The 57,671-nt window shown below is 64.7% G+C and carries 47 protein-coding genes and 2 pseudogenes (1 of these 49 running past the window's edge); 11 read left to right on the top strand and 38 right to left on the bottom strand.

All coding sequences use genetic code 11. The annotated features are described in order from the left end of the window. Nucleotides 1–344, top strand: partial view of a RadC family protein gene (locus L6Q67_RS14890; protein WP_166300509.1) — the end only. It extends 373 nt beyond the left edge of the window; only the last 344 of its 717 coding nucleotides appear in the window; its start codon lies off the left edge, out of view; the stop codon is at nucleotides 342–344. A gap of 190 nt (nucleotides 345–534) precedes the next feature. Further along, nucleotides 535–879, top strand: a complete 345-nt coding sequence (locus L6Q67_RS14885) for a hypothetical protein (RefSeq protein ID WP_166300504.1) — start codon at nucleotides 535–537, stop codon at nucleotides 877–879. 239 nt (nucleotides 880–1,118) lie between these two features. Here L6Q67_RS14885 and L6Q67_RS14880 read toward each other — a convergent pair whose 3' ends face one another. From L6Q67_RS14880 to L6Q67_RS14870, 3 genes are all read right to left on the bottom strand, one after another. Further along, the gene (locus L6Q67_RS14880) at nucleotides 1,119–1,853 is read right to left on the bottom strand and encodes a Fic family protein (RefSeq protein ID WP_166300502.1); all 735 of its coding nucleotides are present in this window, start codon (nucleotides 1,851–1,853) and stop codon (nucleotides 1,119–1,121) included. Further along, nucleotides 1,837–2,511: a hypothetical protein gene (locus L6Q67_RS14875; RefSeq protein WP_166300500.1), complete on the bottom strand. Its 675-nt coding sequence runs from the start codon at nucleotides 2,509–2,511 to the stop codon at nucleotides 1,837–1,839. The genes L6Q67_RS14880 and L6Q67_RS14875 overlap by 17 nt, the downstream gene beginning before the upstream one ends. Before the next feature lie 142 nt (nucleotides 2,512–2,653). After that, a complete protein-coding gene (locus L6Q67_RS14870; protein WP_166300498.1) occupies nucleotides 2,654–5,131 on the bottom strand; it encodes a DNA repair protein in 2,478 nt (825 codons plus the stop codon). Nucleotides 5,132–5,392: 261 nt separating this feature from the next. On the opposite strand from L6Q67_RS14870, the gene L6Q67_RS14865 reads away from it, so the two are divergent. Both L6Q67_RS14865 and L6Q67_RS14860 read left to right on the top strand, forming a co-directional pair. Then, the gene (locus L6Q67_RS14865) at nucleotides 5,393–6,958 is read left to right on the top strand and encodes a Fic family protein (protein ID WP_296570866.1); all 1,566 of its coding nucleotides are present in this window, start codon (nucleotides 5,393–5,395) and stop codon (nucleotides 6,956–6,958) included. A gap of 184 nt (nucleotides 6,959–7,142) precedes the next feature. Beyond that, nucleotides 7,143–7,577: a hypothetical protein gene (locus L6Q67_RS14860; RefSeq protein ID WP_296570864.1), complete on the top strand. Its 435-nt coding sequence runs from the start codon at nucleotides 7,143–7,145 to the stop codon at nucleotides 7,575–7,577. A 97-nt stretch (nucleotides 7,578–7,674) separates the two neighbouring features. Here the strand turns inward: L6Q67_RS14860 and L6Q67_RS14855 are convergent, their stop codons facing one another. The 12 genes from L6Q67_RS14855 to L6Q67_RS14800 all read right to left on the bottom strand — a co-directional run bounded on the left by L6Q67_RS14855 (nucleotide 7,675) and on the right by L6Q67_RS14800 (nucleotide 22,701). Beyond that, a complete protein-coding gene (locus L6Q67_RS14855; protein ID WP_296570861.1) occupies nucleotides 7,675–8,211 on the bottom strand; it encodes a histidine phosphatase family protein in 537 nt (178 codons plus the stop codon). Nucleotides 8,212–8,333: 122 nt separating this feature from the next. After that, nucleotides 8,334–8,546, bottom strand: coding sequence for a hypothetical protein (locus tag L6Q67_RS14850; protein WP_296571097.1), 213 nt, complete (start codon nucleotides 8,544–8,546; stop codon nucleotides 8,334–8,336). A 62-nt stretch (nucleotides 8,547–8,608) separates the two neighbouring features. Beyond that, nucleotides 8,609–9,892: a metallophosphoesterase gene (locus L6Q67_RS14845; protein WP_296570859.1), complete on the bottom strand. Its 1,284-nt coding sequence runs from the start codon at nucleotides 9,890–9,892 to the stop codon at nucleotides 8,609–8,611. Nucleotides 9,893–9,894: 2 nt separating this feature from the next. After that, nucleotides 9,895–11,187 (bottom strand): hypothetical protein, encoded by a 1,293-nt coding sequence (locus L6Q67_RS14840; RefSeq protein ID WP_296570856.1) that lies wholly within the window; start codon nucleotides 11,185–11,187, stop codon nucleotides 9,895–9,897. A gap of 161 nt (nucleotides 11,188–11,348) precedes the next feature. Next, nucleotides 11,349–11,999, bottom strand: a complete 651-nt coding sequence (locus L6Q67_RS14835) for a hypothetical protein (RefSeq protein ID WP_166300483.1) — start codon at nucleotides 11,997–11,999, stop codon at nucleotides 11,349–11,351. A 132-nt stretch (nucleotides 12,000–12,131) separates the two neighbouring features. Further along, entirely contained in the window at nucleotides 12,132–13,976 is a 1,845-nt protein-coding gene (locus L6Q67_RS14830; protein ID WP_166300481.1) for an ABC transporter ATP-binding protein, read from the bottom strand. Then, nucleotides 13,973–15,295, bottom strand: a complete 1,323-nt coding sequence (locus L6Q67_RS14825) for a hypothetical protein (protein ID WP_166300479.1) — start codon at nucleotides 15,293–15,295, stop codon at nucleotides 13,973–13,975. The genes L6Q67_RS14830 and L6Q67_RS14825 overlap by 4 nt, the downstream gene beginning before the upstream one ends. Continuing rightward, nucleotides 15,292–17,172, bottom strand: coding sequence for an ABC transporter ATP-binding protein (locus L6Q67_RS14820; RefSeq protein WP_296570845.1), 1,881 nt, complete (start codon nucleotides 17,170–17,172; stop codon nucleotides 15,292–15,294). Before L6Q67_RS14820 ends, L6Q67_RS14825 begins: the two co-directional genes overlap by 4 nt. Then, on the bottom strand, nucleotides 17,169–18,440 hold the full coding sequence (locus L6Q67_RS14815; RefSeq protein ID WP_166300476.1) for an MFS transporter: 1,272 nt from the start codon (nucleotides 18,438–18,440) through the stop codon (nucleotides 17,169–17,171). Before L6Q67_RS14815 ends, L6Q67_RS14820 begins: the two co-directional genes overlap by 4 nt. After that, a complete protein-coding gene (gene dmeF / locus L6Q67_RS14810) occupies nucleotides 18,437–19,429 on the bottom strand; it encodes a CDF family Co(II)/Ni(II) efflux transporter DmeF (protein WP_166311833.1) in 993 nt (330 codons plus the stop codon). The genes L6Q67_RS14815 and dmeF overlap by 4 nt, the downstream gene beginning before the upstream one ends. A gap of 14 nt (nucleotides 19,430–19,443) precedes the next feature. After that, nucleotides 19,444–21,795, bottom strand: a complete 2,352-nt coding sequence (locus L6Q67_RS14805; RefSeq protein WP_205904706.1) for a TonB-dependent receptor — start codon at nucleotides 21,793–21,795, stop codon at nucleotides 19,444–19,446. 60 nt (nucleotides 21,796–21,855) lie between these two features. After that, nucleotides 21,856–22,701: a class I SAM-dependent methyltransferase gene (locus L6Q67_RS14800; protein ID WP_205904705.1), complete on the bottom strand. Its 846-nt coding sequence runs from the start codon at nucleotides 22,699–22,701 to the stop codon at nucleotides 21,856–21,858. 235 nt (nucleotides 22,702–22,936) lie between these two features. Here L6Q67_RS14800 and L6Q67_RS14795 point away from each other — a divergent pair, with 235 nt between their 5' ends. Beyond that, the gene (locus tag L6Q67_RS14795; protein ID WP_166300473.1) at nucleotides 22,937–23,866 is read left to right on the top strand and encodes an AraC family transcriptional regulator; all 930 of its coding nucleotides are present in this window, start codon (nucleotides 22,937–22,939) and stop codon (nucleotides 23,864–23,866) included. 19 nt (nucleotides 23,867–23,885) lie between these two features. Here L6Q67_RS14795 and L6Q67_RS14790 read toward each other — a convergent pair whose 3' ends face one another. From L6Q67_RS14790 to L6Q67_RS14775, 4 genes are all read right to left on the bottom strand, one after another. Continuing rightward, nucleotides 23,886–24,593: a hypothetical protein gene (locus L6Q67_RS14790; protein ID WP_055399685.1), complete on the bottom strand. Its 708-nt coding sequence runs from the start codon at nucleotides 24,591–24,593 to the stop codon at nucleotides 23,886–23,888. Then, nucleotides 24,590–27,694, bottom strand: coding sequence for an N-6 DNA methylase (locus L6Q67_RS14785; RefSeq protein ID WP_166300470.1), 3,105 nt, complete (start codon nucleotides 27,692–27,694; stop codon nucleotides 24,590–24,592). The genes L6Q67_RS14790 and L6Q67_RS14785 overlap by 4 nt, the downstream gene beginning before the upstream one ends. A gap of 63 nt (nucleotides 27,695–27,757) precedes the next feature. Then, complete coding sequence (locus tag L6Q67_RS14780; protein WP_166300468.1) at nucleotides 27,758–28,264, bottom strand: hypothetical protein; 507 nt, start codon at nucleotides 28,262–28,264, stop codon at nucleotides 27,758–27,760. A gap of 104 nt (nucleotides 28,265–28,368) precedes the next feature. Next, nucleotides 28,369–29,574 (bottom strand): DUF1173 family protein, encoded by a 1,206-nt coding sequence (locus L6Q67_RS14775; protein ID WP_205904704.1) that lies wholly within the window; start codon nucleotides 29,572–29,574, stop codon nucleotides 28,369–28,371. A gap of 158 nt (nucleotides 29,575–29,732) precedes the next feature. Here L6Q67_RS14775 and L6Q67_RS14770 point away from each other — a divergent pair, with 158 nt between their 5' ends. Beyond that, nucleotides 29,733–30,233, top strand: coding sequence for a DUF3016 domain-containing protein (locus L6Q67_RS14770; protein WP_240939348.1), 501 nt, complete (start codon nucleotides 29,733–29,735; stop codon nucleotides 30,231–30,233). A gap of 73 nt (nucleotides 30,234–30,306) precedes the next feature. On the opposite strand, the gene L6Q67_RS14765 is transcribed toward L6Q67_RS14770, so the two are convergent. Genes L6Q67_RS14765 through L6Q67_RS14750 form a run of 4 tightly spaced genes read right to left on the bottom strand, consistent with a single transcriptional unit; the run spans nucleotide 30,307 to nucleotide 35,828 of the window. After that, the gene (locus tag L6Q67_RS14765; protein WP_166300464.1) at nucleotides 30,307–31,407 is read right to left on the bottom strand and encodes a saccharopine dehydrogenase NADP-binding domain-containing protein; all 1,101 of its coding nucleotides are present in this window, start codon (nucleotides 31,405–31,407) and stop codon (nucleotides 30,307–30,309) included. Continuing rightward, nucleotides 31,404–32,684 carry an MFS transporter gene (locus tag L6Q67_RS14760; RefSeq protein WP_166300462.1) on the bottom strand — a complete coding sequence of 427 codons (1,281 nt, stop codon included), beginning with the start codon at nucleotides 32,682–32,684 and terminating at the stop codon, nucleotides 31,404–31,406. Before L6Q67_RS14760 ends, L6Q67_RS14765 begins: the two co-directional genes overlap by 4 nt. Then, entirely contained in the window at nucleotides 32,681–33,775 is a 1,095-nt protein-coding gene (locus L6Q67_RS14755; protein ID WP_166300459.1) for a methyltransferase, read from the bottom strand. The genes L6Q67_RS14760 and L6Q67_RS14755 overlap by 4 nt, the downstream gene beginning before the upstream one ends. A 19-nt stretch (nucleotides 33,776–33,794) precedes the next feature. Then, complete coding sequence (locus L6Q67_RS14750; RefSeq protein ID WP_166300457.1) at nucleotides 33,795–35,828, bottom strand: TonB-dependent receptor; 2,034 nt, start codon at nucleotides 35,826–35,828, stop codon at nucleotides 33,795–33,797. 111 nt (nucleotides 35,829–35,939) lie between these two features. Here L6Q67_RS14750 and L6Q67_RS14745 point away from each other — a divergent pair, with 111 nt between their 5' ends. Further along, entirely contained in the window at nucleotides 35,940–36,848 is a 909-nt protein-coding gene (locus tag L6Q67_RS14745) for an AraC family transcriptional regulator (RefSeq protein ID WP_296570820.1), read from the top strand. A gap of 113 nt (nucleotides 36,849–36,961) precedes the next feature. Here L6Q67_RS14745 and L6Q67_RS14740 read toward each other — a convergent pair whose 3' ends face one another. The 10 genes from L6Q67_RS14740 to L6Q67_RS14695 form a co-directional block, all read right to left on the bottom strand. Continuing rightward, the gene (locus tag L6Q67_RS14740; RefSeq protein WP_166300455.1) at nucleotides 36,962–37,477 is read right to left on the bottom strand and encodes a hypothetical protein; all 516 of its coding nucleotides are present in this window, start codon (nucleotides 37,475–37,477) and stop codon (nucleotides 36,962–36,964) included. Nucleotides 37,478–37,506: 29 nt separating this feature from the next. Next, the gene (locus tag L6Q67_RS14735; RefSeq protein WP_166300453.1) at nucleotides 37,507–37,986 is read right to left on the bottom strand and encodes a pseudoazurin; all 480 of its coding nucleotides are present in this window, start codon (nucleotides 37,984–37,986) and stop codon (nucleotides 37,507–37,509) included. Nucleotides 37,987–38,024: 38 nt separating this feature from the next. After that, nucleotides 38,025–38,471, bottom strand: coding sequence for a ferric iron uptake transcriptional regulator (gene fur, locus L6Q67_RS14730; RefSeq protein WP_166300451.1), 447 nt, complete (start codon nucleotides 38,469–38,471; stop codon nucleotides 38,025–38,027). A gap of 249 nt (nucleotides 38,472–38,720) precedes the next feature. Beyond that, entirely contained in the window at nucleotides 38,721–39,134 is a 414-nt protein-coding gene (locus L6Q67_RS14725) for a biopolymer transporter ExbD (RefSeq protein ID WP_166300449.1), read from the bottom strand. A gap of 11 nt (nucleotides 39,135–39,145) precedes the next feature. Further along, nucleotides 39,146–39,883: a MotA/TolQ/ExbB proton channel family protein gene (locus L6Q67_RS14720; RefSeq protein WP_166300447.1), complete on the bottom strand. Its 738-nt coding sequence runs from the start codon at nucleotides 39,881–39,883 to the stop codon at nucleotides 39,146–39,148. Nucleotides 39,884–39,932: 49 nt separating this feature from the next. Continuing rightward, nucleotides 39,933–40,757: an energy transducer TonB gene (locus tag L6Q67_RS14715; protein ID WP_296570803.1), complete on the bottom strand. Its 825-nt coding sequence runs from the start codon at nucleotides 40,755–40,757 to the stop codon at nucleotides 39,933–39,935. A gap of 4 nt (nucleotides 40,758–40,761) precedes the next feature. Next, complete coding sequence (locus L6Q67_RS14710) at nucleotides 40,762–42,735, bottom strand: DUF5916 domain-containing protein (protein ID WP_166311827.1); 1,974 nt, start codon at nucleotides 42,733–42,735, stop codon at nucleotides 40,762–40,764. Nucleotides 42,736–43,045: 310 nt separating this feature from the next. Continuing rightward, nucleotides 43,046–44,407 carry a PepSY domain-containing protein gene (locus L6Q67_RS14705; RefSeq protein ID WP_166300445.1) on the bottom strand — a complete coding sequence of 454 codons (1,362 nt, stop codon included), beginning with the start codon at nucleotides 44,405–44,407 and terminating at the stop codon, nucleotides 43,046–43,048. Next, nucleotides 44,404–46,065, bottom strand: a complete 1,662-nt coding sequence (locus L6Q67_RS14700; protein WP_166300442.1) for a cyclic peptide export ABC transporter — start codon at nucleotides 46,063–46,065, stop codon at nucleotides 44,404–44,406. Before L6Q67_RS14700 ends, L6Q67_RS14705 begins: the two co-directional genes overlap by 4 nt. Then, the gene (locus tag L6Q67_RS14695) at nucleotides 46,058–46,282 is read right to left on the bottom strand and encodes a hypothetical protein (RefSeq protein ID WP_296570784.1); all 225 of its coding nucleotides are present in this window, start codon (nucleotides 46,280–46,282) and stop codon (nucleotides 46,058–46,060) included. Before L6Q67_RS14695 ends, L6Q67_RS14700 begins: the two co-directional genes overlap by 8 nt. Here L6Q67_RS14695 and fhuF point away from each other — a divergent pair. Continuing rightward, a complete protein-coding gene (gene fhuF / locus L6Q67_RS14690; protein ID WP_166300440.1) occupies nucleotides 46,282–47,064 on the top strand; it encodes a siderophore-iron reductase FhuF in 783 nt (260 codons plus the stop codon). The two genes, L6Q67_RS14695 and fhuF, sit on opposite strands and share 1 nt — an antisense overlap. 291 nt (nucleotides 47,065–47,355) lie before the next feature. On the opposite strand, the gene L6Q67_RS14685 is transcribed toward fhuF, so the two are convergent. From L6Q67_RS14685 to L6Q67_RS14675, 3 genes are read right to left on the bottom strand one after another with little or no spacing between them, the layout of a single operon-like run. Continuing rightward, nucleotides 47,356–49,857, bottom strand: a complete 2,502-nt coding sequence (locus L6Q67_RS14685) for a penicillin acylase family protein (RefSeq protein ID WP_240939347.1) — start codon at nucleotides 49,855–49,857, stop codon at nucleotides 47,356–47,358. After that, on the bottom strand, nucleotides 49,845–50,891 hold the full coding sequence (locus L6Q67_RS14680) for a histone deacetylase family protein (protein ID WP_166300438.1): 1,047 nt from the start codon (nucleotides 50,889–50,891) through the stop codon (nucleotides 49,845–49,847). Before L6Q67_RS14680 ends, L6Q67_RS14685 begins: the two co-directional genes overlap by 13 nt. Continuing rightward, complete coding sequence (locus L6Q67_RS14675; RefSeq protein ID WP_296570775.1) at nucleotides 50,888–51,784, bottom strand: N(5)-hydroxyornithine transformylase PvdF; 897 nt, start codon at nucleotides 51,782–51,784, stop codon at nucleotides 50,888–50,890. Before L6Q67_RS14675 ends, L6Q67_RS14680 begins: the two co-directional genes overlap by 4 nt. A gap of 281 nt (nucleotides 51,785–52,065) precedes the next feature. Here L6Q67_RS14675 and L6Q67_RS14670 point away from each other — a divergent pair, with 281 nt between their 5' ends. From L6Q67_RS14670 to L6Q67_RS14660, 3 genes and pseudogenes are all read left to right on the top strand, one after another. After that, nucleotides 52,066–53,355 (top strand): lysine N(6)-hydroxylase/L-ornithine N(5)-oxygenase family protein, encoded by a 1,290-nt coding sequence (locus L6Q67_RS14670; protein WP_166300436.1) that lies wholly within the window; start codon nucleotides 52,066–52,068, stop codon nucleotides 53,353–53,355. A 57-nt stretch (nucleotides 53,356–53,412) separates the two neighbouring features. Next, on the top strand, nucleotides 53,413–55,605 hold the full coding sequence (locus L6Q67_RS14665) for a TonB-dependent siderophore receptor (protein WP_166300434.1): 2,193 nt from the start codon (nucleotides 53,413–53,415) through the stop codon (nucleotides 55,603–55,605). Nucleotides 55,606–55,930: 325 nt separating this feature from the next. Beyond that, a pseudogene (locus tag L6Q67_RS14660) lies at nucleotides 55,931–56,134 on the top strand (transposase); the annotation flags it as partial. Here L6Q67_RS14660 and L6Q67_RS14655 read toward each other — a convergent pair. Both L6Q67_RS14655 and L6Q67_RS14650 read right to left on the bottom strand, forming a co-directional pair. Next, nucleotides 56,087–56,203 (bottom strand): annotated as a pseudogene (locus tag L6Q67_RS14655) (IS3 family transposase); the annotation flags it as partial. The pseudogenes L6Q67_RS14660 and L6Q67_RS14655 sit on opposite strands and share 48 nt — an antisense overlap. A 145-nt stretch (nucleotides 56,204–56,348) precedes the next feature. Beyond that, the coding region (locus L6Q67_RS14650) for an alpha/beta fold hydrolase (RefSeq protein WP_296570770.1) at nucleotides 56,349–57,671 on the bottom strand (1,323 nt) is incomplete at its 5' end.

Genomic DNA, 57,671 nt, shown 5'->3' with positions numbered 1-57,671 from the left:
AATGGCTGCGCCTGCACTGCGCTGCCCTCGACTACGAGGTCTTCCTCGTCATCTACCTGGATGCGCAGCACCGGCTGATCACCATCGAACAGCTCTTTCGGGGGACGCTGACCCAGACCTCGGTCTACCCCCGCGAAGTGGTCAAGGCTGCGCTCGCCCATCACACTGCTGCGGTCGCTTTCGCGCACAACCACCCCAGTGGCAGTACAGAGCCCAGCACGGCGGATCAGCGGCTCACCCAGCAGCTCAAGACCAGCCTGGCACTCGTCGACGTCCAGGTCATCGACCACTTCATCGTGGCCGGCGACCAGCACTACTCGTTCGCCGAACACGGGTTGATCTGAGCATGGGCACGAGAAGACCCCCGACCTGCCCGCTGTGCCAGGGGCCAGGCATTGCCCTCGGCAGCCTTGGCCGCCTGCACTGGTACCGCTGTCGCCACTGCGGCATGGATTTCAGCCGGGCTGCACGCCCGAAGAAGCCGCACACGCCCGCCGTTCAACCGGCACGCCCAACCATCCAGGAGCATCAAGCATGAGCCGACACCTCACCCGATCCCGCCACGGCGGCCTGCCCGTCCTGGTGGTCGCCGGCTACGACCGACCGCTGCGCGAACTCTTCCTCCACGTCATCCGGGAAGGCTCGGATGCTGCCCCGAGGGATGCGGCCGAGGCGTTCATCTACGACAGCCTGGATGAGCCCCAGAAGGACTGGACCGACATCAACACCTTGACCGAGACGCTGGCGCACCTGGACATCAAAGTGCCGCCAAGCGTGATCGAGCAGATCTACCTCGACCAGACCTTCAACGTCGGCAACCGTTACGTCGAGCACCCCGCCGACGAGACGGGCGACGTGGAAACCTGCGGCCCGGACTGAGCCAGCGCACAAGAATTTGCTACGCATAATTTGACAGGCTGCCTCGACGGGCCATTTCCTCCCTGTGGCCTTGCAGCCCTTTTCCCGCCTCGGTTCGCGCCGAGGCGGTTTTTTTACCGGCAAGAGTTACCACCACCCTCATTCAAGGGGTTGGAACCATACGCGAGCCCGCCAAACCGTGCCCCATTCCCACTCGCGTCCAGACAGCATCAGATCCGTGACGCCACTCAACCGGAAGATCAAGACGATCCAGCCTTGGAGCGAGATCGATTCAACTCGAACGCCTGGTACTTCTGCCGCACATGCGCATCCGAATACTCGTCATCGACCGCATCGTCGACGCTGCCGCCATTGAGTCCCTGGATGCCGTCAATGACGCCGCCCCACAACTGGCGGTCGCGTGACATCCCAATGAAGCCCAGCAGGTAGCGATCCAGATGGCCTTTGCCAGGAGATGCGATTTCCGCGCTGAGTGCAGCAAGGTAGTCGGTCTTACGTGTGCGCTGCCATTCGATGCAGAAACCCGCGCGATGGCACAGTTCGCTGTGCAGGACGAGCATCGTGCGGCCATTGCCGTCAAGGAACGGGTGGCCATAGGCAAACAGCCCCATCACTTCGCCCGGTCGCTGCCGTAGCGCCGCCTTGTCCTGCCCAATCCGCAATCCCTCCTCCACCGCCCGTCGGGCATCGAACGGGTGACAAAACAAGGTATCACCCTTGCGTATGGCAATGTCGGGGGTTGTGGCCGCTCGATCCTGTCCGGCCCAGGGGTAGAACGCTGAAAACAGGATGCGATGCACCGCGAGAAAGTCCTCGTAGCCGAGTGTCCTGCGCTTGGCCACATGACCCAGCGCCTCGTCGAGACCGGCACGAAACATGGTGTGTTCGAGCTCGCGCACGATCTGCGGATCCTTCTCACCGTATCGATTGCGCAGGTAACCCGCTTGGTCAAAATCCTTAAAGGGATCGAACACGCTGCTTGCGCTCCCTCAGGTGGTTGATCGTCAGCGCAGCGACGTCCGTCGTGGATATCTTGCCGGCACGCTTCAACGCGATCAGCAGGTCTTCAGTACTGTCCGCGCGAACATCATCCCCAGCCAGTCGGGTGACGGTTTCGGCCCACTGATCCATGGCATTGGGGGTGTAGACCACCTTGTATCGGCGAGCCAGTTCCTGCACGAAACGAGCGACATCCACCGTGGGAATTGCCAACGGTGTTGCCTTGTAGCTTCGAGGCTTGCGGCGACGGCTGCGGAACTCGACGCGCTTCCCGTCCACGATCAGTTTGCGCGAAATCCGCGGCGTGTCTGTCTCGACCACAAGTGCAGGCTCGTTAAGGCCTGCGGCGTCCCTGGGGAGCCCCTCCTCATGAAGGATGACCCCCCATTTCTGGGCGGCCTCACGAATGATCGCCTCAAGACTGCCCAGCAGGCGCACTCGCCCGGCCGGGGATTCGCGCTGGGCCTTGGCATAGATACCTGCCCCAAGACGTACCAGTTCCCCGCCGCGCAATAGAGCATCCAGGGCATGGGAGACCTGTGTCCGCCCCCCCAGCGCGGCCACGTCGGAACGCAGAACCACCGTGCCAGAACGACGCCTGATCGACTGCCGCATCCGATCTTCAAGCTTCATGTTTGGCTCCTCTTGTGTTCGCCAGAGCATTTTAACATTCAGACCAAAGAAAAGCAGCTTTCACCATACCGGACAACATCTTACAGTCGCATTCCATGCCGGACATCCGGCATCATTTGTCAGATAGAAACCCCATCCCACCCTACGAAGCAGCCGAGCTCGCCAGCACTCGATCACCCTGCGCCTGGCACAGCCCATCCAGATTGATGACCGCATCGGCCATTGACGTCAGCTCGGGCGTCTGAGAGATGTAGATCTCCCGGGCATACCCACCCAGGCGCAGCACTTCCCGCTTCATCGCCATGAACATCCGCTTGCGCGCCGGATCCAGCGCGCCGTCCGCTTCGTCGCTGAACAAAGTTCCGTAGCAGCGCCCGCTGTTCTGGCCGAGGTACAAGGCCACGGCACGCACCAGACACTCGTTCACCCAGACCCTCTCGCCGCCGCTCATCTGCTCCACCCGTTTGCTCTGTCCCGATTCACCGTCGTGGACTTCGATGGCAAAGCCCTCACGCTGCTCGCCCTTGCGCGTTTCGAGCTGCGTCAGCAACGACACCGTGAAACGCGGCCCGTAGCAGGCCAGAAGCAGGTCGTTGGCCAGCCCCGCCAGCGTAGGGCCAGCGTCGTCGATCGCCAGCGCAATCACGCCGTCGTTGCTCAGGCACTTGGCCAGCAGGTTCCAGCTTCCCAATTGCGACTCCACCAGAGCGACGCGCGCCGCCAGCTGGTGACGTTCGCTCCGGCGCTCACGCAGCTGACGATCCAGCGCTACCTTGACCTCGACATCGCGGATCGCCTGCAAATGCGCGCGCTCGGCTTCGACGGCCGCTGTTTGCGCTCCCGCTACCGCACGCTCCGCTGCTGTCAGCCGCTGCTCGTCGAACGCCGGGGGCAAAGCGGCCAGTGCCGCATCCAGCCTGTCGAGCGACTGCCGGTAGTACTTGGCCTGCTGTTCCTGCTGGGCCGCGAGCGCCTCCAGAACCTTGGCAATGTCACCGCGCTCGGTGACTTCTTCCGGGGTTTCATCCTTCCCGTCGTCGCTACCCCCCACCTGCAAGCCGGCCAGCTCGCCATCGATCTCTTCGCAGCGCAGGCGGGCCTGGCGAAGCTCTCCGGCCCGTTCCGCCAAACGGCCGCACTGCTCCGCCCGGCCGCGGGCCACCGATTCCCGCCACTCGGCCCAGGCCAGGGCCTGCGGCCCGCTCTCGAGGTCACGCCGCTGGGCCGCCAGCGCCGCCTCCTGCCGCCGCGTGGCCGCCCGATCATCGGCAAGACGCCGGATCGCGCCCTGGGCACTCGGCATCAGCGCCTGCGCCTCCCTGGCGTCACCCAGCAGCTTGCATTGCCCTTGCAGATCGGTCCCGGCGCAGGGCACCTCCCGCGTCAGGCCGATTCGGCGCGCCAGGTCTTCGGCCCGCAGGGCGGCCTGCCCGGCTTCACGCTCGATCGCCTTGGCGCGAACGCCTGCCGCCTCCAACGCGCTGTCGCAGCGGGCCAAGGCCTGGACCTGCTCACGGGCTGCCCGCACCCGTTCGCCATGCGCCGCCGCCACAGCTTCGGCAAGCTCCAGACGCCGGACGGCCCGCTGCACGCCCGCCTCGTGCGCCAGAACCGCATCGCACTGCTGCCGCTGGCGCGCCAGGGCCTGCACCCGCGATGCACGCTGTGTCCGGCGGGTCGCGGCACGTTGTTCGAGCCGCTCCAGCCGCTGTTGCTGGCATTTCTTCTGGGAGGCGATGGCTTCGATGGCCTCTTTGCCGGTGCGGATCAGCGCTGTGCGCTCGCTGCTCATCCGACTGCGCACCGTCTCCGTGCCGCGCGCCTGCTCCCGCACTGCGCGCTGCTGCGCCAGGCGTTCGCGTGCGGCCTCCAGGGTCGTTTGCGCCGCCTTCAGGGTGCCGGCGAGTTCGACCACCCGCTTCGGCGCTTCTTCCAGGCGCTGCCGCTCGCCATCCTGGCGGCCGATCTGCTCGTCGAGCGTGGCCTGTTGCTGGCGCATGGACACCAGACCGGCTTTCAGCAGATCGGCCACCTGCGCGGCCTTCTTGCCTTCGTTGCGGATCTCTTCCTGTCCCAGCAGGTCGGCCAGCAAAGTCTTGATCTCGCCGTTCTGGTAGCTGCTGAGCTGCCGCTTGCCCTGGGCGCTGAATGCGGACGTGAAGAAGGTCTCCGCGCTGCCCAGCAAGTATTCGACGCACCGCACATAGGTGCCGGTCTTGCCGTCCGAGACCGTTCCATCTGGCAACTGCACGGGCCGCCAGCGCCCCTCGTCGTCGGCCTCGAACAGGAAGGCATCGGTGGCCCGCCGCCCATTGCTGCGGATCACGACCTGCGAGCGGTAACGCCGCCCCTCGTGCAGCCACAGCAGATCCTTCTCGGCCTCAGGCAGGCACACATGGTCGTAGTAGGAAAAGCCCCCGACGCCAGCCGCCCGCGACGGCATGACGAGGAAGGGGTGCAGGTTGTCGAGAATGGTGCTCTTGCCCCGGCCATTGGCGCCGGCCAGTGCCACGAGTTCGGCATCGCCGGCAAGACGTTCCAGGTCGAGGGTCAGCACATCCATGCCGAGGCCATCGCGGATACCGCGAAAGCCTTTGAGGGTCAGCGAGAGGGGATACATGGCATCGGGCTCCAAGGATCAGAGCCTTCAGCTTGCCCCCTGTTCAACGCGGTTCAAGGGTCTGGCTTCGCCACGGTCTTCGAATCAGCCATGGCTCTGGAGCCCCAGAGCCAGACGGCGCCCGGAAACATCGCGACATGCTTGCGCCTGGCGCTGCTTGGAAGGCGAGCCAGCCCCCTTTGCGCCCGGGATGTATATTGATTTTGTCGCAAAAGCGGTTTTTATAGCAAAATAGAACAACCCATAGCGAAATGGTTGACCATGTCCGACACCTTATTGGGCTTCCACCGACTCGCTGAGATGCATGGCATCCAGCTGGTGCAGCCGCTGTTCACCCGCAGCCGGCTGGGGCCGGTGCGCCAGCGCGAGACGGCCAATGGCCAGGAAACCCGCATCTGGACGGCCCAGTACCAGCCCGTGGACAACTTTCGGGGGCACTTCGAGTTCGGCCTGAAGTATGAGCGGCTCAGCTTCGAGTTCTTCTCGCGCCTGTTCGATCGCCTTGACCCGGAAGAGGTGGCGTCATGGGTGAGAGACGAGCCTACCGGCAGCTACGCCCGGCGAGCGGCGTTCTTCTACGAATGGTTCACCGGCCGGCAACTCGCCGTGCCGGACACAGCGCCCAACGTGGGCTATGTCGATGCGATCGACGCCAGCCTGTATCTGGCGGCTCGGCGGCCAGATCGCATGCGGCGCTGGCGCGTCAACAACAACCTGCCGGGCTCACGCGAGTTCTGCCCGATGGTTTTTCTCGGTGCCCCCGAGCAACGCGAATGGCTCTACGACCTGGCAGCCGGCGTGCAGTCCCTGGATGACACCTACGGACCGGAATTGCTGCTGCGCAGCGCGGCGTGGCTCACGTTCAAGGAGTCCCGGGCCAGTTTCGCCATCGAGCACGAGGCGGACAAGCAGGACCGGGTGAAACGTTTCGCGGCAGCCATCAGTACGTACAGCGGGCGGATGAACGATCCGATGGCACCGGAGCAGCTTCTCAAGTTGCAGCAAACCGTGCTCGGCGAAGCTGCGTTGCGGGTTGGCATCCGACAATCGCCAGTGTTCGTCGGGGAACGCAGCTTCATCAACGAGATCGTCCACTACGTCGCACCGTCCGAGGAATGGGTCGATGGCATGCTCGACGCCTTGCGCGGGTTCGAAACGCGCACGCAAGGCACCAACGCCGTGGCACGCGCCGCAGCCGTGTCGTTCGCCTTCGTCTACCTGCACCCGCTTGCGGATGGCAATGGCCGGATCCACCGCTTCCTGATCAACCACCTGCTCGCGGCCGACAAGGTGGTACCGGCCAACATCATCGTGCCGGTGTCGGCGACGATCGCAGGCTCAGCCAAGGGGCGCGCCGATTACGACCAGGCCCTGGAAGGGTTTTCACGTCCTTTCATGCAGGCCTACACCGATGGCTATCGTTTCGGGCCAAGGCGGGTATGCCCTGACGGGGTCGAAACCAATTTCGAGTTCCTTCGCTCAGAGGATGCACAACACGCCTGGCGTTACCTCGATCTGACGGAGCAGGTGCGCTACCTGAGCGGGGTACTTCGCCAGACGGTCGAACAGGAAATGGCGCAGGAAGCCCTGACACTGCGCCAGTACGACGATGCGCGGGAGGCGATCAAGAACTTCGTGGAAATGCCGGACCCGGATGCGGACCGCATCATCCGATCGCTCAAGGAAAGTGGCTGGCAGGTCAGCAACAAGCTGCGCAAGACCTTGCCTCAGGTCTTCGCCGAAGAGGGGGCCTTCTACGGCAGGCACGCGCAGATCGTCGCGGCGGTGCGGGCGGTGTTCGAAGGCGAGGAGCAGGAACAAGAGTAGGTGCCAGTGGGTAGGCGCGCAGTAGAGGGTTTGCGCCTCAGCCCCGGTATCCCGGACGCCTCTCCCCGCGACCATCGGCGCGACCGACAAACACCTGCCTTCCACACGCGCCATGCGCGCCCGCAACTCCGGGAACACGCTTCCCAGTGCGGACAAGGTGTTCCCATTTCTCGGAGACACCTTGATGCCCAGCCAGATCATGAACATCGGCCCCATGCCGTGCGAAGAGAACGCGGCCCAGGTGGGCCGCCCCGACTACGACGAACTGTCCCCGCTCGAACGCCTGCACCCCGTACCGCCCGAGGCTCTGGTCAGCCTGATCGTGAAGACCTTTCCCCACGATTTCGGTAGCTACCGCGAAGTCTGCGTGCGTTACGAAGACACCGACCCGGTGGCCACCGGCTACGCCTTCGACCTGGAGCGTGACACGCCCGAGCAATGGGATGCCATCGCGCGCTACGAGCTGATCTGGTTCGAGCGCCTGAACGTGCTCAACCGCGCCGTGCGCAAGGGTGAGATGGCGCCGGACGAAGTCCCGGCACCTTACCGCTCTCAGCAACTGCCGGCACTGCCCGCCGAACACACGTTCAGCCAACTGCTCGCGGCCTTCCCGCTCTGACTTTTCCGCCTGGGCGCGGCAAACGGGTCAGTAACCCTTACTGTGGTGTTTCGGACCCGCCGCCAAGCCATACGAATCAAGGGGAGCGACGGGATCGTTACATGGCCTGGTGGTGGCAATACACGGCGAAATCCCAGTGCTTGCGAGGCGACTTCCGTGGGCCCTTCCACCCCATGCTCTTGAAATATCTCGCGATGAACCAGTTCAGGGAACCATGCCCGACAAGGAGAACCGTACCATGCAAGGATGCCAGTTCAGCCAACCGCTCGGCACATGCACGGGCTCGCTCCCTCGCTTCCCTGAATGGCTCGGCATTTGCCGAATACCCGACCGCCCACATCAGTCTGAACAGAACCGACCATACGGCCAAGCCCAGGCGCGGGAAGCGCCAGTTCGCATAGGGCATGCCCATTTCCCGGAACAGTGGCTCGCAGGCGCCGATATTCTCCATGCCCAGAGCTCTGGCCGACTCCAGCGAGCGAGGAAGGCTGCTGCACACGACGAACGCGCAACCTCTTGCCTGCTCGATTGCCGCCTGAGGCGGTCGATGCCGGGCATCGATGCCGACGGCATCGTACTCGGAAACCCAGACTCCGAAATCCCTGGCGTTTACCCGTCGATCCCTGTCGATCATCGGCAGCCCATGCCTCAGCAACACAATCTGTACCGGACGACTTGCCTGCACACTACCCCCTTGAACGATCTTGGCTCGACCACAACGAGCGGTCCCCTTCCTCTTCCCAGCGGTTGCGCGGCTTACGAATCGATCGCATAGCTGCGCGCACGGTATGCAGCAAACATACCCAGAAGATCAGCCGGAATCAACAGCCCAGCCAAGACAGCCGACCACTCCCCGACCGATTGCTCGGCATATTGAAACCGCGGGAAGCGATCCACCTGCACATGGTAGCGCCGGTACCGCGCCTCGCCGGTGTCGGCGATGTCGTTCAACGCCTCCTGCATCAGGATCGCGGGAGACAGTCAATGCCTTGCACACAGAAATTTGGACAGGCTCCTCACACGCACTCGACTTACCTTCCCCGCACTTCGTCCTGTTGCCCGGGGCCTCCAGGCTCAAGCTCATGTGTTTCGGCAGACCCTGACAGCAGTTGCTCCGCGATCTCCGCCGGCGCACGCTCCACCAGCGCCTCCAGGCAGTCGAGAACACAAGTCGGCTCGACCCCGGTCAGATCGGCCCAGCGCTGCACCTTGTCGGCCAGCGAGGTCAACTGGCTGATGCCCGGGGCTCGAGCGCGAACGATCGGCACAATCCGCCCTTCCAGCTTCGTATGCGCCGCGCCGGCCAGCAGCCTGGCAATCGCTGCGCGGTCAACCGCGTGGCGGTCTTCGTCCGCCACAGTCCAGCGCACGCGTACATGTGCTCCGTCGATGCCATGGCTGGCCGCAGCTTCGCGCAGCGCCTCCAGGTCGGGCCGCCCCTCAAACACGATGTCGATGGTGCGGCGTGCCGGCGTCGGCACCAGTTCGCACGCGGCACCGTCAGGCGTCACTTCCCACAGCAGGAAGCCCTTGTCGCCATGCTCGCCGAAATGGAAGCGCCCGATGGAGCCCGCATACGCAATGCACTGGCGGCCCTCCGGTACCTCTTGTTCCCAGCGCTGATGCCGGTGAATATGGCCCAGCATCACGGCTTGGGTCTCGGCGCTGAACAGCACCCCGGTGCTGAACTCGTGGTCGAATCCCGCCATCGGCACACCATGCTCGCTGACGCTGCCGAACACCGTCCCGTGTGACACGGCGATCGTCGGCACGCCACGCGCCCTTGCCCGTCGGTTGGTGAGCGCGAAGCCTCGCAGCAACAGGGCCAGGTGTTCGCCCACGGCCTGCGGCGCTTCGACGGCGCCGACGGTCGCCGCCACCACGGCTTTGTTGATGGTCGGCACGCAGGTGAGCAGCGCGCGAGCGCCGGCCGGCACCAGATCGAAACGCCAGCCCGTCGAGGACAGCCACCGGCCATCCTCCATCAAGACCACCTGCTCGATCCGCTCGGCCACGTAAACCGGATGACGCGCCCCCAGCAAGCCGAACACGGCCAGCGTGCCCGGTGGTTCGTGGGAGAAGGTCCCTTGCAGCATCAGCACCGGGCAATGGTCGGCCAGGCGGCGCACCTGGGCGCACAGCCGCCGCGTGGCGGGCTCGTGCAAGTCCAGGCCGTGGTCGGTGGCGTCCCCCGAGATGACGGCCGCCTCGACCCCTTCGGCAATGGCGCGGTCGATGGCCGCGCCAAAGCACCGATCGGCTTCTTCAAGCGTCGCCGCGCCGTAGTGCAGATCGGAAAAGTGCGCGATCCGCATGTTCAGTCCCTCCCCGCCAGCGCCCCCACGGCGCAGTCGATCTTGTCGGCGTAGCCCTCTGCGTCATTCGCATAACGCTCGACCTCATCCCAGGCTCGGCCGCGGCCATGCGGATTGATCTTCCAGCCCCGGCCCCAACGCCCATCCGCGTAGCGCTCGAAACGCTCGCGATCTACGCCCATGGCCTCCACACGATGCAGCAATTGTTCCAGCGTGGGATGGCCCGGACGCATGGGCAGCTCTTCCTCGGCGTGGCTCGGCTGAACGTCGGACACCGCCGCGCTCGCACTTTGCGCGTGGGCTCGGGATGCCGCACCTTCCAGCACCTGCTCGGCCATCGAGGCCTGCATGATGGCCGCCTCGTCATCCTCACCGTCGCGCAGCAATGCAGTGACGTCGATCGGCGCCTCCAGCTCGATGATCCACTGAGGGACACGCACAGACCGCCCCGTCTCGTCGATGTGTGGCACATCGCGCAGCACCTTGGTCAGATAGAAGGTCTCGCGTGCGCGGCCAAGGAAGCCCGAGATTCTTCCGCCGCGCATGTGGCCGATGGCCTGGAAGCGCTGGATCGCATTGGACATGGCGTAGAAGCTGGTGGTGGGCAACTCCAATGCGTTGATCGTGCGGATGCCCGGGATGAAGAACAGGAAGCGGCCGGTCAGGTTGCACTGGCGCGCCTGGTACTCCGGGCAGGACTCGGGATCGCAGACCCCGCCGTTCTCCTCGCGCAGCATGGTCTTGCGACCGCCGAAGATGCGGATCGTGCGCCGGCCCGTGTTGTCCGTCGGGATCGGCGCGTGGCTCATGCAATGGCGCGTCAGGCCATCGGCCGAATACTGCGACCAGAAGCGCTTCTCATGCGTGCCCCAAGCCGCCATTTCATGCGGCATCACGCTCTGCCAGTGGTCGGCCGGGAACACGACGGGGAAGCGGTACAGGCGCCGCCCCTGGCCGCGGTCTTCGCCGTAGGCGTCGACGATCTGTCGCGCGACCTCGGGATTCGGGAAATCGGCCGCACGCACGGTGAACCAAGGCAGGTTGCGCGGCACCAGCGGCGACTTCAGCTGCGGCAGCGCCTCTTTCAGGAGGCGTTCGATCTGCTCGAACGAGTGGCCATCGGCCACGCCCTGCTTGTAGATTTCCTTGGCCTGAGGCACCTCGGCCGCACGCTTGGTGAGCACCATGATCCCCGGCCGGATCTTGCCGCCGGTGGGGATGCGGGCCGGCCCCTGGCCCAGCAGTGTAGGTAGTGCGGGCACGCCGCCTTGGACAGTGACGATCGCGTTCGCCATGGTTCGCTCCTTCATGAATGCCGGCTCATGCCGACGATTCATGTTCTCAGCGGACCCTCGCTGTTCAAGTGGCCGCGCGGCGGCGCTTGCGCCGCTGGAAGTCAGGCGGGACTACAGTGCCGTGACAGCGGTGCAAAGCGCGAAGGATGTCACCCGTGGTGTCAGCGTTCGCGTCGCCAGATCCCGATGAAGTCTCGGCTTCCGTTCACAGCACGCGAGTAGAGCCACGGCGGTGTCAGCTTCTCGTGGGGCAGCGACCAGATCGGCTTGGGGGCGTGGACATGCTCGTTGCCGACGAAGATGTACTCGTCGCACGAGGCGATGATCGCCTCCTCGTCAACCCCGCTCGAGCCGCCCCCCGCATGAGGCCGACCAGGATCGAAGCGATGGGTCACCCAGCACGCAATGACGACATCGGGGCGGTACTGTTCAACCGCTGCGGCGGCATCCAGCTTCTCCACGTGCTCGCCATAGGGCACCGTGGGTTGGCGAAGGGCCGCATAGTGCGACTTCACCCGCTCATCCTCCTGCTGCCGGTTGTCCGTGGCGGGGATCGCCAGCGCTTTCGCGAGCGCGCCGTGCCCTGCACCGATCTCGATAGCCCGCCTGCCACGGATGCGCTCGCGCAGGAACGAACACAGTTCCTCGGTCGGGAAGCTGTACAGGCCGTGACGCACGCCGAAGAGCAGCCGTTCCTGCGGCGTGGTGTCCTCCAGAACGCTGGACGGGATCACACGAAGGCAGCGTTGCTCGTCCAGCAGCAATCCGGAAATGTCCCGCACCTCGGCCGGATCAAGGATATGAGCGTCCATGGGGGGGATTTTCGCAGCTGACTAGCGCAATGCCCGTTGCCCTCACGCTCTGATGGCGGCCGCAAGGCAGGCGGCAGGCAAGTGAGCCTCGTCCAAAACGCAACTGCGCTTTGGTGAGCGTGCTGGCGAGTCTCACTGCAGACCTGGATATTGCCTTTCCGCCGGACCTGCGTGCCGAACATGCCATGCCTTTGCCCGCTGCTGTGCAGACCACATTGCCCGGTAGCGTCCCTGCTGCGCGATGAGTTCATCGTGCCGACCTTTCTGCACGAGCCGGCCGTCGTCGATGACCAGGACCCGGTCGGCTGCCGCGATTGTGGAAAGCCGGTGGGCGATGACGATGACCGTACGGCTCTCCACCAGCGCGTCGATGGCCTGCTGCACGGCCAATTCGCTCTCGGTATCGAGCGCCGCGGTGGGCTCATCAAGGATGACGATGGGCGCGTCCTTGAGCAGGGCGCGGGCGATGGATATGCGCTGGCGTTCGCCGCCGGACAGGCGCGCGCCGATGTCGCCCAGGCGCGTATCCCAGCCCTGTGGCAGGCGTTCGATGAAGTCCAGGCATTGCGCAGCGCGAGCGGCCTCGCGCACCGCCTCGTCGCTTGCATCGGGGCGAGCCATGTGGATGTTGGCGATGACGGTGTCGTCGAACAGGTAGACGTCCTGGAACACGGTGGAGATGAGGCCGTTGAGTACGTCGGGCGTCATCTCGCGCAGGTCGACGCCGCCGATGAGAACGCGACCCGCTTGGGGGTCGGCGTGGCGCATCAGCAGACGGGTAATGGTGGTCTTGCCCGAACCCGAGGGGCCCACCAGCGCGGTCATGCCGCGCTCGGGCAGATCGGCGCTGAAGTCGCAGAGAACAGGCGCGTCGCAGGCCGGATCCTGGCCGGCGTAATGGAAGCGTACGCCTTCGAACTGCACACCGAAGCTCGTGGGCGTGCGCACCGGCACGCGCTGCGGCAGCGGGGACACGGCCAGCAGCGCCTCGATGCGGTCGAGCGCCACCTCGACCAGCTCGACGATGTTGGTGTAGCTGAGGAAATTGGCCAGCGGCTCAGAGAAGCGTACCAGCACGACCAGCCATGCGGCCAGCAGGGCCGGCTCCAGCGTACCTGTGGCGACCCAGCTCGCGCCCGGTGCAGCCGTAGCGAGCAGGCCGAGTTCGACCACGCTGGCAAAAATCATCTTCGGCCCAGCGGCCTTGCGCTGGCCGATGGTCTGCACGCGCTCGACCTGCGCAAACGAGGCCTGCAGCGCGACGGCCTTTTCACCCTCGCAACGCGCGGCGCGCAGTACCGGCAGGCCCTGTGTGTATTCGACGATGTCGGCGTTGGCGCGGCGGTGGGCGTCTTCCAGCGCGCGCATGCCGCGCGCTTGGTAGGGGCGGCGCCAGCGGTACAGCACGACGACCGGCGGGTAGACCAGCAGCAGCGCGAGCCCCAGACGCCACTCCACGAACATTAGTGCCAACGCCAGCACCGGCGGCATCACCAACACCTGCGCGATCAAGTTGGCAACGGTCAGGGTGTAGTTGAAGTTCTCGTCCACGTTGCCCAACAGGGCTGCGTTGAGTTCACCCGCGCGCTTGTCCTGGATGGCCTCAAGCGGCATGCGGCGCAACTGCTCGCCCAGCCGCGTGCGCAGGGCGTGAGTCGCGCGTGCCATGTGGCCTTGGAAGTCGAAGCCCTGGGCGCGCCAGCGCAGCGCGGAGGCGATCAGCGCCAGCGCCATGAAGGCGAGCAGCCAGCGTGATGCGGCTGCGACGTCGGACGCGCGTTGCGCGGTTACCGACAGAGCGGCGAGCATCGGAAACACGCAGGCCAAAGCCAAGCCCTGTACGGCGGAGGCAGCCACCAGACCGGCGAGGCTGGCGCGCAACGCCTGCGCCTCGCCGCCGGTGCTGCGCAGCAGGCGATGCAGCAGTTGGCGCCAGGTGGCGAGGGGGGCGATGTTGGCAATGGTTGCAGTACTCATGGCAGAGCTCGGGCCGGTGTGGCGTTGAAGGGTTGGCTGGCGCGCTCGTCCACCGCAGCGTGGATATCCACGCGCGGCAGCGCCCGCCAGGCCCAGGCGATGTAGGTGGCGTAGGCAGCACCTGCAAGTCCGAAATGCGCCGCGTAGCCCAGGCGCGCCGCCGAAACGCCGGCCAGCGCGCCGAGCACGAGGCCGCCCAGGCTCTCTGCGCACATCACCAGCGTGAGGTCGGTGCCTGGCTGGCGGCCGACGACGGCACGGGTGAAGACGGTGAAGAAGCCCATCGATGCCACGCCGTCGGCCACCGCCTGCAGCGCTGGCAGCAGCACGTAGACCCAATCCCACTCGATGCCCGATGTCGGCAACCACGTGATGCCGAGGCCACCATGGATGCACACGGCCAGCAGACCGAGCAGCAGCGCCAGGCACAGGCCTGCACCGGCCGCCACACCGCGCGCGGACAGCCCCTTGCGGCCAAGCAGCCAGGCGCCCAGCGGAGCGCCCACCAGTCCCCACAGCCCCAGGTTCACCGCGGTCATGATGCCCACCTGCTCCAGCGTGACGCCGTGGTCTATCCAGAAGCTCTTGACCATGGATTCGCTGGCGGCGCTGGCGCTCTTGAACAACAGGGCCAGCGCAAGCAGCGTCCAGGGGTGCGTGCGCTCGAAGAAGCCGCGCATCCGCACCCGCGCCGCATCGTCCCGGGCTCGAAGTTCGAGTGCACCATCGGGTGTCCGCGTCGCCGGCATCATCCGAATCGCCATGGCGGCCGCGACGATCATGGCCGACGCGCAGGCGAGCATGAACGTGGCCCAGCCCGCCGTGGCGCCGGCCAGCAGTAGACCGGATCCGCCCGCCAGCATGCCGCCCGTGAAACCGGCGAAGCGCAGGGTGTTGATGCGCGCGGCGCCGACTGCCCCCCGGCGGACGATGGCATGACGATCGGTGGCGACATCCTGCGTTGCGCAGGCGGCGGCCAACAGGGTCAGCAGCACCAATCCGGGCAGGAAATGCGTACGCAGATCCACCGCCGCCAGGGCGGCGTAGGCCAGGGCCGCGACAAGTTGCGTGGCGACGATGACGCGGCCGCAACCCAGCCGCACCGCCAGGCGCTCGACTGGCGCGGCCCACAGGAACTTCAGCGCCCAGGGCAGAAAGGTCAGGCTCACCAGGCCGATGGTGTCCAGCGCGGCGTCATGGCTGCGCAGCCACGCCGGCAAGCCGAGCCAAGCCAGCCCAGTGGGCAGGCCCTGGGCGAAGAACAGGACGGCCAGCAATACGTCGTCGCTGCGATGGGTCTGAGGGGCGGGAGTGGTCATGCAGGGGCCTTTGAGCCGGGAGTGGTGTGCAAGGTCCAGTGCTGGGCGCGCTCGTAGCCGGCCCACAGGCGCGCATAAACGCCTTGTCCTACGCCCATGCCCTGCCCTGCCAGCAGCGCCTCGTGCGTGCCGGATTCGGCCAGGCGGCCGCGGTCGAACACCAGGATCTGGTCGGCGTCGCGGATGGTGGCCAGGCGGTGCGCGACCATGAGCACCGTCTTGCCCTGCATCAGGGCCGACAGCGCCTGCACCAGTGCGGCCTCGTTCTCGGGATCGGCAAAGGCGGTGGCCTCGTCGAGCACGAGGATGGGCCGGTTTTGCAGAATGGCGCGGGCGATGGTGATGCGCTGGCGCTGTCCGCCCGAGAGGAACACGCCACGCTCGCCGGCCGGGGTGTCGTAGCCGCGCGGCAGCGCGCTGATGAACTCATGCGCCTGCGCCGCGGTGGCCGCGGCGATCACCTCGTCCATCGTCGCATCGGGCAAGCCCAGGCGGATGTTGTCGGCGATGCTGCTGGCGAAGAGGAAGGTGTCCTGGAAGACGAAGGCCACGTGCCGCATCAAGGTGTCGGCGCTCATATCCCGCACGTCTACGCCGCCGACGAGCACCCGGCCGGCGTTCACGTCCCAGAAGCGCGGGATCAGGCGCGCCACGGTCGTCTTGCCCGCGCCCGAGGGGCCCACGAGGGCGGTGACTGTGCCCGGCGCCGCGCAAAAGCTCACGTTGCTCAAGGCGGGCTCGGTGGCATCGGCAACGTAGCTGAAGCTGACGCGTTCGAAGCGCACGCTGGCGTCTGCTGGCGTGCGCGCTTGCGCCGCCGCGGGCTGCGGCAGAACCGGCAGTTCCAGCACCTGCTGGATGCGGCGCACTGAGAGCATGGTCTTGTCCACCAGATGCATCAGCGTCATCAGCGGCAGCATGGCCTCAGCCACGCCGGCACCCAGCAGCAGCACGGCCAGCCAGGTGCCGAAATCGAGCCGACCGGCCTGGAACAGCCAGCCGCCCAGCGCCAGCAGCACGGCCAGCGTGGGCAGCGCGCTCATGGCCGCCATGCCGAAACGGGCGCTGAATGCCACGCCCGCGTACCAACGCACGAGGACGCCCAGGTAACTGTCGAGGGCGCGCTGGTAGCGGCCGAAGGTGGACTGGCCGGTATCGAAGGTGCGCACCACCGGCATGGCCTGGACGAACTCCACCACAGCGGCGCTCACCTGTTCGCGCGCCTCGTTGTACCGGCGCACCATCTCGACTCGATCACGCATGGCCAGGCTCAGCACGGCCAGGCCTGCCAGCACGACACCCAGCGCGGCCAGCGCCAGACGCCAGTCCAGCGCGAACATCAGCGCCAGGCTTGCGAGAGGCGCCACGGCGGCGCGAGCAAACAGGGGAGTGCTGTCTGCAACGAAGACATGCAGCGCATTCACGTCGTCCTGCATGACCTTGGCCAGCGCACCCGAGCCCAGGCGCTGAACCTCACCCATGGACACGCGGGCCGCATGCTCGGCCACCCGCGTGCGCAGGATCGTCTCCAGCCGGAAGGCAGCGTAGTGTGACTGGTTGAAGGCCGTGATGCGCAGCACGAGGAACAGCACCGTGCCGACCGCGGCAAGCGCCAGCCAAGGCCATGGACCTGAGTCAGTCGCTGCGAGCAGCGCGCGCACCATCCAGGCCAGCGCCCCGAGCACGACGAATTGGCACAGTGTGGCCAGCGCAGACAGGGCCATGGCGAACTGGATGCCCCTGCGCACCGGTTGCATGATCCGCCACGGGGAGGCACGCACCGATCGAGGCGTTGGTGCTGCGGTGTCACCCGCCTGCGGATCGGCTGTGGGAGGCAGTGCCGAGCGATCGGCGGTCGCGGTGTTGGACGTGTTCATGACGGACGGGCCGGTGTAGGAGCCGTTGCGGGAGCCGGCGGGGTCGACAGGCGGGGGCGCCAAGCCAGCACCACCGACGCGAGGGCGGCGACGGCGCCGACGAGCAGCGTGTCGCGCATGCCCAGCGCGTCGGTCAGCAGCGGCGCCAGCGTGGCCGAGCCCATGCTGGACAGCATGAACACGCTGAACTGCAGGCTGTAGTCGGTTCCTGCGCTGGCGGGGTGGACACGGTCCATCATCAGCGTGGCGAGCACCACGTGCAGCGGCGTGTAGCACAGGAAGTAGAGGCACACGGCCAGCGTCAGGGCAGCGTCGCTCCCGCCAACGCCGCCCCAGCCGGCCCAGGGGGCCAGCAGCGCCGCACTGCCGAAGAGATTGATGGCCGCGGCCATGACCAGTGCGCGCCGCCGCCCCCAGCGTGGCAGCAGCCAGCCGGCCGCCAGCGCCGAGCCCGCCGAGAGCAGCGAACCGGCAACGTTGGTGACCAGGCCGATGCGCTCCATGCCCCAGCCTGACGCCACCAGCAACGGCGTCACCAGGCCATAGGCCAGTCCCGACGCGAAGGGAAACAGGAGCAGCACGAACAGCCAGCCGATGCCCCCGGCATCGGGCCAGAACGTGCGCAAGCGGCCGTACAAGGTGCGCGCTGCGAGCGGCGTCAGGCGCTGCCCGGGCTCGCTCAGCCAGGCGAGCTGTGCGAGCGATACGGCCGTGCCCGCGGCGAGCCACCCCATGCACGCGCTCCAGCCGATGCTCGGGTAGGCCATCACCAACACCCCGCCGCCGAGCAGATTCCCCAGCAGGCCGCCTGCCGTCTGGATGCCATTGCCCAAACCGCGTTCGGTCTCGGGCAGCGTGCGGCAGGCAATGGCGTCGGTGGCCACATCCTGCGTCGCCGACAGCACGGCGACGAGCACGGCCAGCGCATAGACGGCGGGAAAGTCCACGACCGGATCGAGCGCCATCATGGCCAGCGGCGCGAGCACCAGCCCGGCCTGAGTGAGCAGCAGCCAGCCGCGGTAGTGGCCCAGCCGGGTCCAGCCGAAATGATCCAGCAGCGGCGCCCACAGGAGCTTGAAGGCCCAGACCGTGCCGAGCAGATAGATCAGGCTCACGCGCGACATGGAGGCACCCTGCTCCTGCAGCAGCGCAACCAGTGCCACCGACAGAAAGCCGAGCGCGAGGAACTGGGTGGTGTAGAGACTGCCCAGCAGCCACCAGGTGCCGGCCGGGGTGCGCAGGCGTGTCGTCGTCGCAAACTCGGTCATGGCAACTCCGCTCCATGGGAACTCTGGCAGTGGCGGCAGGCATGGATCTCGACCATCGGGTGATGGATGCCGGGCAGGCCGGCGAGCGCGGCCTTGTACACCTCGGTGGCGGCCGGGCCGTGACTGACCACCGAGGCTGCGAGCGTCCAGGCGCCCTGGCCCACCGACCACAGGTGCAGATCGGTCACGCGGCTGCCGGCCACCGCTTCGAGCCGGGCGCTCACCTGGCGCCGCAGTTCGGCGGGACCTTCGGCATCGAGCAGCACCGCGCCGGTCTGGCGCAGCAGTCGGACGGCCCAGCGCGCCACCACGCCCAGTGCCAGCAGCGCAATCAGTGGATCCAGCCAAGTCCAGCCCCAGGCGGCGAGCAGACCGGCGATGGCGGCCACCGACGTGACGGCATCGGCAAGCACATGCGCCAGTGCGGCACCGAGGTTGTGGTCATGCACGTGGCCGGGGTGGTCGCGAGGATCGTCGTGTCCGTGTCCGTGGTCGTGTTCATGATCGTGCGCACCGCCCAAGAGCCAAGCGGACAGCAGGTTCACCGCCAACCCCAGCACGGCCACGACCAGGGCTTCCGTCGGGCGCAGCGGTTCGGGACTCAGCAGGCGCTGCGCTGACTCGATGGCGGTCCACACCGTGGATACAGCCAGGATCAGGGCGCTGGTGTGGGCCGCCAGATCGTTGATCTTGCCGCTTCCCAGGCTCAGGCGCCGGTCACGGGCGTAGCGCCGCGACATGGCATAGGCGCCAGCCGCAAGGCCCAGTGCAACGGCGTGTCCCCCCATGTGCACCCCGTCGGCCAGCAGCGCCATGGAGCCCGTCCACCACCCGGCGGCGATCTCCAGGCCCATCACCGCGACGGTCAGCATGGCCACCATGCTGACCCGGCGCTCGGCCGGGCGTATCCCCTCCTGACCGAAGTCATGGGCGTGCGCCAAGGCATCGGCTTGCGGGCAGGTTCGGGACGCCACGGGCAGAGAACTCATGATGGCGTCGCACATCAGAAGAACTGCCAGGTGAAACCCAGCCCCACGGTCCGGCCGCGCGTCGGCATGCCCACATTGGCATTCGGGGTGAAGTAGTAGACGTACTGGTCGTAACGCTTGTCCTGCAGGTTGTCCACCCACAGATAGAGTTCGCCGGCGCCCGAGGCGATGCCGACACGCGCGTCGATCTTCTGGAAGCACGGCAGGAAGATGTGGTTCTGCGGATCGTTGGCACGCGTGCTCATGACCCGGTAGGCCAGCAGCGTTGTGAGCTGCGGCGAGGCCAGCCCCATGAAACCGGGCAGCGGCCGGGTGTAATTGACGGAGAGCTTGCCGCTCCAGCGCGGCACGTCCGGCACGCGGTTGCCGGTGGCCACGTCTCCGCCGGACACGCCCGTTACCGACCGGGTGATGGTGGCATCCGTGTAGACGGCGCCGCCCTTGAGGGTGAGACCGGGCGCCGCCCGCCACTGGCCTTCGACCTCCAGGCCCCGGGTTCGCGTATCGGCGTTGATCGCCTTGGTCGCGAAGGTGGTGTAGTCGTAGCCCAGCATGTGATCGTCGCGCACCCGGTTGAAGAAGGCGGCGGTGGTCCATGCGAGACGGCGGTCCGCACTTTCGAACTTCATGCCCAGTTCCAGGCTGTCGACCTTGGCGGCCTTGAAGGGATCGCCGTCGGCAACCTGCGAGGTCTCGTCCTGGAAACCCTTGGCCTTGTGTCCGTGGGCAAGCACGCCGTAGAGGTTGGTCTGGGGGTTCAGCGCCCAGGACAGCGCCACTCGCCCGGTCGCGTACCGGTCGTCGAGCGAGCGGCTGTCCTGAGTAGCCGGATAGCCGGTGGTGACGAAGCTGGCGTCGTATTTCTTGCGCTCCTGCGTGTAGCGCAGACCGCCGGTGAGTTTCAGCGCGGCCGCGAGCGGCACCGTGACTTCCCCATAGGCCGCCTCGCTGCGCGTCTCGAAGTCGCGCAGGTTGTCGGTCATCCCACCGACCGTGGTGTCGTACTCGCGCTTGGAGCCGTACAGATTGACGCCCGCCACCCAGAACGTCGCGGCTCCGGGCAGCGAGGACAGGCGCAGGTCCTGGTTCCACGCGGATTCGTCGCGGCGATATTGCTTGAGGTACTCGGTGGGCATCCCGAACACGGTGGCCGCCACTATGCGGTCGGCCCCCGAGGTCTGATCTTCGCGGCGCTGCTGGAATGAGGTATGAGACGTCAGCCTTGCGCTCGCCAGGTCGTGATTGATTTCCAGCGCGTGCCGGTGGCTCTTCACGTCAGCACCGAAAAGGCCGGGCGTCGCGTCCAGGCTGGGCGGATCGCCATAAGGCCGCAGCAGCATCAGGCCGACCTTGTCCTTCTGGTCCTGGTGCTCGGTGGACAGCAGCACAGATGTCGCGGCCCGCGGCTGCCACAGCACGCTGGCGCGCAGGCCGAGTTCCTTGGCCTTCATGATCGGCTTGCCGGTCTGGACGTTATGGACCACGTCGTCCGACTGCTGGCTGCGCAGCGCGATGCGCGCGCTCCAATCCTCGGCGAGCGCACCGCCCATGGCGCCCTCGATCAGCCGCTGCCCCTCCTGCCCGGCCTCGACGCGCGCATAGCCATCGGGTTCGCGGGTAGGCTTGCGCGTGACGATGTTGATGGCGCCGGCTTCGCTGTTGCGGCCGAAGAGCGTGCCCTGCGGCCCCTTGAGCACCTCGACGCGTTCCACGTCCAGCATGGGCAGCGAAGCGTTGCGCGCCGACAGCGGTGTACCGTCCAGATTGACGACAACCGAACTGTCCTCGCTGCTCACCTGGTACAGCGACCCCACGCCGCGCATGCGCACGTTGGCATCGCCGAAGCCGCCCCAGGCATTGACCTCCACGCCAGGGGTGTCGCGCAGGGCTTCTTCGAGCGTGGTGAGGCGCCGCTGCTCCAGCTCGAACCCCTGAACCGTGCTGACGCTGAACGGAACGTCCTTGGCGCGCTCGGCACCGCGCCGGGCAGTGACCGTCACCGCGGGCAAGGTCTTGTCCGGCTCGGTGGCGGGCTGGGCTTGCTCGACCACCGCGATCACGAAGCGTCCATCGTGTTCCGCGATCTGGAGGGGGTGTCCCGCAAGCAGGCGATGCAGCGCCCGCACTGGCTCGAAGCGGCCGCTCAGTGCAGCGGCCGGGGTTTCAGCCAGCCCTTGGGGCCACTGCAGCGGACGCTGAACCGGAACGCCGGCCTGTGCTTCGAACAGCTTCAGCGCGGCCTCGAGCGGCTGGGTTGGAATGTCGAAGGGCAGCTCGGCGGCCAGGCAGGTCCAATGGATCGATGCGAGTGCGACAAGTGCTGAGATGCGGTGGGCTTTGTTCGGGCGGGCTTGGAAGGGTGTCATGAGGAAAGATGGGGAGCGGGCATGGACGAAGAGGAGCTTGTGGAGGACGCCAGAGGGCGGTCATTCCCGAGCGAAGCGCACGCGCACGATCGCGGGAAGGAGTTTGGCGAGCACCGGTATGTGCGCTATCCAGGGGCCCAGCCGCGCAGGGAAGGTTCTGAAACGGCGGTAGGGCTCGTTCTGCACCGAGTCGATGTGTGGGCACCATGCCCTCAGCACGGTCTCGATTTCGTCGCGATTGATACCCCAGGGCATGGGCGGGGCGCGGTAGTGGCTCGTGATATCGAGCCCGGCCATCGTCTTGCGCGAGAACCAGCGCGGAATGGTGTCGAACATGAGTTCGCCCCCTTTGAAGCGCCTCGCCATCGCCGAGATCAGGTACCCAACCTCGTCTTCGGGGAAATACATGAACAGGCCCTGGGCGGTGACGAAGACACCGTTGCTCGCCTCGACCTCATCCATCCAGCTCAAGTCGAGCGCGGAGCGCACAACATGGCGGCATCGCTCGCTGGGTGCCAGGTAGCGCTCGCGCACGGCAATCGCGTCCGGCACATCCACACACAACCAGCGCACCCGTCCATCGTCGCAGCGCTGGAACTGCGTCTCCAGCCCGCAACCGAGTTCGACCACCGTGCCGCCGGGATGCGCGGCGAGCCACGGACGCAGCGCCTCGTCGAACATCTGCGAGCGGGTGGCGTGCGAACTGTCGGGACGGCCGAAATGGGCCCGGTAGTCAAAAGCGATGGACTGGAAGATGCGCTCGGCCGCCGGATCACGAAACCAAGCATCGGGCCGCAGGGATTCGGTGGCGCGGTTGTGCAGCGTCCACAACATGGTCTGCGGTACGCCGCATAGCACCGGCGTGGCATCAACTGCGGAAACGGGATTGAGCGGTGCTTGGGACATGAGTCGATCAAGGGAATTCGATGGATCCGTGGTGGTGCAAAAGCAAACGCCCAGCCCCTCGGACCCACGCAAGGAAAAGTTACAACCCTGTTCAATAATAATGATTCGTATTACGATTGCCACCCGGAACGGGCTCATTGCTGCCCGCATCGGATCAACGGAGGCAAGAGGAAGCGATGCAGTGATGCCCAGGGCCAACGCAGCTACTTCGATACCCCATCTCCTGGCCACGGAGATGATCAGAGACCCCAGCGAAGCCTTGGGGCTGGACCTTGTTACGTCCAGTCATCGGCGGGTGGCGACGCGAGAGGGCGTGCAGCTGATGCACTGGTCCACGCGTCTGGCCAACCCGATCGATCTCAGCGTGCTCGATGACAGCGGGTTCATCCATTTCAGCTACGTATTGCTGGGCGAATCCCTCGCGGTGCTGAACGGCATGAAGGGGCAAGGTGTCGGCCGGCGGATCGACGAGCGTCAGGTTCACGCGGCCAGTGGCAACATCGCTTTTGGCCCCGATCAGTGCTGGCGATTTCACCAGCACGGTGTCTATGAGAGCGTTGGCGTCATGGTGCGACATGACGCATTCGAGGAACTGATGGGCGACGCCGAACCGACGCTGCGTCGTGCGCTATCAAATGGACTGTGTTTTGAGACCGGGCTCCGCGGCACGGAATTGCATGCCACGGCCCAAGCATTGGCGCACGCGATGCGGTACCGTCCGGGCGACGGCGAATCGTCAGGGGACCGGCACCCCTTGTGGCTGCAGGCACAAGGACTGACGCTGGTGAGCCTGCTTTTGGAGGCGCGGGCGGATATAGGTGGCACAGGCGCATTGGACCGAGCAGATCAAATGCGTCTGGCCCGTGCGCGCGCGCATCTCCTGTCCGATCTGTCGCAGCCTCCGCTGATCCTGGATGTGGCGCGCGAGAACGGGCTGAGCCCGGCGAAACTGAAGCGCGGGTTTCGCGCGCTGTACGGCTTCAGTGTGTACGGCCTGTTCCAGCATGAGCGCATGAACGAGGCGCGGCGCCGCCTGCTGAGGGACGATACCAGTGTGTCGGCAGTGGCGTGCGATCTGGGCTACTCGAACATGAGCCACTTCTCAGCGGCATTTCGCAAGCAGTTCGGCGTCAATCCGGGAGAGGCCAGACGGCGCGGCCGATGATCCAGCTGGCAATGGGCTCCTATGCGGATTTCTGCTTCCGAGTGGTAGTCGGATAGCCGAATGCGAAGAAGAAATGAGATACGCGAATCGTCCCGTGCGTGGGTGCAAGCGCGGCATCCCGCTCGTGTTCCGTATCGAAATCCGCCCCCGTGAACATCGCAGAAGGCCGGGCATAAGGGAGGCCCGAAGGCAAGCGCCGCAAACGCAGAAACGTGGCAAGCGCAGCGTCCTGGAGTGCCTCCCTGATGGGTGGCACCACCTCAGGCTCCGGATCCAGCAGAACTCCCACCATGGCCGCAACGGCCTCCTTTCTGCTATAGATGCCCGTGACGAATCGCCCCAATCCCTGGTCTTGTAGATAGTGGTCACGGTGTTTCTTCTGGCGACCCAGGCGTTTGAACTCGAAGACCAGCTTCATGCCGCGGACGTCATCGTTCCAGCCGTAGACAATATCGGTCCGACGCTCCTCAAGCATCGCGCCAGTGTTCGGATCAACGTCCCCGATGATGTCTTCGGCAGCCCACATACCGAGCAAGCCGCGTTCCCGTGCGACGTGGTTCTCAACGTACACCTTCAGCCGTTTGGTCAGCCCATCTTCCTTCGTCTTGGGATTGAAATCCGGGCGCGGCCGTCCCGCCAATTCTGTCCAGCCCTGACGCAGCGCCTCCACGGCCTCCGTGGCCGGCTGGATCGGAAAGGCAGCAAACCAGTCGACTGGAGACATCATGCCGTCGCCTCCCCCTTCTCGACGGATTGGCGCACTTGCACACCACGGACGATATGCTCGGCATCTCGAAGAGCCTTTCGCACTGTCCAGTTGCGCTTGGTTAGCGGCCGCACAAGGTACAGCGCGCCATCAACCCAGAGATGCACATCCGGCACCAGGCAGAGGAAGTCTCCCGATGGAATCGCGCAAAGCCCCGCTTTTCTCAACTCGGCGAGTGTCGCAAGCACCAACTCGTCATTCATCGACGCGCTGACCTCGGGCCTGTCAGTGGAATCTCCCAGATACGAAATCCGCACGATGCCTGACGGCCCAGCGCGACTCGGATCGTTCGCAACCACATCGACACGGAATCGGCCTTGGCCGCGTGCCTTCGTTCTCCACGCAGTCAAGGCATTGGCGAGTGCCTGCGCATAGATGCCGAAGTCCTCGGCGCTGGCCCTATGCTGAGCTGGGGTATCCAAACTTTTGAAACTGCGCGGCCGCACAGAGGGCATGAGGACGCGAACCGATTCACGGATCAGCGTCTGCTCTTCACCGGAGAGTCCGAAATAGGAAAAAACCGCCGCGTCAAACTCGTCACGCAACTCGTCGTAGCGGGATGCTTGCTCAAGTTCGGGCAAGGCCATCAGTTCCGCCATGCGAGCCTGAACCGCCAAGAGCGCGTCCCGTGCCGCCGCCGGATCCGGCGCATCCTCTGGCACAAAGAACGGGAAGGTTTCGACGTCAGCCAGATGCACGCCGTTGCGTTCGCACAGCATCTTCCAGCCACGCATCATGAGAAAGTAGCGGGCGAGCGTCGAGCGCAGATACGCCGCAGTGAACTGAAGCAGGGCAGCGTCCTCCTCGCGGCCAGCGATCACACCGATGCTGTGGGTGAAGGAGGCCTGCCCATCGTAGTAGACCGCGCGAATGTTCTGCTCACCCTTGGAGAAACCATCCGGAAAAAGCACTCGCGGTCCATCGAAAACGGCACGCACCCCTTCGTTCAAACCCACGACCGTGTCCTGAGCCTCAGGCCACTTGGCTAGCAGTTCGGGATGAAGAACAGGCGATCCCGCACGCAGCGCCACAATGGGCACGAATGGCATCTTGCGCAGCTCGCCGGGATCGACAGCCTCACGGCTCTTGTCATGGAGATGGATCCCCTTTCGATATACCCAGCGCCGAAACTCGCGGGGCCCACGCCAGAAATCGGCAAACGTACCGCGCAAGGTCAACCGCGTCCAGATGGACAGGTCACTGGCATCTCCCCACATCATGGCGACAAGCAGTTGTGGATCCTCGGCAACCGAGCGGGTCTGCAGCGTGTGGCGATCGGCGGACTGCATGGTCAACCGACCGAGGGCAAGACTAAGGTCGGCTTTCGGCACCAAATAGTCGAACGTCTCCCCAAACGGAATGTGACTCAACAAACCATCCGGACGTCTCTCCCCCAGGAAGATATGGCACGTGTTTTCAGCCGTAGGAAACAGCAGCCCCTGCAGATCGCCAAAGTTGATCAGGCGCGACGGTCGGTATCCCTTGAGAAGGTGAGCGACAAAGTCCGCGCTGGAGGCGCCAAGAAATTGGCCGATGGGAAGGATCAGGCAAGCTCTACCGCCTTCCGAGAGAAATTCAAGCGCGCGCAGCGCGTAGGCACCGGCGATCTGCCGCCGTGCAAAAGGAACACCAGCGCGATCCGCCCAGTCATCCGCCGACGTTCGGCTCTCGCCCTCAGGTTCTGCCCAGGGAGGATTGGAGATGACCAATGAAAAACGGCGCGTGTGGAACGTGTGGGAAGTCCGGAAGAAGTCGGCCCGTTGGCTGCCATGGGCGAGGTTGCTCCCATTGAGGGAGGGCAGCTTCGTTCCATCGCGCTCCTGTGCCGCCAAGATGTCCGCTGGGGCCAGCCCCTCAAGGAGGGATAGGTACAGGCTGAAGGCCGTCACGCGGCACGCCATGAAATTGATGTCGCCGCCAAAGATGCTGCGCTTGAGGAGCTCACCCCGCTCGGCGAATCCGAGTTGCCGCCCCTGCCGCGCCTCGCACAGTGCAATCAGGCGACGATAGGCTGTGGTCAGCAGGATGCCTGAACCGCAGGCTCCATCAAAAATCGTCTCCGCCAGCGGATCGGGCGAGGCCATGAGCGCCTGTTCAACCGCCAGCATTGCCAGGTTGCGGGGCGTGTAGTAGGCGCCATCTTTGGCCTGCTGCTCTGGCGTCAGAAACTTCTCATAGAGACCGGAGAGCAATTCGACGGGGATGTAGCTGAAATCGTAATTCCAGAAATCGCCCTGCCCCGTCTCCATGTCGGTTCGGCGCAGAAACTGGTTCAGAAAATCGAATCCGTCATCTGTGAGGGCGGTCCAGGGATCGTGCCGGTCGTCGCCCAGGAAATCGCCATTGAAATCTCCGCGCAGACGATCGACCAGCACGCGCACGCCCTCGCGGTCCATTCGCGCAACGAGGTCATGAAGCTCACCGACATCGCGACGCCCGCGATAGGTCACTCCAACAATCTCCCGATGCTCCAGATAGGAGATGAAGAGCACCTGCCCCATGAGCAGCTCTGCCCATCGCTTGCGGTCACTGGTCTTTGCAGCGCCACGAAAACCAGTACCCGCAAGTTTCGACACTGTCACCGACAAGTTCGCAAGCAGCTTGCTGTCCACCCGAGCCTTGACGTCGAACCAAGCCGGCAGCCTTCGCGACAGATTCGCAGTGGCGACGTCGAGGGCGGAAAACGGACCATCCGGCCTGGCTTCTTGCAAACTGAAACGCTGCTCAGCCTTCTGGAGCTTTCGTACCGGAAGCGCAACCGCTTCGCGGTCGCGCAGCTCGATCACCACCGTTGCCAGGTTCTGATTCCAAATGCGTTTGCGGACATCGTCGAGCGCAGAAGCCGACAAAGGCTGGTCATCCGCCATGAAGACAACGGTTGGCACGCCTTCCACCACGAAGACCGCCTGAGCCCGAACGGCCCCGTCCGGCTTGAGCAGCGACTTGATCTCCAACGCATAAGGGTGCGCTTCGGAGATCGCCGCACCGCGGACGTGAAGCGCCGCAGGCTCGGCGGCATAGCCGAGCCTGTCCAGCCACTGCTTCAGCACTGCGCCCGCCACGCTACACCCCTCTGCGCATCAAACCGTGCCTACCACGCACTGCGACGCTCCAAGCTTGGCGGCTCATGCCGACCTCCTCTGGCGGGGGCGACTCACCGCCTTGACCGTCGGGGTATCGCGCGTGGCAGGCAAGGAGAAAAGATCGAGTTGACCAGCAGCCACATCAGGCAAGGCAAAACCGTCCCGCAGGACAGCAAGGTGCGGATCGAGACGAACAACGATGGCATCGGCTTCGGACGGCAGCGACCCATCATCCAGAAAGAACCATGCGCCTCCGGGAGCCAACGCCAAGCGCCGGCCCCAAAGCGCAATGAAAGAGGTTGATCGCAGTGCCTTGCGCAACTGGGCGAACGCGCCTTGATGCGTCTGCAGCTCAACAGCAAACTGGTCGCGAAGAAGCACGGCCAGCCGAAGAACGAGGATGGTTTGCCAACTGAACTGTGCAGGCGATCCTTTCGTCTTCGGACGCACGTCCGCCGGCACCAGCGCACGTCGACTGGTCCACTCGCGAAGCTTCTCTATCGAAAGGCCCGTAAGCTTCGATGCCACCGGGGTCGGAACCAGTCGCATAGCCATCCTTTCAACAGAGTTCGCCAACGTCGGGTATGGTACCCGATTTCCTCCAAAGGTAGGGTACCGTACCCGAACTTTTCCTCCCTCGGAGGACGCCGTGTTCAGCACACCGCACAAGCAGGCAATGTCGGCATCGGCTGATCGGTCCACCAGGTCCAGGGCGGCGGCGATATCCGCGCAATCACCTGCATTTTGGCCGCACGTTCCTTTGCCTCGGCGAACGCGCTGACCACGTGAAGGGCGACTGGCTCGGCGCCGGTGTCAGTCAGCAGTGCGTTCGGAAACCCCGCCGTGCTCCTCGCGTCGTAACCCAAGGGCTTGATGAAACGCCGCTGTTGTTCCACCAGGGCGTGGATGAGTTCAATTTCGTGCGCGCCCTCCACCGGAATCCAGTGTTCGGTCGTCAACATCAAGCTCAACGCATCCACTTCATAGACGTGCTCACGTTTGGCACGGATCAAGGCCGTCAACACCAAGCGCGGCCGGTAGCCCACATCTGCGTCCTGCACCTCGAAGTACGCCGCATAGGCCCGCCGAGCGCGCTCCCAGGTCTTGTCGGCGATGAGCAGCGGCGCGTCGGGCATGTGCTTGATCCACACGCGACGCCCGAACGCTGTCGCCTCGCAGGTCTTGAACTCGCCCAGAACCACCGCCAGCGGCGAATGGCCATCACGAGGTTGCAGGACCGCGAGCTTATCGCGGCGGCGCTGGGCGGCCGCAGCTTTCGAAGCTTCGCTGAAGAGCTCGGGAACATGAAGGCGTTGAGAAAGCGGCTGTCCCTTGACGATCATCTCCGCCGCAGCCTCCAGCAAGTGCTTGCAGATGACACCCTGGTTGCGCTTGCCCGCCATGGCGGGCAACCAGCGATTGAAGCCCGCCCGTTCGAAAAGGAAGTGCGTCAAGGCGCGCAGGCTCATCCGGCGACGCGGGACGTTGATCTCACCCGGATCATGGGGCTCGCCCGGCGCGACACCCCGTCCGAGGACGCGCACCCACGGAAAATCCACGCGCAACTCGACGCTGCCCGCCAGGGTCTCGATGATGGCCTCCCCCATCAGTTCGCCGAGCCCGGACTGCTGGGCATCCGGCTCATAGGACGGGCACTGCGGATGATGCTGCCCACCAGTGCCCGGCATGCGCTTGACGACGTACTGCCGGTGGCGCGCCACGTACATCTCGACACCGTCAGGCACGCACAGGCAACGCGGCCGATCCACCCCCTCGCGCACGCGCGCCAGAACCTCCTGCAAGCGAGGATCCAAAGCGTCATACACCTGTCCGGCGATGGAATAGCGCTGAGCGTCCATGGAGGTCTCGAAAAGCCCATCGTGCCGCCAGCAAGGCAGGAACGCCATCCAAAATCACTGCTCTATCGGCCCGATTTCGATGTCAGCCCCCGTGTGCGCGGTGCAACCAGATGAAGGTCTACGGAGTCGAATACCTTGTAGCAATACGAGGGTTCACCATGACCACCAGAACGTTCCGCGCGCTGTGCTGTGTCGCAGCCTTGTCGGCACCCGTGCCGCCTGCTGCAGCCGACGTCGGGGTGCAGTTCGTCCATCCCGAGCACTATGCCGACGCGGGCGACTACGGCGTGCGCTCCCAGCGCAACCTTGAGTCCATCAGGCGGCACCTGCAGGCCCTGGGAGATCGCTGCCTGCCGGCGGGCCATACGCTGGACATCCGAATCACCGACCTCGACCTGGCGGGCCGACATGAGTGGTGGCGCCCTGGCACGTACGATGTGCGCATCATGCGCGGTGTCACGTGGCCGCGGGCGGACCTCGAGTACCTCTGGAAGGACGCTCAGGGCAAGGTACTCGCCGAACAGCAGGAGCGTGTTTCGGACATGGACTACCTGTCTCGCAGTGCCTTTGTCCGCTCCGATGGCGATCCGCTGGTGTACGACAAGGCCATGCTCACCGAGTGGTTCGAGCGGCGATTCTGTCCGCAACACCGTGGCTGAGGCACCCGCGACAAAGCGCAGCCACGCGGTCAATCCAGGCGAATCCGAGCCTTGTCAAGTCGGCGAGAAGCGCCTACATCGGGTCGAACCCCACCCGCCGAAGGACTGGCGCGCAACCCGCCAACGCCTCGTCCAACGTCAGCACCTCCTCAATGTGATGGGCGCCCGGTGTCAGACGGCCAGCCAGCAGCGTGCGAGCCACCCAGGCGGCCACCGCAGCCGTGCATGCCGCCTCCCCCTCTCCGGCGACGGCCCAACTCGCGCGATCCCCAGCCTGGCTGAGGGCATCGACCTGGACCATGAATCCATTGCCGCCGACCGGCGCATGCGCGGCCGCCCAGGCCAGTGACTTCGCCAAGCCGTCCAGCGGCAGCCACCGCCGAACGCGCAGGCGCGCCATCCAGGCAAAGGCCTGCGTCACCAGCCGGGAATCGAAACACAGCCAGGCAGCGGCCGACTGCAAAGCCAGGGTACGCGGCAGCGTGTGCTGCTCCGAGAAGTCGAAGCGGTAGGCGGTTCTTCGGCCGTAGGGCGCTGCGAGCCGCACCGGCCGCGAATCGCCAAAGGCCCGAACCGCTCTTGGACCGGCTGGGGTCTGGAGCGTGAACGCGGCGCCCAAACGGTCCAGCGTCCAGCGGATGGCGGCCAGGCCGTGGACCTCGCCTGCACCCAGCAGCACCGTGACGTCCACGTGCCGCAGCGGCCCCAGGTGGTCGCAGGCTTGGCGCACCAGCAGATTGGTGAGCCCCGGCGCGACGCCGACGCTCAGGACCGCACAGGAGCGCCGACCTTCGCCCAGCGCCCATCGGGTCTGCACTGCATCCAGCACCGAAGCCGTGGCCGAGACGTCGACGTAGTGAACGCCGGCGGCCTGGCACTGCGGGGCGATTCGCAGGCTCGCTTCTTCGACGCAGTTGACCACCACGGTGATTCGGTGCGGCAACACCTCGATCAGCGAGAAATCCTCATCACGCAAGGCAACCGCCGTCGTCCGAGGGCCATGGGCCTGGCAGAACGCGCGAGCCCGCTCCAGGCTGCGTCCAGCGACCAGCACATGGCAGGGGCTGTCGCGCAGCAGGGCGCGGACGATGCCGCCCCCCACCGCGCCATAGCCGCCGACAACCAGTACCGCCGGGTCGGCGACCACCGTCACGTCATCTCTCTTGTTCGTCATGACGTGGACGCTCCTTGCCGCAGACGGCGTCCGGCCAGCGCCGTGCACAGCGCGAGCGCCGCCAGTGCACCCAACATCGCCGCGTCGCCAAAACGGTCAAGCAGCAGGCCCGCCACGGGCGGCACCAGCACGCGGCTCAGCGCGAACAGCCCGGCCTGCAGGCCGTAGTCGGTGGCCCGGCAGGCATCGCGAGAGAACTCCATCATCAAGGCAAAGGCGAGCGAAGACGCCAGCCCCATCGCCAGGGCCAGCGCGGCGCTGCCCGCCAACAGTCCCCAACGCGCCTCCACGCCAAGCTGAAAACCCAGGACAGCGGCAAACAACCCGAGGGCCAGCACATTGGCCCACGCCGACAGCCACGCCATCGACATCAGGCGCTCCCGCCGCACCCAGCCTGCCGCGAGGCTGGCGCCAGCGCCCAAGGCCCCTCCCCCCACACCGGCGACCAGCGCCACCTGCGCAGCGGGCAGTCCATGGTCCAGCAGCAGCGGTTTGAGGAACACCCAGGCGGCCGCGACGAAAGGAAACTGCCCGGCCAGCAGCAGCGTCCAGGCCGGCGCCCCCGGCTGCTGAAAGAAGCCTCTCCAGACACGCCAGGGCGCCAGCCTCGACACGGCGGCCCCTGAAGACATCGCCTGCGGCGATGGAGCGGATCCACGGCCCAGCACAGCGACGATCACCAAGGCGCTCGACACAGCTGCGGCCAGAATCAGGAAAGGAAGCGCCCAGCCCCTGGCCTGCTGGAGCAGCAGCATGAGGCCACCGCCCACGACTGCACCTGCAAACGTGGCCGCAGCGCGGATGCCGCCGGCCAGCGGCCGGGCCTGAGGTGGCAGCAGCCCGATGGCCAGCGCCTGCACCGGGATGTCGGCCCAGGTGGACAGCAGGGCCGCCAGCAGGGCCAGCGCAAAGAGCGTTCCCTTGCCGGCATCCTCACCCACTGCCGCCAGAGCCAGCAGGCACAGCGTGAAGCCGCCGCCCGTCAGCCAAGCCCAGCGCTGCCAGGCCAAGACCCTGTTCGACGGGTCGAACGCTGGATCCGACGACAAGGCAGAGCGCCGCCGGAGCAGCCAGCGCTCCACCGGAATCGCCAGCAGCGCCTTGAACACAGCGGGCAGACCGGCGAGTTGAAAGACACCGATCTCCGTACCCGACCAACCCTGTTGCCGCATGATCAATGGCAGGCCCAGCCAGAGGTAGATGGCGGGCGCCGTCAACGCAAAGTTCACCCAACCAAACAGCAGCTGCTGGACGCCAGGACGCAGCGTACCGTTCATGGCACCTCGCGCCGCGCCACGACGACCTGCTGCACGGCCATGGGAAACTGACCGGACGCGAATTGCTCGATGCGCACGAAGCCGACACGCGCCATGGCCGCAGCCAGCTCCCCCTCATGCGTCACGTGCCGCCCGAGCATGCGCAGCGGCAGGTACCACGGCACCACGCTGCGCGCTCCACCCTGCTCCTCGGGCAGTTCCGCATGCACCGCCACCAGCACGCCACCCGGTCGAAGGGCGGCGAGGATCTTGCGCAGGGCGGATTCGATGTCCGGCACAAAATGCAGCACCGATGAGCACCAGATCAGGTCGTGGTCCGACCCGATGTCGTCCGCGGCCAGGCTGCCGCCGCGCGTGGACAGCCGGTGGCCAAGCCCCCGTGCCATGATGTTCTCGGCCGCCACGGCGACCGTCTCGGGGAAGTCAAACACGACGCCCTGAAGGTCCGGGCGCCGCTCGGCCAGCGCGATGGCCACCAGACCCGGGCCGCCACCCAGATCGAGCAGGCGCTGCGCCCGCTGAAACTCCGGCAGGCGCGCCATCACCTCGACGGCGGCCGGCGCGGTCACCGCACGCTGCTCCTGCGCGATCTGCACCCGCGCGGCGGCCGCCCACTGCGCTGCGCCACCGGAGGGGCCGTGGTCAGCCGAAAGCGGGAGCTTCGGCACGCCCGGACCGTGGCGGACATGCTCACCGAGGCTGTCGACGAACCCGCGCATGGACCGCAGCCGGAACAGCCAGGCCTTGGCGCAGGACAGCTCCGAGCCGTGGCCAAGATAGGTCCGCACGCCCGCTTCAAGGCGATAGGTCGGCTTGTCATCGGTGGCGCCGTCGTCATCGACCTGGCCTTCGTCGTGGTCGCGGCCATGGCCTTCGCGCTCCAGCACCCCCATGCTCCACAGGAGTTCCAGCAGATGGGCGGTGCCGACGGGGTGCAGTTGCAGGCGCTGCGCCAGCGTCGCGGCGCCGGCCGGCTCGAAGAGCGCATCCAGCACGCCGAGTTCGACGGCAAGCCGCAGGCCCTCGGCCTGCACGGGAGCGACCGCCAGATCCCACCAGCGGCGCAGCTCATGTGTTTGTTCGAGATTCATGAGATCGGCTCCCTGTCGATCAAAGACGGAAGGTCAGGCGCAGCCCGGCTTCGCGGGGTGGGCTGTAGATCGTGATCGTGCTCGCGGGGAACCCGATCACGTCGTAGTGCTTGTCGGCAGCGTTGTTGACGTAGGCCGTCAGTTCGGTGCGGGTCCACGCATAGCCGGCCGACAGGTTGATGACGGCATACCCCGACCGCTTGTTGGCCGCCGTGTTGGCCGCGTCGACGTAGACCTTGCCGGCGCCGGCGGCCTGGGCCTGCGCAAACCAGCCCGAGGGCGCGTCGTAGCGCACGCCGAGATGGCCGTTGATGTCGGGCGCAAAGGGGTTGCGCTTGCCGGCGTGGTCGTTGGCGCCGTCGCGAAACTCTCGGAAGCGCGTGTGGTTGAGCCCCAGCCCCATCTGCGCCTGCCAGCCGCTGCCGACCAGCCAGCGCAATTCGGCCTCGGCGCCGGTCGAGCGGGCCGAGGCGGCGTTGGTCATGAACACCTGCCCGGCCACCGAGCCCATCTGCTGCACCTGCATGTCGTCGATGTCCATGCGGTAGACGGCCGCGCTGTAGCGCAGGCGCCGGTTCAAGAGGTGGCCCTTGGCGCCCAGTTCGAAGGCACGCACCTTCTCAGGCTCATAGCGGCGATGGGTTTCCGGCGCGAAGGCATTGAATCCCCCCGCACGAAACCCGTCGGACACGCTGGCGTAGAGTTGCGCCGCAGGCTGCCACTGGTATTGCAGCGCGAGCTTGGGGCTGGCATGCGTCCAGCTCCGCGTCTGCTCGCTGCCGCCGGCCAGTGCAAAGCGCATCTCGTCGCGCTCGACGCGCAGGCCGGCCTGGATGGACCACAGCGCCAACCCCAGCGCCGTCAGCGGCACGTCCCAGTGGGTGAAGACGGCAGTGGAGTCCCCCTTCTGCGTCGACCGCGTGCGCGCCAGTGCGAACGGCGTCTTCTGCTCGAAGTTCAAGGCGTTGTCTTCGCGGTCGAGGTAGACGCCGGCGAGCCAGCGCGCCTCACCGGCCTTGCCCTCCAGGCGCAGCTCCTGCGACACGGTCTTGAAGTGGTAATCGCGCCCCAGGTGCAGGAGATCGGCCGGCTGGAAGTCGGTGTCCTGAAGAATGCGGTCGAAGTACTCGTTGTGTGCCGTGATCGAGCGCAAGCGCAGGTCGTCGGCCAGCTCATGGGAGACATCCAGCGACGCCGAACGGGCCTGGGATCGGTTCCAGCTCTCGGTTCCGGAGCGCACCCTCTCTCGTGCACCGCCCGTCGGCCCCCACAGCGAACCACCGTCGTCGTACTCACGTTGGTTCAGCCGCAGCGTGGCATCGGTCCGGGCGCTCGGCGTCCAGCGCAAGGCCACGCGGCCGCCCTTGCGCTCGCGGTCATCCTCCTTGCGGCCAGAGTAGGTGTTGTCGATGAAACCGTCCTGCCGAGCGAATTCGCCGGCCACGCCCAGGAAGAGCGTGTTGTCCACCAGGGCCCGGCTCGCATCGAAGCGCAGGGCCTGCTTGTTGCGGCTGCCCAGGTCGAGCGAGACGGCGGCATGCGGTTCATTGCCCGGTCGACGGGTGACGATGTTCACCACACCGGCCTCGGCATTGCGTCCATAGAGCGTCGACTGAGGGCCGCGCAGCACCTCCACGCGTTCTACTCCCAGCAAGGCGTCGTCGAAGCCCAGCCCGCGCAGCGTCGCCACGCCATCCACCACCAGCGCGGTCGATGACGAAAACGAGGTGACGTTGGCCGACAGCCCGCGCATCACCGGCGGCTGTGCGCCCGACTGCCCCATGGTCTGGAACGCAAAACCCGGGGTGATCGCCGCCACGCCCTCCAGACCGCGCACACCGTCGGCTTCGAGCTGCTCACCGTCGAAGACGGACACGCTGGCGGGCACACGCTCGAGCGTTTGAGACTGCTTGTTCACCGTAACGGTGACAGCCGGCAGCACGTGCTCCCGTTCCTGCTCCCGCTGCGGCTCAGGTGCCTGCTGCGCCGTCGCCGACAGGGCTGTCACCATCAGCGGCAGCAGCCCGCTTGCCCGCAAGTAGAGGGTGGGCATGAGTCGTTCTCCTTGAGTATCAGACGACTTCCATGCTAAGAAGCAATGAGAATTGTTCTCATGTAATTTCGATGGCAATCGGGAGGGTTTCGTATGCAAACGGGAGCGAGGTTGGGCACGAAGGTTGAAGAGGCGCGCGCCGTGGGGACGACAGGCCGCCTTCCCATCTCAGGCAACGGCTGCTGGATCGACCGCGCCACACTCGACGATGGGCTGACGGTGGTTCGCTCGCACTACCAACCGACGCGGGACCTCGCCGAGGCATCCACCCAGAACGAGGCAGGGCCGACACTGGTGATCACGTACGGCTTGTCGGGCGAGTCCGGCTTCGTGGCCGAGGATGGCGCCAGCCTGCGCTTTGGCGCCGGACGCACCACCCTCGCGGCCTTTGCTCACACGCGCGGCGAGCGGCACTTTCGGGCGGAGACGGCGGTTCGCCAGCTCAGGCTGGTGCTCAACGGCAACGCGCTCTCGCGCTACCTCGGCGAGGCGGCCATGACGCACTTGGCCAGTCGCAAGGGAATTCGTCTGCTGGGTGAGCACCCGACGACGGCCTGGTGCCGCACTCTGCTCCATCCGCTGCTGTCGCCCGAAGCGGCAACGCCCGTGGATCGGCACATCGCCGCCCTGACCCTGGCGGCCGAACACCTGCGCCCACTCATGCCAGCATCGGTGCCGAGCACCTCATCCCTGCGCCTGAGCGCAGCCGACGTGGAAAAACTCTCCCGAGCCCGCGATCTGATGCACACCCAGATGGATCGCGCGCTGACGATTCCGTACCTCAGCGTCACCGTCGGGCTCAACGAGTGCAAATTCAAGCAGGGGTTTCGTGAGCTCTACGGCGCCACGCCGCACCAGTTCCTGTTTGAACTGCGCATGCGGCGAGCACGAACGCTGCTGCAGTCCGGCTGTCAGGTAGCGCAGGCCGCCTACGCGGTCGGTTACAGGCACCCGGCCAGCTTCAGTGCGGCCTTTGCGCGCTACTTCGGGCAGGTGCCCAAGTCGGTGAGCCCGGGTTGACATCCCCGAGCGGGAGGACCCTCCCCAGCACAACGCGAAGAAGCCTCGTCAAGATCATGCCAAAGTCATGCACATGTCTTGATTCCTTTCATAGCGGGTGGACTGGATCAGGGTCAATGCAGAACACGTGGAACTTCGGTCGTTTCGGCTTCGCCGCCATGATCGCGTTCAGCCCGAGTTGCGCTGATGGCTTGGCCGTGCTGGCGCAGCAGTTGGGCAATCTCCCTGCGCTCACCATGAGCCGACTGAAACTGCGCCAGCGCGAGAAGCGAGCGGTGCATGTGGCGCGATGCGGCCTGGCGCAGCCCGGGATGCGCCTGCGCGTCGTTGATGACCGCCAGCAGGCTGCCGTGCGCATGACACAGGGTCGCCGAGGCTTCGGGCAGCCAGCCGGCACGGGCCTGCGTGTCGGCGAGATTGAAATGGCTCACCATGGCAGCGGCCAGTGCATCGTCGGGAGTCGGCCACTGGTTGAAGTGCGCGAGCGCGAAGACCCGCGCCGCCTCGCAAACGGCGAGTGCCCGCAACAACTCGCCGCGGCGGAACAGATCCTTGCTCTGGCGGGCGAGCTCCTCCCAAATCTGTACCGGCCCAGGATGGGGTTGGGGAGCAAATTCCGGAGAACTCACGGGTTGCCTCAACGATCACCAGGCCGGGATCACTTGGCCTGGGCCAACGCCTTGTCAAAGCGGTCCTTGCCCATGGCAAAGGTCGCCTGCTCCTTCGCCGCTGCGGCCTTGGCATCGGCCAGATTGACCGGCTTACCAGCCTGGATCACACCGACCATACCCATCATCTTGTGTGGCTGGCAGGCGTAGAGGTAGACGCCCTCCTTCTCGATCTTGACCTTGAACTCCTTGTCCGGGTCACTCTTCCAGCCGGTCGCGCCCGCCGGCACCAGCAGCGAAGCGCTGTTATGAGCCGCCTTCTCGGTCGGAGTGAAGATGACCGTGTCACCCACCGCCACCTTGACGAAGGCGGGTTCAAACACCATGGCCCCATCCTTGCCGGAGCTGAGCATTTTCACGGTGTGGTCCGAGGCTTGCGCCGACGACATGGCCGCCAGCAACAGAAGCGCGCCCAGGAAAGTGCTCGGGCGATGGGCAACAGAAGAGCGGTGGGAAACAGCAAGAAACATGGCAAAGCTCCTTCACGGGCAAATGGAATTCAATCGCTTCATCGGTCCGGCTGGTGCATGCCGGCGCAATCCGGGCAGTAGCCGTAGAGAACCAGCCTGTGACGGCTGAGCTTGTACGCATGGGTCGCAGCCACATCCAGCAGCAGCCCCTCTATCGCTTCGTTGCGAAACTCGTCCACCCGACCGCACCCGAGGCAGACCAAGTGATCGTGGTCGCCGCCCTCGTTGACTTCGTAGAGTGTCTTGCCCGACTCGAAAACGTTGCGGGACAACAGGCCGGCCGACTCGAGTTGTGACACCACCCGATACACGGTGCCCAACCCCACGTCGCTCCCTTGCTGGACCAGCCGCCGAAAGACATCTTCAACGGACAGATGACGTTCGCTACCAGTGCGGAAGATCTCCATAACGAGGCGACGCGGCAGGGTTACCTTCAGGCCGACACTTTTCAGATCCTGGTTGTCCGTCCCCTCAATGGTCCTCATACACAGATACCGATTTGTTGAATACGATCTCGCTCCACAGGCCTTCGCGACCATCGCTCATGGCAGCCCACCACTCTGTCAACCAGGACGTCCAATCCGTGAGTTTGTTTAGCTCGAGCGGTCTTTCCACTCAACTCTCTTTGGAACCCCGTCCGCACCCAATTTGCACAGATCAGGTCGGCAAGAACCCGGTGGGGGCAGAAGCCAGCTATCACTGCATGCCCGGTAAGCACCGCGGCAATACCTTGCTCAGCCCCCCGGCTCGGTGACGAAGCCCAGCTTCAACACCCCGGCCTTCTGCACAGCCGCCATCACCTTCACGACGCGCTCGTAGTCCACCTTGCGATCGCCGCGAATGAAGATTTCAGGCTGAGGCTGCTGCGTGGCGGCCGCTTCAAGGCGTGAGGTCAGTTGCGCCTCATTGATGGTGTCGTCGTTCCAGTGCAGCGCTCCGTCGGCGGTGACTGAGACATTCACGCTCTCGGGTTTGACAAGGTTGGGAGTATTGTCCGCACGCGGCAGATCCAGCTTCACCGAATGCGTGAGCACCGGCACCGTGATGATGAAGATAATGAGCAGCACCAGCATCACGTCCACCAGCGGCGTCATGTTGATCTCGCTGACCATGTCGTCGCTGCTGTCGAGTCCGCTTCCAAAGGCCATGGCGGTACTCCTCAAGCCTGGGCCAGGGCGCGTGCGGGCACGGCCTTGCCGTTGCCGGCCCCATTGCCGCGCGCCACCGGTGCGCCGGTCAGAAAGTAGGCGTGCAGTTGCCGAGCGAATCGGTTGAGCCTGCCCAGCATGCCCTTGTTGACCCGCATCAGCGCGTTGTAGCCCAGCACGGCGGGGATGGCGACGGCCAGACCAAAGGCCGTCATGATCAGCGCCTCGCCCACCGGGCCGGCCACCTTGTCGATGCTGGCCTGTCCTGCCACGCCGATGCCCACCAGCGCATGGTAGATGCCCCACACGGTGCCAAACAGGCCGACAAAGGGCGCGGTGGCCCCTACCGAAGCCAGCACCGACAGGCCACTTTGCAGGCGCTCGGCGCTCTCGTCGATGGCACCACGCAGGCTCTCGGTCAGCCATTCGGCCAGACTGATTTGACCGTGCAGGTCTTCCCGATTGCTGGCGTGGTGGTCGATGGCGGCCTTGCCCTCTTCGGCCAGGTGGCGAAACGGATTGCCCTCCGCATCACCACCGAGCATGTGCAGCCCCTCGCCGAAGCTGTGCGCATGCCAGAAGTCGGCCGAGGCGCGGGCCGAACGGCGCAACTTCACCACACGCCAGACGCGCGTGACGATGATGAACCATGAGGCGATCGACATCAGCAGCAGCAAAACAGCCACGGTACGGATCACCGGATCGCCGCCGCTCCACAGCGCGGCAATGCCATATGGGTTGTTGGTCATGGAGTGAGTCCTTTCTTGGGGAACAGGGAATGCATTTCGGATGCCGCGCCTACGAATCCAACTGGAAATCGAGCGGCTGCACGTACCAGTACGGAATGGGCTCATCGCCCCGCTTGGCGGGGACGTAGCGCCAGCGGCGGATCGCCTCCAGCGCCGCATCGTCCAGCCGCGGGAAGCCGCTGCTGCGTTTGAGCTTGATCTGACCAACGCTGCCGTTAGGCAGGATGTACACATCGAACAGCACGCGGCCCTCTTCGTGCAGGCGGCGCGACTGCGCCGGGTATGCCGGGGCGGGGTTGTTGAGCATGGCCGCGTCCGCGCGTGGTGGCGTGACGGGCGCGGCGGGTTGTTTGGCCTCAGGAGCGGCGGCAGGTGGCGCCGCCTGCGCAACAGCCGCAGTTGCCGCCTGCGGCTGGGCGGCTGGCTCGGGCGGCGATGCCGCCACAGCACGTTCCGAGGGTGGGGCTTTCGGGGGCAGCGGCGTCGGCCGTCGGCGCGGCACTGGCGTGGGCCGAGGCTGCTGCGCCATCGGTAGCGGCTTGGGCTCGACCGTCGCGGCAGGCGCCGATACCAGCACCCCCACTACCGCTGGCGGCGTGGTCAGCACCGGGCTGCGGTTCAGCGTGGTCGTCAACCACCACAGCGCGGCCAGATGTGCGGTACAGATCAGGACGAGTGGCGCGCCGTGTTCCCAGGCCAGGCGATGCCAATGTTCAGCGTGGAATGATGGGGAGGATCGCGTCACACGGGCGCCCTTTCGTTCGGTCTTGTCTTTGATGATGGGTTCGAGTTCGATGTCGGACGCAGGGCGAACGCCGCAGGGCCCCTCAGCCACAGGGGAGAGATTTCGCAGAAAGAGTGGTGCCATGCTCATCCCCTCAACGCTCCAGGTTCCACACCAGCTTGAGCATGGCGCGGGTCTGGTTGGGAAGCAGATCGCGTTGCGCTCCCGTGTAGCCCAGACGGTCGAGTGAGAAAATGAGCTCCCGATCGGATGCCAGCAACCAGCGCAGGCGCGCGCTGACACCCACTTCGTTCGACACGTTGTCCCACTGCAGCAGCAGGCTCTGCGCCAGGCGCGTGTTGGGCGTGTGATCGAGTCGCAAGGTGGCCGTACGAACGGTGAAGCTGCCCGCCGGCAGGCGAATCGCGTTCCTGGCCAGGCCGGCCCGCCAGCCCCAGTACGGACTGGGTTTCCAGGCCAGTTGCAGGACCTGGTCGTCACGGTGGCCGTCGTAGTACCCGCCGCTGCGCAACTCCGCATGTGCCGAAACCGGGCGGGACGCCGAAGTCTCAAGGTAGCCGAACAGGTAGTGCCAGCCGTAGCTGCCGGGCTGCACGGTGACACCGGGCACCGGGGTGTAGGCAGAGGCCAGTTGGTCGCCCTCAAAGAACACTTCGACCATCGCCGTATCGCCCGCCGCATTGATGTAACCCAGCTCGGGATTCAACAGCCACGAGTGCTCGCTGCCGTCTTGCTTGCGCCGAAAACTCCAGTCGAGTTCGGGGATGATGCTCTCGCCCCTGCGCGTGCGATGCCACCACCCCAATTCGCCCTGCCCTCGCGTCACGCCGGCTTCGGCGAGGTAGCCGAGGGCCGGATTGAAGCGTGCATCGATGTGCTGCACTTCGGCATTGCCGGTGAGACCCACGTTGGGATACTTCACGCTGGCGCCCCAGGAGCGGCCGTTGCCCAACCCGGCATTGCTCGATTCCAGCATCCAGGCATGCGTCTCCAGGGTCTTGCCCCCCTCCCCGCCCGGCGGCGCCCAGTTGGTGTCCCGGAACTGGTAGTCCACACCCCACAGGCTGCTGCCTGAGGTACCTTCAGGGTTGCCGCGGGTGGCCATCAGTCCTACGCGGCTGCGGCTGTCCAGCGGACGCGCGACGCGCAACACCGCCACTTCGGCGGCGCGTTGATTGGGCTCGCCGGGCTCCGTCGGCCCTCCCGCCACGCGTGCGCCGAACAGGCCAAAGTCAGTCCCGGCGAGCTGGCCCGAGAACTTGAGACCGGCATCCAGGCTGCGCCTTCGCCCGGTCGCGTCCAGCCCGACCCGGCGCGAGTAGTACGGGATGACGGCGCTCTCCACCAATCCACCGAAGGTGAAACGCCCCGCGTCTTGCAAAAAAAACTCGCGTTTCTCGGGGCGAAAGAGTTCGAAGCGCGTGAGGTTGACGGTGCGCTCATCTGCTTCGGCTTCACCGAAATCGATGTTCAACGCGGCAGTCGTGCGCAGCCCCGAGGGACTCTCGTGAAACACTTCCAGGCCGGGCTCCAGGCGCTGCCGCGCCCGGCCGGTACCCGACGCGGCGGCCGACTCGCTGGTGGCGCGCAAGGATGTCTTCAGGCGCAGCCCCCATCCGTCCTGGTCCTCGGCAACGACAGCCGGCATGGGCAGGGCGTCGCCCAGGGAGTACACCTCCTTGTCGGGCTGGATGCCGGCCAGCCGCACACGCTCGCTGCCCCGCGGCATCCAGCGCTCGGCATTGACGCGCCAGTTGCGCACCTCGTCCCCGCTGACTCGGCGCCCGCGCCCGAACACCGACAGGGGGATCGTGATGTCGGCACTCCAACCATCGGCCTCGATGCGCGCCTCGCTGCGCCACAGCGCATCCCAGTCGAAACGCATCTGGCCGCCGTCGAAGATCAGGGCGTCGAACTGGGCACCGTTGGCATTGACGGCGAAGAGGTAGCCGTTGCGGCCGTCCCCATCGGGGTCGAACACCAGCGTTACCTGGTCTTCGGTGAGCATGCCCTCCACGTCCCGGCGCATCTGCTGCGCCACGATGGCAGAGGGCTCGGGGTCGTAGGCATGCACGTGGATGTGCAAAGCCTTGCCGTCGTGAGCCATGCGCAATTCGGTTCGGCGAGTGGGGGCACCCCCAGACACGGGAGCCACCTGGACGAAGCCGCCGATCGGTGCCGCATCAGCCAGTGATGACACTGGATCGCCAGCGGGCGTCGTCGCAGGCAGACGCACGGCAGCGGCCAAACGTGTCGGCGCTGGAGGAACGGAATCCTGCGATGCCATCACCGAAGATACGGTCAATACAACGGCGAAGGCTGCTGCCCGGCGGACAAGGCCAGACCTGCGCCCACCCGTGGGCGCATGGTGCCGAAAGCCGGCCGGGCAATGCGTGCCGAATGGTCTGCCCATGAGGTCACGCAGCCCTGTCCTGCGTGGCTGCCTTCTTGGGCAACCCTGCACCGTCGGCGGGCCGATCCGCCAGATCCCGAGCCGCCAGACGCGCACGCCCCTGGCGCTTCTTCCACCAGATGATCACACCGGTAACCGACAGCATGGCCACCACCAGACCCATGGTGCAGATAAACAGCTTCATCGGCAGACCGGCCACGACGCCGCCCACCGCCGCCATGTGCAGGCTGGTCAGCCAGGTTCGGATGGTGTCGCCGCTGGCCACGCCGGTCGGCAGCCATAGGCTTTTCAGGGCGCCGGTGTCGGCATCGAACACCACGCTGGAGCCACCCCAACGATGACTGACGTCGCGGCTGCTGATCACGTTGTAGCGATAGAGGCCACTGCGCGGATCGTGCATCAGCGCATCCTCGCGCTGGATGGTGAAGCCCTGCACCCGGGCCTGCTCGGCCATCAGCCGGCGGCCCAGTTCGCGCGCTTTGTGCCAGCCGATGGCGGGATCGATCTTCGGCGCGGGCAGCGCTTGCAAGGTGCCACCGTCGGGCTGGTGCCTGAAGACGGCTCTCATCACCGGGTCGTACACCTCGGAGAGGTTGAAGGCCACGCTGCTCCAGGCCAGCACGAACAGCATGGCCCACATCCACAGGCCGCCCGCGCGATGCAGATCGAAATTGACCTTGTAGCTGCCACCCGTCCAGCGAACTCTCCACGAAGGCCACCAGCGCGTCAGCCAGGGCTTGCCGCCGGTCTTTGCCGCGGAGTTCGATTTGGGCCCCTTGCGCACCGGAGCCGGAAAGGTGAGGTACGCACCGACGAAACAATCCAGCGTCCACAGCAGCGCGATGACACCAAAGGCATAGCTGCCCACCACACCCAGTGCGAGTTGGTAGTGCAGCCGGTAGATGAAGGGCATCAGGTTCTTAAAGCCCTGGGAGATGTCGCCCCAGTTGCGCTCGCCCAGCACGCGGCCGGTATACGGATCTACGAAGACCTGGTTGTTGGGCAGATCGGGCGCGATGCCCGTGGCCGGGTCCGGCAGCGCGAACACGCGCAGCACCAGCGCGTGCCCCGGTTCAACCGCCAGCGGGGCATAGGCCACCAATGCCTGCGGATAGGCTGCCTGCACCCTCTCCCGCAACACCAGCGGATCCATGGGCGCGGCATCGGGTGCCGGTGGCATCACGCGAAACAGTTGCGGGCTGATGGCCGCTTCCAACTCCTCGTTCCAGGCCAGCAGCGCCCCCGTCAGCCCGGCGACCAGCAGAAAACCCGCCATGACCAGCCCAACCCAGCGGTGCACCAGCACGAGCAAAGGACGATCGATGCCCCAACGCAGACGAGCGACTCCAATCCGCCCAATCGTCATGACACGGCGGTCAGATTCGCAGCCGGTGACTTCTGCAGTGTGCGTTCGGCAGGCGTCTCGATGGCCACGACCTGTCCGTTCTCCATGCGGATCAGGCGATCGGCCAGATGGAAATAGCGGTCGTCGTGCGAGATCACCAATACCGCCTTGCCCTTGATCTTCAGCTCAGGCAGCAGCTCCCGGTAGAACACATCCTTGAACACCGGATCCTGGTCCGCGGCCCATTCGTCGAACACCAGGAAGGGCCGATCTTCGAGATAGGCGACCACCAGGGCCAGCCGCTTGCGTTGCCCCTGGGACAAGGCCCGCGTCGTGAAGGCCCCGTTGCGCACCTGCACCTTGTGCTGCAGGTGGAGCTTCTCCAGCAAGGCGTTGCCTTGCGCATCCAGTTCGGCCGATGCAGCATCAAGCATTTGCTCGAACAGGTGGAAGTCCGAAAAGATTGCCGAGAAGCTCTGGCGGTAGCGATCGCGGTTTGCGTCGCCGACCGGCTCGCCGTTGATCAGGATGGCGCCCTGCTCCGGCCGGTACAGGCCCACCAGCAGCTTGGCCAGCGAGGTCTTGCCGCTGCCGTTACCCCCCACCAGATAAGTGATTTGCCCGGGTGAGAAGGTCAGATCGACGGGCCCCAGGGTGAACAGATCGTCCACACCTTCATGGTAGTAACGGTGACTGACCCCCTGCAGCACGGCGCTCTCCAAGCCAGATGGAGTCTCGGACGCGGCATCGCGCTCGGTGTGCTCCAGCTGCTGCGTAATTTCATCGATGCGGGCACCGGAAACCTTGGCCAGATTGGCGCGCGGCAACGCGATCAGCAGGTTCTCCAGCGGCGCCACCATGTACACAAAGACCAGCGCGAAGCCGGTCATGATGCGCCCCCGCTCGGGCACGTCGCCCACGAGCACGAACAGCACCAGCCCGATGAAGCCGTAGATCAGGAAGTTGCCCCAGGCGGAGGACACCAGGAACACCGACATGCCGAACGCGCGTTCTCGCCGCACCGTCTCGATCGAGCCACCCAGCACATCATCAGAGAATCGACGGCGCTTCGCAGCATGCAGACGCAGTTCCTTGGCCCCCTCCATCAGCGAGCGGAAGTGGTCGAACAGGCGATCCTGCTCCTTGGATGCCACGTCCAGGTGGCGGATCGCCCGCAGGTGCGCCAAGTGGTAACCCAGCGAGCCCAGCCCGATGACCAGCACAGCCGCGAGGAAGATCTGCCAGGAGAGCCACGCCATGTAGACCAGGCATCCCGACACGATGATGGCGTTGACCAGGATCGTCGGGAAGCTCACGAAGAACTCGGCCACCTGCGTGCTGTGCTCCGACAGGGCCGACTGCACCTTCGGGCCGCCGATCTCCTCCAGCCGGCGAAAGTCTGCCGCGATCACCCGCGCGGAAATGAAGCGCCGCAGGTCGGCATGGGCACGCTGGTTCAAGCGCTCAAACAGCACCGACGCCACCATCTGGCTCAACATCGCTGCCACCGCGAAGGCCGCAAAACGCCACGCCAACATCATGTGCTCCGCCGAAGACGTCGCCGTCAAGGCCGCGTTGATCTGCGTGAGGAGCAGCACGCTGCATGCACCGCTGGTAACACTGGCCAACGCCGCGGCGATCAGCAGCTTGCGCGACTGTTGAATCAGATAGCTAAGCAAACCGGTTCACCTTGAGAAGAAATGGAAGGGCGGCGGAAACAGCTCGCGTAACCGCGCGTTCTGGAGCCAACAACACGAAGACGAGCAGCATGCTCATTTGTTTAGCTGAACATCCACCCGGCCAGAACGTCATGGGTGCATGAGACATCTCTATCAGATCCATCCCCAAGTTGCCTTTCGCGAACGAAGGAACAGCACCAATCCGGGGGAAGCCCATTGATTCTCCTGCTCGCGCCTCTGTTCCAGGGTGAATGGGCCGCCCATGGCGAGACGCTCGCCTTGGCTTCCCATTGGCCGTCCGAGGGAGTCCCCATCTCCCGCTTGGTGAGCCACGACTCGCTGCTTGGCGATGCGATTCGGCGCTACGCGACCCACCTCGGCGTCACAGGCAATGACCTGCGCGCTGCGGCCTCCGCCTGGAGCCTGGACTACCTGTGGGCCTTGCTGCCACCGACCGCCGCCGCGGCAAGCGTGCTGCAACACCGATTTCCGATGCACGCGGACGACGTTGCGTTGAGCCTGAACGATATCGGCACCCCCGTCCGTTTTCACATCAGGCATGAAGGCCACGCGATGCCCGGCACCCCGGCAACTACCCGCTATGCCCCGCTGCTGGAGGAGCACCTCGACCCGCTCTTCAAGGCCATCGGCCGGCAGACTCGCCTTGCGCAGAAGATTCTCTGGGGCAACGCGGCACGCTACCTGGAGGTCATTCTCGAGCAGGCGCTGGCACTGACCAACAACGCCGATCACATCGCCGCGGACCGGGAAACATTGCTGCAACAGCCGACACATCCCGATGGCCGTCCCAATCCCCTTTACGGCCGGAAGCGCACGGCGGTGCATGTCGAGGATGGGGCAGCCAGCACCATCACCCTGCACCGTCAGTGCTGCCTGTTCTACCGTGTGCCTGGTCAGGACTACTGTGGCGCCTGCCCGCTGGCACCGGCGCACCGCGCAGACGGTCGATACCTTGGTCCGACGGGACAGCCAGATTGAAATTATCCACCCCGGTCATCGCGCCCGGATGATGACCCGTGCGATCAACCGTGGTGGTCACTGTAGAGCGCATGAACCTGTTGGTGAATGGCCAGATCGACGGCCGACACGAGGCTTCCGATGGAGGAGGGCAAATGAAAGGCGTCGCTGCAACGGCGAATCCGCGGGAGAAAGGCCCAACCAGACCCTACCCCCACCGCAGAACCGCCACCGTGCCAGCAATGCGACACGGCGCAGCCCGGCTCATCGGATTCAACTCCGCTCCATTTTTCTCTGCAAGCGCGCCTTCTATCAGCGCTGCAGTACGGTGCGTTTCAACCCTGGATCGCGCCTGATCTCGTCCTCACGGAACGGGAAGCGCAGCCAAGCCTTGCGGGCATACCGGGCAACCGGGGCCGCACCTTGACCGCCGACCACTGCGGCTTCGTCCTGGCCGTGTGCAAGCAGCGTGTGGGCCTCCACTCCGAAAGAACCGAAGCGCACCACCTGAAGGTAGCTGTTCGCCAAGGAGTCCGGCCCCATTCGGTTGCCACCGTCATCATCGCAGGCCACGGTGAAATAGCCCGCCGAATGACATCCGCCATAGATCGGATAGCGATGCCCGCCGCTTGCCACGAAGCGACGGTTACCCAACGCCTCATCCAACGGCCAGCCTTTGGCACCAAACTCCAGCACGGTCACAGCCAAAGCCTTGGTCGCCCGTCCGTCGCCCACCTGCAGCTTGCGAGGCGAATCCAAGGGTGCGTCGCCGGAAAACGCGACCCCGTAGAGGTCGTCGGCCGGAATCTGCTCCAGGCGAGCCCAGAGCGCCTCCCAAAGCAAGGCACCACGGTCGTCAGCATTGGCCTTGTTCGACCAGCGGCGCAGGACTGTGCAAGCCCGTCCGATGTCGACCTTGCGCACCGCTGACGAAACCTTCACCAGCCCATCCAGCCCCGCTGCCTTCAGCGCGGCGGCATCCAGTTGGACCAACCGCTGAGCACAAGCCTGGGCGAGTACCTCATCCTTGAACAGTTCGGCCGAATAGGCCCGTGGCGTCAGCACGTCCCTCATCGCGCGGCGACTCAGGGCTTCGGCCGATGCGGCCTGCCACTGGAGCAGATCAAGCGCCATGTGGTGCCCCAATCTACCCCGCAGCCCCAACGGCTGGCGCTCGCCACCCAACAGTGAAGGAAACCCTTCCAACGGCTGGCGGACACTGCTGAGCCAGTAACTGTCGTTCATGTTCGCCACATAGTCTTCGCGCAGCAGCCAGGGCAATGCAGCAACCGGCATGGCACCCGGCTGCACCGCGGACAAATCGGCCCGCCAATCGCAGGCCGAGCGACTGCCGTCGAGGACGGGAGTGAGCGGATCCACATTCGCGAAGCCCGTTGCCAGCGGCGTCATGCACGCCTTGCGCAGATCGTCCGGGGCATTGGGCACCGCTCCGACATCGCCGTACCAGACCCGCCCGTCCCCTTGGCCAATGGCCACCGTATTAACCCATGGCACGGCCGCCTCGCGGCGCTGGATCGCGATGAAGTCATCCAGCGACTTCGCCTGATTCCAGTAGAAGAAATTGCGGAAGATGCGAAAGTTCTCCGCATTCACATCCCGAATGACCAATGCGTGGGCCGAGCCCCAGCCGAAGGCGGCGTTGTGGTCACCAAGATCCACCATCGGTCCGAAACGGGTTCGATAGAAGGTGCGTGTCAAGCGGCGCACGCGCCCATCATCCCCACGCACGTCAACGCCAACCTCGTACGCCATCATTTCCTCGGTCTTTCCATCGACCCGATAACGCGTCGGATCGGCTTCATCCAGCGCCACATCGAACAGCCCGAAACGGCGTGCTTCCGAGACCGTATGACTCCAGGCCACATGATCGTTGAAACCGATCATGACCACCGGCACACCCAGAAAGGCGACACCCGCCACATCGACCTTGCCGGGGATCGTCAGGTGCATCTGGTAGAAGCGATCCGGCCCGCCCCAATACCAATGAGGATTGCCAAACAACACTGCTCCGTCACCCCCCGTGGCCTCGCGGCCGAAAGCGAGGACGTTGCTGCCAATGCCGGGCTGCGTGCCTATCCTTTGGGCGAGCCGAGCGCGCAGCGCTGTATCGCCCCCCTTCCCCGTTTCAGCCACTGCTGCGGACTTCGTGGGCTTGGCGTTGGCCATCTCGGTCACGAACTTGGCATAGCCCGCGGCAATCTGGGCCGCATACATGCGCCGATGAATGTCGTCCGCCGTGATGTCCCGAACCCAAGCTTGCTTCAGGCATGACCGACCGACGGCCCGAGCACGGCCGTTGCGAGCATCCGCAAGATAGCGGTTGTAACCCGCAGCAAATCCGTCGATGAGTTCATTCAGCTCGGGCGGATGCTGCTCCCGGTAACGGGCCAACACGACGTCATCAGCGAAGGCGCGGAAGAAGAAATCCAGATCGACATTCTTCGGCCTTCCGAAGGTGGAGTCCCGCGCCGGCCTGCCATCGGCCCCGAAGAACCAGGCGCGCCTCCCCTCGTAGGTGACGAACGCTTCGGCCAAGGTACACAGCGCGTCCTGCGCCTGGACATAGCCAACGCCGATCCCGAGCTCACGCCAACTGCCCGCCCGCAGATGCGGAATGCCATCCGTGGTGCGCCGAATTTCGACACCTGTCACAACCGACTGCTCCAACGGCACGCGCTCCTTCGCATGCGAGCCCCCCGCCAACAGCAGCAGCCCGCCACAAAGCATCAACGCCCAAGCGCGCCATGCAAGCGCGCCTCGCCCCACTCCCGACAACCCGCTCAAGAAGAACACGCTTCAAACCCTTCCAGTACGTTCACCACATTGACTCCGATCTCCTCTACCGCGTAGCCGCCTTCCAGCACAAACACCGTGGGCAGCCCGGCGCGGGCGATGTCCTCGCCGACCCGGAGGTAGTCGTCACTGCGCAATCGGAACCCGGAGATCGGGTCGGCCTCGAAGGTATCGACCCCCAGCGACACCACCAGGGCATCGGCGCGGAAGTCGCCGATGGCGCGCAGCGCATCCGCCAGCGCCGCACGCCAGACTGGGAGCTCGGTTCCTCGCGGCAACGGAATATTCAAATTGAAGCCACATCCGGCCCCCACCCCCGCCTCGTCGGCATAGCCGAGATAAAACGGGTACTCGGTTCGCGGATCGCCGTGAATGCTCGCGAAAAAGACATCGGCACGCTCGTAGAAGAGGCTCTGCGTGCCGTTGCCGTGGTGGTAGTCGACGTCCAGCACCGCCACCCGCTCCGCACCGCCGTCGCGCAGCGCCTGCGCCGCGATGGCGGCGTTGTTCAAGAAGCAGTAGCCCCCGAAGAAGTCATGGCCGGCATGATGGCCTGGCGGACGCGTCAGCGCGAAGGCCGACTTTGCGCCTGAGCGGATGCATTCGACGGCAGACAGCGCACACGCCGCACCACCACGCGCAGCACACCAAGTACCGCTGGTGAGCGGCGTACCCACATCGAATGAGAACAGACCCATGCGTGCCGCAAAGTTCTCGGGCAGGACGTCGCTGCGATGTTGCCGCACCGGCCAAACCGAAGGCAGCGCATCACGATTCCCGTGCGCCGGATCCAGGGCAACCCACTCGTCCCAGGCGCCGCGAAGGAAATCGACGTAGCGCGGCGCATGAACCCGGTACAACGCAGAATCGCCGCAAGGCAACGGCGCCTCGATGGCACCCAGTCGACGCCGCTGCAGTTCGTCTAGAACGCGCTCGGCTCGCGCCAAGACCTCGAAGCACGGCACCAGCTCGCCACGGAACATCTCCAGCTTGCCTTGGTGATGAACGTGATCGGCATTGAAGAACGTGATCATGCCGGCTCGTTCCCAACCACGTCAGACAGCCCGGCCATGTGCGCCAGCCCCTGCCGCAGCGCCGGGAACAGGCTGTTGTTGAAATTGTTCCAGCGCAATTCCAGGATGGTGTCCCGCGGATCGATCCGGGTATTGAGCACGTCGACGATCACCTCGCCGGAATCGATACCGTTATCGACGTAGTGAAACGATGCCCCGGTCATGTCCACCACCGGCACTGGCTTCACCTCCATCGTCTGCCAGTTCACCACCTTTTTCCCCTTTGCCCCATGCAGCGCATCGAGGGTTGCATAGGCACCCCGGCGCTCGTAAGGCGACTCGATCCGGGTGATGCCGGGGTGGATGTTGACGATCTTGCGGTCGAACGGCGCGCCCGGACGCACCAGTTCATCGAGGATCACCAGCAATCCGTCCAGCACCACGAGTTCCGCGCCCAGCGTCAGCAACTTGTCCAGTAGGCGAGCCTCGAAAGCGCTCTTGCCCGCAACACGCTCAGCCGCGTCCAGGGGCAGCCGGCGGTATGTCGAAGGGATGGCACACAGCAGATCGTTCACCCGCCGCCCACCCACCTCGAGCGCCGGCGGATAGAACCACTGCCTGCCAGGTTGATACGAAAAGCCGTAGTCCTTGACTGCCACCCCGTCCCGAGCCGACTCCTCGTCGTCGTCAAACACGACCGCCTCCAGGGAGTAGGCATCCCCCAGCCCCGTCCCATTCAAGGCTTCGACCAGGTCCTCGAGCGGCGACTTCATGTAACGCCGCTCCCCCTTGTACTCGATGTACTGCCCAGCCTTGTCGGCCGCCGCATTCCTCAACGACCAAATGTAAACAAGCTTCGTCTTTGCCATCTGCGCCCAATCGCCAAAAAAGTTGAAGGAAGAAATGACCCGCATGCCCGCACCCGAGCGCCCCGACGCGACGGCAACGCAGCAGCACTTCCGTGCCCGATCACGAAGGAGGGCGCTCAACCCTCCAGACAGATCGACACATCACGCATGCAAGACGAACAACCAGCTCGATTGTTTAAGAACCACCCCCCGAAGAAAGCACTCAGGCTGGTCGACTAAACAAACGCCGGGGCACCCCGTCTAGGTATCTGTAATCCGGCCGGACATGTGGTCGGCAACTTGGCGCACCCATGTGGTGCCAACCCAACCTGACAAAGGAGTGCGGCATGCTCATTCATGACTTCATCGGCATCGGCTTCGGTCCATCCAACATCGCGCTTGCCATCGCCCTGGACGAGAAGCGGCAGACCGGCGCCCACAACATCAGCTCACTGTTCATCGAACGGCAAGCCGCCTTCACCTGGCACCCGAACATGGTGCTTGATCACGCACACATGCAGATCTCCTTCCTCAAGGATCTCGCCACGCTGCGCAACCCGACCAGCCGCTTCACCTTCGTCAACTACCTGCACGAAAAGCAGCGTCTGCAGGACTTCATCAACCTGAAAACCTTCTTCCCCAGCCGCCACGAGTTCAGTGACTACTTCGCTTGGGCTGCGGCCCAGTTCGAGGATCGTTGCGTCTATGGCGAGGACGTAGTGGAGGTGTTGCCGGAGAAGCGCGGCGGCGAAGTCGCCCTGCTGCGCGTGCGCTCACGCGACCAGGCCGGCGAAGTGCATGAGCGCCTGGCCCGCAACCTCGTCGTGAGCGTTGGCGGCACCGTTCATGTGCCCGAGTGCTTCCGTCCCTTCAAGGACGATCCGCGAGTCTTTCATTCCCACAACTACCTGCGCAGCATCGCAGCCAATCCCGATGCCCAGAAGATCGCCATCATCGGCGCCGGCCAGAGCGCTGCCGAGATTTTCATGGATCTCCACGGCCGGCCCAACACTCCCCAGGTCGACCTCGTCATGCGCGCCCGGGCGATCAAGCCGTCCGACGACAGTCCCTTCGTCAACGAGATCTTCAACGTCGATTTCGTCGACCACATGTTCAGCCGCACCCCGGCCGAGCGCGTTGAACTGCTGCGCGAGTTTCGCCATACGAACTACGCCTGCCCGGATCTGGAATTGATCCAGCAGATCTTCAAGGTGTTCTACGAACAGAAGGTCAAGGCAGAGACACGCCACCAATTCCTGCGCCGACATGAGGTTAGGGATGTCCGTGCCACCAACGACGGCGTGCACCTGACGCTGCATGACCTGAACAGCGAACGAACCAGCACCACCCGCTATGACGCAGTAGTACTGGCGACAGGCTACGAGCGCGAGTACCACAAGACCGTGCTCACCTCCCTGGCTCCGCATCTCGGCAGCTTCGAAATCGACCGTCACTATCGTCTCCAGACCGCTCCCGATTTCCACCCGGCGATCTTCGTGCAGGGCGCCAGCGAACCAACACACGGCCTGAGTGACACGCTGCTGTCAGTGACTGCGGTGCGTACGGGCGAGATCGGTGAAGCCTTGTTTTCAACGACACAGTCTCCCAAGCAACGAATGGCAGTTAGCGCCCTCTGATTGGGCCTGCTCTTGCCTCCTCCCCAGCACTTTATCCTCCAACCAAGCTAACTAGCCATGCTCAATCTCAGCAATCTGTATGAAAGAGAGGTGCCTGTCGCACAACTCACCCCAATCGCGCGCGCGCTCCAAGCGGGCCTTCTCGGGTTATTTGTCACCAGCATTGCCTGCGCTGCCGAGTCCGCGGATACTCAAAATGAACCTCTGGAAGCCACATTACCGGTAGTGTCTGTTAAGGCAAGAGCTGATCAGGAAACGGCGACAGGACCGGTGCAAGGCTATGTAGCGAAGCGTAGTTCCACCGCAACAAAAACCGACACTTCGATCCTTGAAACGCCGCAGTCAGTTTCGGTGATCACTAGGGAGGAGCTTGACGCGCGCGGAGCAACATCGGTCATCGAAGCCATCCGCTATGTGCCTGGTGTTCTTGCGGAAACCTACGGTCGCGATGATCGAGGCTTTGAGTGGTTCACCATCCGTGGCTTTGAGAACATCTACTCTGCCAGCTATCTAGATGGCTTGCGCCAGCCGGGAAGTGGTTACACAAGCCAGCAGAACGAACCCTATGGGTTGGAGCGGATTGAAGTTCTTCGCGGTCCGTCATCGGTTATGTACGGCCAGGGCGATGCTGGTGGCGTAGTGGCGCGCGTAAGTAAGCGCCCCGATGCAGCCCCCAACAATGAAGTACGGGTTCAAATCGGCAACTTCGGCCGACGAGAGTTGGCAACTGACGTAGGGGGCCTCCTCTCAGAGGACGGAAGTTTGATGTATAGACTGATTGCACTCGGCCGTGACAATCAACCACAAAACGACTATCCAAACTATGACGATAAACGTACGAAGCGCGTCTACTTGGCTCCGTCAATTACCTGGCGTCAGTCTGATGACACTTCATTGACTCTGCTTTCTGATTTTCTGGATATCCGCGCGGGGACAAATGCGACCGAGTATCTAGGACCGGGCCAACAGCGCTCCGGAGTGCTAACCGGTGAGCCGGCTTTTGATCGACACAACCAACGGCAATGGAGTCTTGGGTATCAGTTTGAGCATCGACTCAACGCCACATGGACGTTCCGTCAAAACATGCGCACGGCGTCGAACAATGTCGACACCCGGTTCGTATGGGGCTGGGGCGTCGAAAGCGCAGACACCCTGGGAAACATGACGCGCGATGCCTACGGCCACTATGAGTCGATGCGTCACACGGCCATTGACAATCAGCTGATGGGACGGTTCCAGCTTGGCGGTATTGAGCATACAACGCTATTGGGCCTAGACTGGATTCGAATCAATTACAAAGCCAAGGCCACAATTGGCGCGGCGCCGGGATTGAATGTTCTATCCCCACTCTATGGTCTCGCCGTATCCGAACCGCAAACAGCGTATTCCGACTCACAAGACGTTCAGCGGCAAACCGGCGTGTATATCCAAGACCAGATGAAGTTGGGACAGCATTGGCGCCTGAACGCGGGTTTACGTCATGACTCAGTCCAAACCCGCAGCAGTGACCACCTAACTGGCACCAGCACTTCGGTTAATGACTCAGCGGTCACAGGACGCCTGGGAATAAGCTATCTCACGAGCTCCGGATGGGCGCCGTATGCAAGCTACACTGAATCGTTCCTGCCTCAGACCGGTGCGGATTTTTCGGGCAAACGCTTCGATCCTTCCCGCGGGAAGCAGTATGAAGTGGGTGTGAAATACCAACCTAATCAGGGCAATGGTCTGATCTCTGCCTCGCTATTCAACCTGAGTAAAACGAACGTACAAACAACCGACCCGGATCATGTGGGCTACGCGGTTCAGACTGGCGAGATCCTGTCACGCGGCTTGGAAGTGGAAGTCAAGCAGGAGATAACCCGAGGATTAAACGTTTCCGCGCAATATACCTTGAGCAAAACTGAGGTCACACGCAGCAACGATATAGATCTTGGGAAACGTCCCGTCAATGTACCCCAACAGATGGCTTCGGCTTGGCTGGACTACCGTGTTCAGGGTGGAGATCTACGCGGGCTCGGCTTCGGTATGGGAGTACGCCACGTCGGCAAGCGTTACGCTGACAGTGAGAACCTCGTGACCATTCCGTCGCATACGCTGATGGACGTGGCGATCCGCTACGATGCGAAGCAATGGTCTACCGTGTTGAACATAAACAACGCACTTAATAAAGATTATGTTGGATCCTTCGCCTATGGCTACTATCCGGGGGTCAGACGAACGGTCAACCTGAGTACGACATATCGCTTCTGATATTTGTCGTGGCGCGCCATGCGGCAATTCCAACTTAGAGGTGGCCCCGTTTGCTTGGACTGGAAATCCCCTCGGTTAAGTGGAGCCCTGCGGCGTAGCGTTATCCACGGCGCCGCCGCCCGCTCTGTAGTCGGCCTTGCAAAACTGCCACAACCCCGATGAACACTGATCAAACCTGGCAACTGGGGATGGTCAGAACTCCCAGGTTTGTGTGGCTCAAGGAGGCCGCCAGCCGCCTGGCCCTCAGCACCGAGCCTTCATAATCCGCCGTCCTTGCCTGGGGGAGCTTGGGGTGGCCACAGACGGGGGAGTTTGCACTGGCCATCGGGGTGCTGAACCGCAGGCAGCCGCCGAGGCGCTGCGGCGCATCGGCGCGCTGTACAAGATCGAGCAAGAGATCCGCAGCAAGGCGCTCACAGGTCAAGCCAAGCGGCAGCACCGCTTGACCCACAGCAAGCCTCATGTAGACAGCTTCTTCGCAGGCTGCCCAGACTTGGTCGGGCCGATCGATCGTCAGCTCGCGCAGCAGGTACGAATGGATCTGCTCGCCGGCTTTCTTGCGACTGGTGTTGGGCTTGCGGTTGAGCGCTTCAATGCCCCTGCTCCCCAGGGACATCCCCTGCAGCTTCATCGCCGCCAGCGCCATGCGCTCTTCGGCTTGCATCTGTTGGAATTTTCTAGTCATCGTTACACCTTACCAGAGGGGCAAGGTGTTGCACTCCAGATTTGAGACCGCCCGGTTTTTAAGACAGTAACTGTACTAGAGCCATCGAAAGCGCGTCATCATTCATCATTTCCGAATGTGCGGACACCAGTTCTGTCGATGCTGCGGGTTGCCCCAGTTGCGCATACAGCGCCAGTCGATGGCTTTCTGGACGATTCGAATCCCACCAACAATGGGGAGCAACAAAAGTCGGGGGCAGCGCGTCAATAGACCGAGCCAGTTCTCGGAGATATCTTGCTACGCAAAAACCTCGCGCCAGCAAGTCTGGCCCAACGCCTGCTATGCCCATCTCCAACTTAGGTAGTGCAATCGCGTCCGGCGCTTTCTCATCTGCAACCAACTCTCTCAAAATGCCAGCGACAGTCTCCTCAGCGCTGTTCTCGGCACGCATTATTAACTCATCAAATCGATTCATATACGAATTCGGTAGCACTGTTTCAACAAACTCTCGTAACGACTCCTTCCAGTTCTCCTCCTGAGCTTCATCTGTTCCTGGAATGAGTGGATCAACAAGACTCAGCATTGCGACGTGCTCGCACTGAGTCTCCAATTGGTTTGCAACCAACGACGCCAACGCTCCTCCAAGCGACCAACCAAGCAGGTAGTAAGGGCCTTTGGGCTGGATATGCCGAATGGACTGTGCGTAGTCTGCGGCCATGGTTACAAGAGATTCGTCATGGTGATCATGATTTAGAATCCTTCGGCACGAGACTCCGAAAACCGTACGGACCTGATCCAAATGCCGTGCAAGCGGCAAATATGGAAATGAGGTACCTTCTCCCGCATGGAGACAGAACAGCGGAGATCTGGTCCAACACAGGCTATTAAGGCGAGCAAAGTGCTCTGCGTTGTGGCGTACCGTCTCTCGATTCTTCAGCATCCCTGCCAGAGTAGGTCGAGCCATCACATCTCGTAAAGTTAGGCTAGCTCCTTTGGCTGCGGCAACAAGTCTGAGCGCGCGAAGAGAGTCCCCGCCCAACTCGAAGAAGTTGTCGTGCCGGCCCACGCGCTCCACACCCAGCACCTCCGACCAGATCCTGGCCAGCGCCTCTTCCACCTCACCCTGCGGCGCTTCGTACTCCTGCCCGCTCTCGAACCCCGGCTCCGGCAGCGCCTTCCTGTCCACCTTGCCGTTGGCATTGAGCGGCAAGCTCTCCACCGCCACGATCACACTGGGCACCATGTAGTCCGGCAACGCCCGGCCCAGCCGCTCGCGCAGCTCGCTCACCTCAATCACCTTCCCGGCCTGCGCCGACACGTAACCCACCAGCCGCGCTCCGCCCGGACCTTCCTTGGCCACCACCACCGCTTCCCTCACCTCGGGCTGCGACAGCAACTGCGC

Source organism: Zoogloea sp. (genome assembly GCF_023150065.1).
Taxonomy (GTDB): Bacteria; Pseudomonadota; Gammaproteobacteria; order Burkholderiales; family Rhodocyclaceae; genus Zoogloea.
This window is presented reverse-complemented; position numbering and strand designations above follow the sequence as displayed.

Coding starts and splice junctions, on each gene's coding strand:
- L6Q67_RS14885 (WP_166300504.1), top strand. CDS start 535: ATGAGCCGACACCTCACCCGATCCCGCCACGGCGGCCTGCCCGTCCTG.
- L6Q67_RS14875 (WP_166300500.1), bottom strand. CDS start 2,511: ATGAAGCTTGAAGATCGGATGCGGCAGTCGATCAGGCGTCGTTCTGGC.
- L6Q67_RS14870 (WP_166300498.1), bottom strand. CDS start 5,131: ATGTATCCCCTCTCGCTGACCCTCAAAGGCTTTCGCGGTATCCGCGAT.
- L6Q67_RS14865 (WP_296570866.1), top strand. CDS start 5,393: ATGTCCGACACCTTATTGGGCTTCCACCGACTCGCTGAGATGCATGGC.
- L6Q67_RS14860 (WP_296570864.1), top strand. CDS start 7,143: ATGCCCAGCCAGATCATGAACATCGGCCCCATGCCGTGCGAAGAGAAC.
- L6Q67_RS14855 (WP_296570861.1), bottom strand. CDS start 8,211: ATGATCGACAGGGATCGACGGGTAAACGCCAGGGATTTCGGAGTCTGG.
- L6Q67_RS14845 (WP_296570859.1), bottom strand. CDS start 9,892: ATGCGGATCGCGCACTTTTCCGATCTGCACTACGGCGCGGCGACGCTT.
- L6Q67_RS14840 (WP_296570856.1), bottom strand. CDS start 11,187: ATGGCGAACGCGATCGTCACTGTCCAAGGCGGCGTGCCCGCACTACCT.
- L6Q67_RS14835 (WP_166300483.1), bottom strand. CDS start 11,999: ATGGACGCTCATATCCTTGATCCGGCCGAGGTGCGGGACATTTCCGGA.
- L6Q67_RS14830 (WP_166300481.1), bottom strand. CDS start 13,976: ATGAGTACTGCAACCATTGCCAACATCGCCCCCCTCGCCACCTGGCGC.
- L6Q67_RS14825 (WP_166300479.1), bottom strand. CDS start 15,295: ATGACCACTCCCGCCCCTCAGACCCATCGCAGCGACGACGTATTGCTG.
- L6Q67_RS14820 (WP_296570845.1), bottom strand. CDS start 17,172: ATGAACACGTCCAACACCGCGACCGCCGATCGCTCGGCACTGCCTCCC.
- L6Q67_RS14815 (WP_166300476.1), bottom strand. CDS start 18,440: ATGACCGAGTTTGCGACGACGACACGCCTGCGCACCCCGGCCGGCACC.
- dmeF (WP_166311833.1), bottom strand. CDS start 19,429: ATGAGTTCTCTGCCCGTGGCGTCCCGAACCTGCCCGCAAGCCGATGCC.
- L6Q67_RS14805 (WP_205904706.1), bottom strand. CDS start 21,795: ATGACACCCTTCCAAGCCCGCCCGAACAAAGCCCACCGCATCTCAGCA.
- L6Q67_RS14800 (WP_205904705.1), bottom strand. CDS start 22,701: ATGTCCCAAGCACCGCTCAATCCCGTTTCCGCAGTTGATGCCACGCCG.
- L6Q67_RS14795 (WP_166300473.1), top strand. CDS start 22,937: ATGATCAGAGACCCCAGCGAAGCCTTGGGGCTGGACCTTGTTACGTCC.
- L6Q67_RS14790 (WP_055399685.1), bottom strand. CDS start 24,593: ATGATGTCTCCAGTCGACTGGTTTGCTGCCTTTCCGATCCAGCCGGCC.
- L6Q67_RS14780 (WP_166300468.1), bottom strand. CDS start 28,264: ATGCGACTGGTTCCGACCCCGGTGGCATCGAAGCTTACGGGCCTTTCG.
- L6Q67_RS14775 (WP_205904704.1), bottom strand. CDS start 29,574: ATGGACGCTCAGCGCTATTCCATCGCCGGACAGGTGTATGACGCTTTG.
- L6Q67_RS14770 (WP_240939348.1), top strand. CDS start 29,733: ATGACCACCAGAACGTTCCGCGCGCTGTGCTGTGTCGCAGCCTTGTCG.
- L6Q67_RS14765 (WP_166300464.1), bottom strand. CDS start 31,407: ATGACGAACAAGAGAGATGACGTGACGGTGGTCGCCGACCCGGCGGTA.
- L6Q67_RS14760 (WP_166300462.1), bottom strand. CDS start 32,684: ATGAACGGTACGCTGCGTCCTGGCGTCCAGCAGCTGCTGTTTGGTTGG.
- L6Q67_RS14755 (WP_166300459.1), bottom strand. CDS start 33,775: ATGAATCTCGAACAAACACATGAGCTGCGCCGCTGGTGGGATCTGGCG.
- L6Q67_RS14750 (WP_166300457.1), bottom strand. CDS start 35,828: ATGCCCACCCTCTACTTGCGGGCAAGCGGGCTGCTGCCGCTGATGGTG.
- L6Q67_RS14735 (WP_166300453.1), bottom strand. CDS start 37,986: ATGTTTCTTGCTGTTTCCCACCGCTCTTCTGTTGCCCATCGCCCGAGC.
- fur (WP_166300451.1), bottom strand. CDS start 38,471: ATGAGGACCATTGAGGGGACGGACAACCAGGATCTGAAAAGTGTCGGC.
- L6Q67_RS14725 (WP_166300449.1), bottom strand. CDS start 39,134: ATGGCCTTTGGAAGCGGACTCGACAGCAGCGACGACATGGTCAGCGAG.
- L6Q67_RS14720 (WP_166300447.1), bottom strand. CDS start 39,883: ATGACCAACAACCCATATGGCATTGCCGCGCTGTGGAGCGGCGGCGAT.
- L6Q67_RS14715 (WP_296570803.1), bottom strand. CDS start 40,757: ATGAGCATGGCACCACTCTTTCTGCGAAATCTCTCCCCTGTGGCTGAG.
- L6Q67_RS14710 (WP_166311827.1), bottom strand. CDS start 42,735: ATGGCTCACGACGGCAAGGCTTTGCACATCCACGTGCATGCCTACGAC.
- L6Q67_RS14705 (WP_166300445.1), bottom strand. CDS start 44,407: ATGACGATTGGGCGGATTGGAGTCGCTCGTCTGCGTTGGGGCATCGAT.
- L6Q67_RS14695 (WP_296570784.1), bottom strand. CDS start 46,282: ATGGGCTTCCCCCGGATTGGTGCTGTTCCTTCGTTCGCGAAAGGCAAC.
- L6Q67_RS14680 (WP_166300438.1), bottom strand. CDS start 50,891: ATGATCACGTTCTTCAATGCCGATCACGTTCATCACCAAGGCAAGCTG.
- L6Q67_RS14675 (WP_296570775.1), bottom strand. CDS start 51,784: ATGCGGGTCATTTCTTCCTTCAACTTTTTTGGCGATTGGGCGCAGATG.
- L6Q67_RS14670 (WP_166300436.1), top strand. CDS start 52,066: ATGCTCATTCATGACTTCATCGGCATCGGCTTCGGTCCATCCAACATC.
- L6Q67_RS14665 (WP_166300434.1), top strand. CDS start 53,413: ATGCTCAATCTCAGCAATCTGTATGAAAGAGAGGTGCCTGTCGCACAA.